This is a genomic window from Gilvibacter sp., from assembly GCF_013214815.1.
In the GTDB taxonomy this organism is placed as follows: domain Bacteria; phylum Bacteroidota; class Bacteroidia; order Flavobacteriales; family Flavobacteriaceae; genus Gilvibacter.
The window spans coordinates 1-56,790 of sequence record NZ_JABSPU010000008.1 but is presented as its reverse complement, the minus strand read 5'-3'; the positions used below and the strand labels follow the sequence as shown (position 1 = coordinate 56,790).

Here is a 56,790-nt window from a genome sequence, read left to right as displayed (position 1 = left end):
CTCAGCCTTTATGTATCGCGGATCTTCATAAAGGTTGGTAAAAATATTGGCGAATTGCATATGTGCCCATCCCATTAAAAAAGGATGGCGCTCCGGATCTAAAACCGCCAAGGCTCGCCCCATTTCCTCGAGGGCTTTTTCATAAATTTTTTGCTCTCTTAAAACCTCGGTTCGAGCTATCTGCAAATGGACAAAATCTTCTGTGTTTGGATGATCTTCCAGCATTTCTAAAGCCTCCAAAAGCTTGATCATCGCGTTTTTATAGTCCCCGGCCAAGGTCAATTGCTCTCCTTGATTGATCAAGAGTTTGATCTGATATTCAGGGAGTGCTATTTGCTCGGTGATCTGCTCAGCTTCTGCTAAAAGCGCCGCATTTTCCTGGATATTGCGCATATTGTTATACTGAATCAGGCCGTAAATCAGCTTGAGTCGCAAAGTGTCTTTCTGAGTATAACTTTCGATTTGTTCTGGAGCCTTGTCCCAGTAATTGAGATCACTCGAGATGGCCTGCATGGGAAGCCATAATAGCAAGGCAAAGAGTCTAATGTGAGGAGGAATTTTGATCGGATTGTATTTTGAAGCCTCAATATCTTTATTTCTGCAGAAATTCACCAAGTCTTTCTGCTGAAATGTCTTTCTCAGCTTCTAAAAAGAATATTTCACTGTTCTTTACTACTTTTGCCCTTGCTTAGTGCATATGATATATGAGTAATATTAGAATTACAAAAAAGTTCTCTTTTGAAGCCGGTCATGCCCTCCATGGATATGACGGTAAATGCCGCAATTTGCACGGACATAGTTATCACCTATTTGTAACGGTTATTGGACAGCCTAATACCGACGCAAGTCATCCTAAACACGGAATGGTCATTGACTTTGGCGATCTTAAAAGAATTGTCAATGATGAGATCGTTTCCGTTTTTGATCACTCCATGGTATTTAATAAAAATACGCCGCATCTTGAGTTGGCCAATGACCTCAAATCCCGAGGACACAACATCATTTTGGTAGACTATCAGCCTACCACAGAAATGATGATTGTTGATTTCGCAGCGAAAATATCCAATCGTCTCCCAGAAGGCATCAAACTACACTCTTTAAAACTTCAAGAGACCGCAACCAGCTTTGCGGAATGGTTTGCTTCTGAGAACTAGAAGCGCATTTACTATCTTTAACCCATGCAAATTCCTGCAGGAAAGAAAATCTACTTTGCCAGTGACAATCATTTAGGTGCTCCAACACCTGAACAGAGTCTGCCACGGGAAAAGAAATTTGTCCGTTGGTTGGACCACGTAAAACAAGACGCCGCTGCTATCTTTCTACTCGGCGATCTCTTTGATTTTTGGTTCGAGTATAAAACTGTTGTTCCAAAAGGCTTTGTACGCGTTCTGGGCAAGCTGGCAGAAATTCGCGATAGCGGGATTCCTATCTACTTTTTTGTGGGCAATCACGACCTTTGGATGAAATCCTATTTTGAGGATGAACTAGACATACCAACCTACAGAGATATTCAGGAATTTGAATTCAATGGCAAGCAATTTCTCCTAGGCCATGGAGACGGAAAAGGCCCTGGTGACAAGGGTTACAAACGCATGAAGAAAGTTTTCACCAGTCCGTTTTTCAATTGGTTGTTTAGATGGTTGCATCCTGATATTGGAATGCGTATTGCCCAGTATTTATCGGTGAAGAATAAACTTATCTCCGGAGATGAAGACAAAAAGTTTCTAGGAGAAGACGGAGAATGGCTGGTACAATACTGCAAGCGCAAATTAGAAACTAAGCATTACGATTTCTTGATATTTGGTCATCGTCATTTGCCTATGGAAATTCAGGCAGGAGATCAATCAAAGTATATCAATCTGGGCGACTGGATCAGTCACTATACTTTTGGTGAATTTGATGGCGACTCTTTTTCCTTAAAGACTTTTGAGGCAGACTCCTAGTTGGCTAACAGCGCGTAAGCAGTAATAGGATCCATGCGCCCATCGGCATAAAATCCATTTTTGGTTTCAAAAGCCTCTACAGCACTAGAAGTAGCAATACGGAAAATTCCGTCATGTTCTAATTCATAGCCCATATTGATCAAAATGCCCTGAAGCTCATACACCAAGGGACCTTGCTCACCCATACCAAAATCGAAGTCATTCGGGCTTTGACTCAACCAGTCTAAAAGCATCTGGTTTTTAGTTTTTTGATCTTCCGCGGACTTGGGCTCGTTCTGGCCCAGGGACTTAATTTGCATATTGGTCAAGCCTTGTTCTTTAAGGGATGCAGATTCTTCCAGTTTTGCTTCGAAGGCTTTTAGAGTTGCCATTAATTCCTCATATTTAACCAAAGCCTCTTTAGTCGCCGCATTGTCTTTTTTTGGGGCTCTTACGTCGATACCGTGAAAGCTCCACATTTGCACTGCATAACCATTGAGTCGAGCAACAGCATGATGATAGTCCTCCACTACATTCGGATCAAAGTAATTGAGATCAATGGGTTTACTGGCTTGATATTCTGACCCGGGCGGGTTGAACCTTTTGTATTTGCTGTAAGCGTTGTAGCCCATAATTCCCACTATAATGAGCAACAAAAAAATGATGATCTGTTTCATCCCCCAAAAAATTGCGTTAGTTGCAACGATACCGGGTATCGCATCCAAGAATAAAAGTACACAATTCTACGAGACCGCCTTATAAATTGGCACTTTTAAGGTCCTTGGCACGTAATTGTAGACTCACTTTACCGTTCCAATGATTCTCATCTAAGGCGTAAACCAGGTCAAACGACTGTTTGTCTTGAATCAAATCGAGCTTTTTACCCAAGCCAAATCCAATACCTTCAAAGCTGTATTGACCATCAGTAGCCTTGAATTTTAAGTGAGACTGATCTGACCCGACCTGCTTAGCCCAACCCGAATCCTTTAAGCCTCTAGTGACAAAAACAGGTGTGCGGTTCCCGGGGCCAAAAGGGGCAAATTGTTTGATCAAACGGTAAAACTTTGGGGTGATGTCTTCTAGCTTCAATTCCATGTCAACACTGAGCTGAGGAGTCTTTAAAGATTCATCCAGAGTCTGGGCTACCACCTTTTCAAAGGCGTCTTTAAATGCAGGATATTGGGCTTCCTCTAAAGTAAAACCAGCAGCGTATTTATGACCTCCAAATTGAATCATATGTTCCTTACAGGACTCCAAAGCCTGATACACATCAAAGCCGCTTACAGAGCGGGCAGAACCTGCCAGCTGTTCCCCAGATTTGGTAATGACCAAGGTAGGGCGGTAGTAGTTTTCTATAAGTCGAGAGGCTACAATTCCTATCACCCCTTTGTGCCAATGCGGCTCATAAACCACCGTAGTGGCGCGATATTCTTCCTTTTGATCCAAGATTTTAGCTAGTGCCTCTGCGGTGATCTGTTCGTCTGTTGAGCGTCTTGAAGTATTGAACGCCTCGATCTCTTGGGCAAATTCCAAACAGGAATCCACAGATTCTGCCATAAGCAAAGCGACCGCATAATCTCCATGCTTCATTCTTCCCGCTGCATTGATCCTCGGGGCGACCACAAAAACCAGATCACTAATATCAAAATTGGTTTTATCCCGCTGCGCCAAAAGGGCTTTTATTCCAGCCCGAGGTGCTTGATTGACTACCTGTAACCCGTGCGCAGCCAGCACCCTGTTCTCTCCTGTCATAGGCACAATATCTGCGGCGATGGCTGTGGCCACCAAATCCAAATAGGGTAAAAGGGAATCAATCCCTAAACTGCGTTGAGCGGCCAAGGCCTGTATCAACTTAAAACCTACCCCGCATCCGCAGAGTTCCTTATACGGATAATCACAATCCGACCGCTTGGGATCCAAAACAGCAACGGCATCAGGAAGTTGATCTCCGGGTAAGTGGTGATCGCAAATGATAAAATCCACTCCCTTCTCTTTGGCATAGGCTACCTGCTCCATAGCTTTTACTCCACAATCCAAAGCAATAATAAGCCCAACTCCATTATCACTGGCAAAATCAATGCCTTGCAAAGACACGCCATAACCTTCTGCATATCGGTCTGGGATATAGGTGGAAACTCTGTCGTAATAAGTCAGTAAATAGGAAGCCATTAAAGCTACACTACAGGTGCCGTCCACATCATAATCGCCATAAACCATGATCAATTCCTCATGGGCAATTGCGGCTTCAATACGAGCTACCGCCTTGTCCATATCACGCATGGACATAGGGTCGTGCAAGGCGTCTAAAGAGGGCCTGTAAAAATCCTTAGCAGCGTCAAAAGAAGTGATCCCGCGTTGGACCAAAAGTGTCGCGACAACCTCGGGAATACCTAAGGCATCTTTTAGCTGGTCAACGCTTTGTTGTGGCGGTATTTCTTTAAGATTCCATTGCATGGGATGCGATTGATTAAGGAAGATCTGACTACAGGAGTAAAGGTAGCCAAATTGCGGTTTTTTATGTAAGGTATCCCGCTTTTCAACGCCTTAAATTCGTAAATTCACAACATAAAAAATTGAACCCATGCCTTTAGTGACTCCACTTTCTCCGGACCACGATCCGGAAACCGCCGAACTGGCGAAATTCTTCAACGAAACCCTTGGCTTTTGTCCAAACAGCGTACTGACCATGCAACGCAGACCGGCCATTAGCAAAGCGTTTATCAACCTCAACAAAGCGGTTATGGCCAATGAAGGTCGAGTGACTTCTGCCCTTAAGAGAATGATCGCTTGGGTAAGCAGCAACAGTACGGGCTGTCGTTATTGCCAAGCGCATGCCATTCGCGCTGCAGAACGCTACGGAGCAGAACAAGAGCAATTGGACAATATTTGGGAATACCGCACCCACCCTGCTTTTAGTGAAGCAGAACGCGCAGCCCTAGACTTTTCCCTTGCGGCTTCCTTGGTGCCAAACCAAGTAGACGAAGAGATCAAAGAACGTCTTTACCAGCATTGGGATGAAGGCGAGATCGTAGAGATGTTAGGAGTGATCTCCTTGTTTGGATACTTGAACCGTTGGAATGATTCAATGGGTACTTCAATTGAAGACGGTGCTGTAGAAAGCGGTAATCAGTATTTAGGAAAACACGGTTGGAATAAAGGCAAGCACCTTTAAGAAGCTCCAGCTACTACCAATACAAATTCACCTTTAGGCGCTTTGGTTTCAAAGTGCCTTTTTATTTCGCTTAAACTCCCGCGGACGATCTCTTCATGGAGTTTGGTCAATTCACGCGCAGCGGCGGCTTTGCGGTCTCCTCCAAACAGCTCTTCAAACTGCGTTAGCGTTTTTAAAAGTTTATGCGGAGATTCGTAAAAGACCATGGTTCTGGATTCCTCCTTTAGGCTTTCTAAACGCGTTGCACGTCCTTTTTTGACCGGCAAAAATCCCTCGAAAACAAAACGTTCGCAAGGCAGTCCACTAGCAGCTAATGCTGGAATCAAAGCAGTTGCACCAGGAAGGCATTCCACCTGTAAACCCGCAGCCAAGGCTTCTCGAACCAACAAAAACCCAGGATCACTGATTCCAGGAGTTCCCGCATCAGAGATCATAGCCACAGTTTGTCCGGCCTGCATTTGAGCAACTATGGCTGCGGTAGCCTTGTGCTCATTGTGCATATGATAAGAGCGCATGGGAGTGGCAATCTCATAATGCTTGAGCAACTTTCCGCTGGTACGCGTGTCTTCCGCCAAGATCAAGCTGGCCTCTTGTAGCACTTCTAAAGCGCGCAAGGTGATGTCCTTTAAATTACCAATAGGTGTGGGAACTAAATAAAGCGAAGCGTTCATCGATAGTATTTACCAAAAAAGTAGGAAGTCAGCAAAGCAATAGCTGCCAACAGTACAAAGGTAACCGAATCTCCCAAACGTTCGTGGGCAAAGAAGGCAAGGATCAGATCAAAGAAAAGACCGGCATAAGCCCATTCGGTGACCCAAGGTATCTTACGCCATAAGATCATGATCACCGCCAGTATCTTGGCAACGGCCAAAGGAATAACCAAATAGTCTGGGTAATTGAAGCGTCTAAAGAAACCTTCAACCATTTCTGTATTGGAAAAATACATGCCGGCAGAATAGCACATGATCAAACAAATGGCCACGGTGCTGGACCAATAAATCAGTTTTCCGGGATTCATCTTCCTAGAATCGGCGCTCAATGATGCCCATAAAGCGCTCTGCAACCTCTTGTTTATCCAACCAATAATTGTATTCTGGTTTTACTTGCAATTGAATAAAATCTTGAGCCTGCTCAAAAGAATCGCAGGTGTCCAATTGAGACATCACGCGAGCGTAGTCCTCAGGTTTGTTGTCAAAAAGATGCTTGATAAAAGCAATGCGGTCATTGAGTCCAATTTGAGCTCCAGCAGCTGACGCATCATTTAATGAACGTGGCTTGTCAACAGCGTTGTTGGTGGTCTCTGCAACTTCTTGCGCTGGAGGCTCTGGAGTCTCTACCGCAGTAGGCGGAGCCTCTTGCTTGCGCTCAAACACGGGCGTGTGCTTGTAATCTGCAGCAAGGTCTTCCAAATCATTTTTAACGTATTTGGGCTTGGGTAAAATATCTTCTAAAAGCGCATCGACCTTTTGTGATTCCTCCGGCATTTGAGCCACGATGTCTTTGATCTTCTCTATGAGTGGTTCCACGAGTTCCTCATCGTGTGCAGGTTTTTCAACCGGCTTAGGTTCTGTGAACCAATTTTGCTCTCTATAACTCTTGGAATCCAAAGATTCACTATCAGGAACGGGAGTTGTCAATGGATCTACTCCAACTTGAGCCTCCAAATGACTCAAAATGATGAGTTTTTCATACAGTCTTTGGGCTTTGCCCTTGAGGTCAGCGGCGCTAAGCACCTTGGGTCCGTCTAGGATTTCCTGTGCCAACTCGCGCAATTCGGCATGGATAGTCTTGTTCATTTTTCTCACTTTACTGAAGTTTTGGGATTGAATAAATCACACGATCGCTCATGTTAGTCTGATTGCGATCTAAAAATGTAATGTTCAACCCATAACTTATCAAATTAGCTCCTTTTTATTTGGACGTTTTGTTACCTTTACGCCACCCGTTAATCCTAACGGAAATTTGTCTTTTTTCGTGTAGTAAATTACAAAATGTTTCTCGAAAACACCGTAAATCAACAAGAACAGTTTGGATGGATAGAAGTCATCTGTGGCTCTATGTTCTCTGGTAAAACAGAGGAACTGATCCGCAGACTCAAGCGCGCTCAATTTGCAAAACAACGCGTGGAGATCTTCAAACCAGCCGTTGATCGTCGTTATGATGAGGAGATGGTAGTTTCTCACGACAGCAATGAAATTCTCTCAACTCCGGTTCCTGCTGCGGCCAATATTCCCATCCTTGCAGACAACTGTGATGTGGTTGGAATTGATGAGGCACAGTTCTTTGACGATGAGATCGTCAAGGTCTGTAACGACTTGGCCAATCGCGGTATTCGTGTGATCGTTGCTGGTTTGGATATGGATTATAAAGGAAATCCTTTTGGGCCTATGCCGGCACTTATGGCCACTGCAGAATACGTCACCAAGGTACATGCTGTATGTACCCGCACCGGAAATCTAGCACAGTATTCTTATCGTAAATCCGCAAATGATAATTTGGTTCTACTGGGAGAAACAGACGAATACGAACCTTTGAGTCGTGCCGCCTTTTACAAGGCAAACCTGCGTGAAAAGCTCTCCAAGATGGAAGTCAAAGATCCCGAGCAAATCTCGCCTAAACAGAAAAAAGCATGAGTTCAGTTTCAGAAACTGTATTGGAACTGGACCTGGGTGCCCTGCATCATAATTACCAATTCTTAAGAGCAAAACTCAAACCCGATTGCAAAATGCTCGCGGTAGTCAAAGCCAATGGCTATGGGGGGAACGCTACTACAGTGGCCCTGGAATTGCAAGAACTGGGCGTTGATTATTTGGCCGTAGCTTATGTGAATGAAGGATTGTTCCTAAGAGACGCTGGAGTGACTTTGCCCATTCTGGTTTTGCATCCGCAACCGGTCAATTTTGAGTTAATGGTCGCAAAGTGCTTGGAGCCTAGTATTTATTCGGAGCGACTATTGGAAGCCTTTAGCACGTTTGCCAGCGAGCAGAAATTAGTGGCCTATCCTGTTCACCTTAAAGTAAATACTGGACTTAACAGACTCGGATTTGCTCCGCAGCAAGCAGTTTCAGCCGCAGAACTCGTTAATAAGAGCGAGTCTTTATCCTTGCGATCTGCTTTTACGCATTTAGCCGCCAGTGAAGATGCCGCAGAACGCGACTTCACCTTGGGTCAACTTGCAGCCTTTGACGAAGTTCTTCCAAAATTACGGGCGTTAGGAGATCAAAAGTTCTTCGCGCATGCCACCAATACTTCTGGGATTCTCAATTATCCGCAAGCGCATTATGATCTGGTTCGCACCGGAATAGGCCTTTACGGATATGCGAATGCTCCAGAATTAGATCGAGCACTCAAGGCTGTTATGCGACTAAAAACTGTGATTAGCCAAATCCATAGCTTGCAGCCTGGAGACAGCATTGGTTACAACCGAGGTCATGTAGTTGAATCACCCATGAAAATGGCCACGCTTCCTATTGGACATGCTGATGGCTTGCCAAGAGCCCTCGGAAAAGGCGTTGGGGCAGTAATCATCAACAGCAAACAAGCCCCTATTGTCGGCAATGTTTGTATGGATATGATCATGGTTGACGTTAGCGGGATTGATTGTCAAGAAGGTGATGAAGTAGAGGTATTTGGTTCGACTCAATCCGCAGAAGATTTGGCCAAAAAAGCCAACACGATTTCGTATGAATTATTGACTGCAGTTGGTGGTCGAATAAAACGTGTCGTTCTTCGATAAGTGTGTTAAAAACTTAGCTGCCACTTTTAACATTCCGAGCTAGTTTTTAGTACTTTGTAGTCAATTAACTAATACATCAATATTCCATGTTAAAAGAATTTAGAGATTTTATAATGACGGGTAACGTCATTGATCTAGCAGTAGCAGTTATTCTTGCTGGTGCAGTATCTGCAGTAGTGAAAGGATTTGTGAGCGACATCATGATGCCTGTAATCGGTCATTTCACTGGAGGTGTGAGCTTTACAGATCTCAAGATTGTATTGACAGAAGCTGTTGTAGCTGCTGATGGTACAGTATCTACTCCAGAAAATGCGATCGCTTACGGTAACTGGATCGATGCCATCATCAACTTGGTGATCGTAGGTTTCGTACTCTTTATGATCGTTAAGGCTTACAACAAGACCAAGAAGAAAGAAGAGCCGGCTCCAGAAGCTCCGACAGGACCAACGCAAGAAGAATTACTTGCAGAGATCAGAGACCTACTTAAAAAATAATCTCTTTTAAGATTAGATAGCTTTAAGCCGCCTTCCCCCAAGGCGGCTTTTTTATGCTTCTTTTTTGATTTCATTTTATCGGCTTGCTGTACTTTTGCATTTTAAATTTTAAATCATGTATAAAGTAGCAGTTGTTGGTGCCACCGGAATGGTTGGCCAAGTCATGCTCCGCGTTTTAGAAGAACGCAATTTTCCTATTGAAGAACTCATCCCGGTAGCCTCGGCGCGATCGGTTGGAAAACCTGTAGCCTATAAGGGTAAAGAGTTTAAGGTGGTGAGTATGGAAACTGCACTTGAAATGAAACCACAGTTGGCACTTTTCTCTGCTGGAGGAGACACTTCCAAAGAATGGGCGCCAAAATTCGCTGAAATTGGTTGTACCGTAGTAGACAATTCTTCCGCCTGGCGCATGGAACAAGATATCAATCTGGTGGTTCCTGAAATCAATGCCTTCAACCTAACTGCTGCGGATAAAATCATTGCCAACCCAAATTGTTCTACCATTCAATTGGTAATGGTGCTTAAACCCTTGCACGACAAGTACAAGATCAAACGCATTGTGATCTCTACCTATCAATCTGTTTCTGGTACAGGTAGTAAAGCCGTGCGGCAAATGAACAACGAGGTAAGTGGTGTTCAAGGGGAAATGGCCTATCCTTATCCAATTTACCGCAATGCGCTGCCGCATTGTGACGTATTTGAATCCAACGGATATACCAAGGAAGAATTTAAACTAGTCCGCGAAACTCAAAAGATCCTAGACGACAGAAGTATTGCGCTAACGGCTACAGCTGTGCGTATTCCTACGGAAGGTGGCCACTCCGAATCCGTAAACATTGAATTTGAAAACGATTTTGAACTCAATGAGGTTCGCAATTTGCTTGCGGGAACTCAAGGCGTGGTGGTGCAGGACAATCCAGACACCAATACGTACCCTATGCCCATCTACGCGCATCACAAAGACGATGTATTTGTTGGGCGTATAAGACGGGACTTGAGTCAGCCGAACAGTTTGAACCTTTGGATCGTTAGTGATAACCTGAGAAAAGGAGCTGCGACCAATGCGGTTCAGATTGCTCAGCATTTGGATCGGGAAAATCTTTTGTAAGCTGTTTGGGGAGGCTTCGTCTAAGACCTCATAATCAACCCAAAACAGTTAAAATGAAATATTTAAATCTTGTTATACGCGTTGGACTAGGACTGATGTTGTTGCTCTTTGGATTCAACAAATTCTTCTGGTTTCTTCAAGACTTTGACTTTTCTGGTTACCCCCAAGCTGAGTATCTATTCACTGCTTTGCGCTATTCTGACGCAACAGATGTTGGTAAAGGTTACCTAATGGGTCTTGTTGGCCTCACTGAGGTAGTTGTAGGATTGCTTTTAGTCATTAGAAAGTGGGTGCCGCTAGCCTTAGTAATGCTAGTTCCTATTTCAATAAATATTGTCTTGTTCCACGCCTTTTTGAATTTGCCTAATATCGGCCCTGCCATCTTGGTGGCATTGCTTAACGGATATTTGATGTACAAACATTGGGACGCTTATAAACCCATGTTCTCTTAATAGCCATATCAGAAATGATAGATTAACAACCATCCCTTCGGATGGTTGTTATTTTTGCAATACTTTTGTTAAATGCTTGGGAAGTAGGGTTTTTTGTCCCTTTCTTGTTTAATAAATACACTAATGTGCCAACCATGATCAACCTTCTTCAAAGGATAGGATTACCCTGCCTTGCCTTTTTGGCTTTGGTAGCATGTAATTCTGATGATAACGGCTACACGCCCTTGACCTATGTGGCGGTAGATGACGCGGCCGTTGTTGCGCAAAATGCAACCATTTCTATTAATGTATTTGCCAACGATGAAAATGTACCTCAAACAGGTTCCCTAAGTGTTTCTGCGGCAACTTCTGGAAGTGTAAATATCCTCGATCCTAACAACACTCCCGATGATCCAAGTGATGATCTTATTGAGTACACTGCGGACGGATTTACCGTTGGAGAGGTGACTTTCACTTACAATATTTGTGAGGGTGGAACCGACAATTGCGTTGGGGCAACCTTGAGAATCAATATTACGCCTGTTAGTCCTGTGAATTTTAATCTGGAACAATTTCCTTACGAGAATCTTTCGGACTACAACTTCTTTGATGGCGCGATGGCAGATCAACTTCCGGTTTATGGAGTACTTCCGTACAAACCCATCAGCACCTTATTTACAGATTACGCGCTTAAAAAGCGTTTCATTTGGATGCCTGATGGAGCTCAAGCCAATTTTACAGAGTCTTATGAACTCCTGGACATGCCCGTTGGAACAATTTTGATCAAGACGTTCTACTACGATAATGTCCTGCCTGCTGGAACTACACGAATCATTGAAACGCGTTTGATCTATCGCAAAGCGTCTGGTTGGGAGTTTGCAGAATACATCTGGAACGACGAGCAAACAGAAGCCAGTTTGAATCTCGACGGAGCTTTCACAGAGGTCACTTGGCTGCAAGAAGGTGTAGAGCGCACCATTAACTACCGCATCCCATCAGAAGCGGAATGCTTCACCTGCCACAAAACACAATTGGACCCCATCCCGATCGGACTCAAACCACAACACATCAACAGTGATTACGCCTATAATGACGGCGTGAGTAATCAGCTGCAAAAAATGGTAGCTATCGGCTATCTGGCAGATAATCTTCCTGCCGATATACAAACCGTAATTGACTGGAGAGACATCTCGCAGCCTATCAGCCTGCGAATGCGCTCTTATGTAGATATAAATTGTGCGCATTGCCACTCAGACGATCGTCATTGTGACTATCGCCCCGTGCGCTTTGCCTTTAATGAAACTGCGGACAACGTGAATTTGGGCGTTTGTGTGGATCCGGAAACTCCGATTCCACCCAACACTCAGATCGTGGTCCCTGGCGATATTGACACTTCTGTCTTGTACTTTAGAGTGAATTCAGAAGCAGAAGAATACCGCATGCCTCTTTTAGGCAGAACTATACGCGATGACCAAGCGGTTGCCATGGTGGAAGCCTGGATCAATTCACTAACGGGAACTTGCGACTAAACAACGTTAAACACTTAACTAAAAAATGACATGAAAAAAATTATGCTAAGCATCCTTGCCTTGACCACGGTGGGTGCTCTTTTTGCTCAGGATTCTGCCGGTAGTGTGGATCCGGTTAGCTTCAGTTTTTCTTCTGTATCTACCTCTGGGTCAAACCGAGCCGTTGTGGATATGAACGGAGATTTTCTGGACGATATCGTATCGATCAGCTCTACCAACGTAAACATCTTGGAACAACAACCGGATGGAACTTTTGTGACCCGTAATATTTCTACAAGTTCAGCAAACTATACCCCTTCTTGGAGTTTAGCTGCGGCTGATTACAACCGCGATGGTTACACCGACCTGCTTTATGGAGGTGGAAGTGGTGTTACATTCATGCGCTCGGATGGAACAGGAAACGGTTTCGTTGAAGTCTCTGGGCCTGAATTCGTATTCTCTCAGCGTTCCAACTTTGTAGACATCAACAATGATGGAAACATGGACGCTTTTGTATGTCACGATGTTGCTCCAAACGTATACTACATCAACGACGGAACCGGAGCCTTGAGTTTCAACCAAGGTGGTTTAGGAGATTATCCTTCTGGGGGTAACTACGGATCGGTTTGGATCGATTATGACAACGACGGTCTTTTAGACATGTTTATCGCCAAGTGTGGTGGAGAAGTTGCTCGTAGAACCAACCAAATGCACAGAAATAACGGAGATGGTACTTTTACTGAGAACGGAGCTTCCATTGGCTTAGCAGACCCTATGCAAACATGGTCTTCTGCTTGGGGAGATTTTGACAACGACGGAGATATGGACGTCTTTGTTGGAGCAAGTTCTGGAGCGCACAAGCTGATGCGTAATAACGGACCTGGATCTGGATATACCTTTACTGATGTAACGGCAGTTTCTGGAGTTTTGGCTGTAACGGCTACTGGAATTGAAAACGCTACACACGATTTCAACAACGACGGATTCTTGGATATCGCCTCTAACGGGAACATCCTTTACGGAAACGGAGATCTAACCTTTACTACTATTTCCTTTGGAGCCATCAGTGGAAGCAACGGAGCCTTCGGAGACTTGAACAACGACGGTTTTGTAGATGCATTCAACTCAGGCTTTATCCGTTACAATGATGGGAACGCCAACCACTGGTTGACGATCAACACGGTGGGTGATCCAAGTAATATTAACGGTATTGGAGCTCGTATTGAGTTGACTACAGATGCCGGAACTCAAATTCGCGATGTGCGTAACGGAGAAGGATTCCGTTTCTTGAGCACGCTGAACACACACTTCGGATTGGGGACTGCGACAAACATCAACACTTTGGTTGTTAAGTGGCCATCAGGTACTGTTGACACTTTTGAAGACGTTGCTGTAGATCAGGTTTTGACTATTTATGAAGGTCAACCGTTAAGCGTTGAGGAGCAAACTAACGAAGTTGCCTTAACTGTATTCCCTAACCCTGCAACAGAGTTGTTGCAATTGGATTACAGAACGCCGCTTAACGACGCTCAATACAACATCTACAATTTAAACGGAGCTCTAGTACAATCTGGAACAGTGGGTAACAAAACCATCAATGTTGCGGCGCTAGCTACTGGTGCTTATGTTTTAAAGGTTGAAACTAACGGAGCTGTCATCAACAAACAGTTCTTGAAAAAATAAGAGAATCTCACTTCTCTAAACGAGCCCTGTGGTCACCAGATCACAGGGTTTTTTATTTTTACTATCTTTAGTAATGCGCTCAAGCGCAGCTCACTAACTAACCACCGCCCTATGAATTCCACCTTTTCTAAAATTTTAAAGTGGCTTTTAGGCCTTGCCCTTTTGGTCTTTGGAGCCAACAAATTCTTTGAGTTTCTAACCCCACCAGAATTCCCACCTCGCGCCTCAGAATTTATGACTTCACTCGATGCCACTGGCTACGTACTGTACATTGTTGGGGCCTTAGAGATTCTCGTCGGCTTGATGCTTTTATTGAATAAATGGGTTCCTTTTGCGCTGATCTTGCTAGCGCCAATATCCTTAAACATTGTCTTGTTTCACATCTTTTTGGACTTGCCAGACATAGGCATCGCCTTGGTTGTTGCTGGACTCAATGTGGTCCTGATTTATAAATACTGGAAAGCTTATACCCCACTGTTCAATTAGCATAAGCTCTTAAGTTGCTGTTAAACTGATTTTTGCAGCAATGCAGCAACGCTACTTTTTCTTACCTTTAGCTGCCTTAAAATTCAGCTGAGATTAGGCTGCATATTGGGCCCGTAAAACTAAATTTAGATGAAGAGATTATTTGGAGCAGCCTTATTGGCTGTAGTGGCAATAAGTTGCCAAGAAAATACCCCAGAACCCGTACCCACTGTGGAATATCATCAGACCAAAAAAGTAGACACCGTAGACACCTACTTCGGTGTTAATGTAGCCGATCCCTACCGTTGGCTAGAAGACGACAGAAGTGAAGAAACTGAAGCCTGGGTGGATGCCCAAAATGAGGTGACCAATGGATTTTTGGATACCATTCCGTTTCGTGAAGAACTCAAATCGCGTTTGGAATCTATCTGGAATTACGAAAAGGTAACAGCGCCATTCAAAGAAGGCGACTATACTTACTTCAGAAAGAACGATGGTTTGCAAAACCAGTATGTAGTCTATCGCTATAAAACTGGTGATGACCCGAGTACTGCAGAGGTTTTCTTAGATCCAAATACCTTTAAAGAAGACGGCACCATCTCCCTTTCTGGCCTTAGTTTTTCTGAGGATGGAGGCCTGGCTGCTTACAGTATTTCTGAAGGAGGAAGTGACTGGCGTAAGATCCTGATCATGGATGTTGCTTCTAAAGCAATCATTGAAGATACCCTACGCGATGTGAAATTCAGTGGTATTTCTTGGTATAAGAATGAAGGTTTTTATTACTCGAGTTACGATAAACCAGAAGGTAGCGAGCTTTCTGCAAAGACCGATCAGCATAAACTGTATTATCACAAACTCGGAACCGATCAAGCAGACGACCCTGTGGTCTTTGGTGGTACAGAAGCTGAAAAGCACCGCTATGTTGGTGGAGGCGTTTCTGAAGACAATAAGTGGTTGGCCATTTCTGCCTCAGTATCAACCTCCGGGAACAAAATGTTCTTAAAAGACCTAGAGAATCCAGATCGCCCATTGATCACCGTAATTGACAATGTAGATAGCGATACTTATATGTTGGATAACGATGGAGACACTCTTTATTTAGTGACTAATCTAAACGCTCCTAATCAGCGTATCGTTAAAACCTCAGCGACAGATCCTAGTCCTGCCAATTGGGTAGATGTGATCCCAGAAACAGAGAACGTATTGAGCCCTTCTACGGGAGCCGGATACATCTTTGCGGAATACTCTGTTGATGCCATCTCAAAAGTGATGCAGTACAACTATGACGGTTCTTTGGTACGTGAGGTTGAATTACCAGGAATCGGTTCTGCCGGTGGATTCTTCTCCAAAAAAGAAGAGAATGAGATCTACTTCAGCTTTACCAATTACTACACGCCAGGCAGCATTTATACCTACCAGGCAGACAGTGGCGAGGTTGCGCTTTATCGCAAATCAGCCATTGATTTCAACCCAGACAATTACGAGAGCACTCAAGTTTTCTATACCTCTAAGGACGGGACAAAGGTTCCTATGATCATAACTCATAAGAAAGGTTTGGAGCTCAATGGTAAAAACCCAACTATTCTTTATGGTTACGGCGGATTCAATATCTCATTGAACCCAGGATTTAGCATTGCTAACGCCGTTTGGATGGAACAAGGCGGAGTTTATGCTGTGCCTAACCTTCGCGGTGGTGGTGAATACGGAAAAGCTTGGCACGACGCTGGTACGCAAATGCAAAAGCAGAATGTGTTTGATGACTTTATTGCCGCAGGTGAATATTTGATTGAAAACAAATACACCTCTTCAGAATACCTTGCGATCCGCGGTGGATCTAACGGAGGACTTTTAGTTGGAGCCGTAATGACCCAGCGCCCAGACTTGATGAAGGTAGCCTTACCTGCAGTTGGAGTTTTGGATATGTTGCGTTATCACACTTTTACTGCTGGAGCTGGATGGGCCTATGATTATGGAACCTCAGAAGATTCCAAAGAGATGTTCGACTATCTTTTAGGATACAGCCCAGTACACAATGTGGAACAAGGAGTGAACTACCCAGCCACTTTGGTCACCACGGCAGATCATGACGACCGAGTTGTGCCTGCACACAGTTTTAAATTTGCTGCAGAATTACAAGCCAAGAATGGCGGAGCCAACCCAACGCTGATCCGCATTGAAAAAGATGCAGGTCACGGCGCTGGAACTCCGGTGAGTAAAACCATTGAACTCTATGCAGACCTCTTTGGATTTACCCTCTACAACATGGGTTACCGCGTATTGCCACAAGATGTCAGTTCAAAAGTGAAAGGATAAAAAATAAACGCCCTTGCCAAAAAGCAAGGGCTTTTTTCTATGCTCGAAGTCTCCATTGAACAATTCAGCTATGACCAACAGGAACATCTGTTGGGACCTCTTAAATTCCATTTAGAAGCCGGGGAACATTTGGCCATTTTAGGAGAAAGTGGCAGCGGTAAATCCACCCTGCTTCATCTGATCTATGGTTTAATGGATCTAGAATCTGGCCACATTCAATGGAAGGGCGATCCCGTTCTTGGACCCAAAGATCAATTGGTTCCCGGTGCTCCATTCATGAAGCTGGTCGCTCAAGAGGCCAATGTGATGCCCTACACCTCCGTTAGTGAGAATATTCAAGAGCATTTTTCCAGACGCAATCCGGAGCAAGAAGCCGCACGAACCGAGCAGCTACTCAAACTTTTGGATCTGGTGCCTTTTGCCAAACAAAAAGTCAAATCACTCAGTGGCGGTCAAAAGCAACGCGTGGCAATCGCCAAGGCTTTGGCATTGGTTCCTGAAATCCTGCTTTTGGATGAACCCTTTGCGCATATTGATGAGTTTAGACGTTCGCGCTTAAGAAGGTTGTTGTACAATTATTTAAAGCAAGAAGGAATCACCTGTATTACCGCCACACACGACGCCAATGAGGCCTTGAGCTTTGCAGATAAGGTCTTGATTTTAGAAGCAGGAAGTGTTTCTTTTTACGGACCTCCCCAGGAGTTGTATAAGAATGTATCCAGCGCATACCAAGCCGGATTCTTTGGTGAGATCAACGCATTAAAAGACGGGCGTTATTTATTCCCGCATCAATTAAAAGCTGTCGCAGAACCCGCCGATTTCTCTGCCACAGTTCACGCCAGTTATTTCAAAGGAAGTCACTATCTTATTCATGCTAAAAACGGGACTCAAGAGTATTTCTTCAACGCTTCAGACGCTCTAGAAGGGGGCACTCAAGTCCAGCTAAAAATTCAAGATTAATGCGTTTTTTAAACCCTATTCCACCAGTTAAAGTGGTCTTTTCTATTGCTGTGGTTCTCTTAGGAGCCTATTTACTCACTCAAGGCACTATGTTTGGCTTGATCTTAATGGGAGTTGCAGCGCGTTTATCCATGAGAGAAGGAGCGGAGGTAAATGTCTTTGAAAAGAAATACCGCCATCTGTATTCGGTTTGGGGAGTAACTATTGGCAGTTGGAAACCTTTGCCAGAGATTGAATATGTTTCTGTCTTTAAGACGGTAAAAAACTACCGCGCTCGTGTTTGGGTAGCCGAGGCTGCTATGGGCAAGACCGTGTACCGCATCAACCTATTCTACCAAAGAAACAAACACATTACAGTCTACGAAGGGGATACTAAAGAGGACGCCATGGATAAGGCCGATGGCATTGCTGCATCCTTGAACATTGAAGTCTATGACGCTACGCGTGATGACGATTAATAAATTGCTTTGATCTCTTGGCTCTTGCCGTTCCAAGAAAACGAATCACCGGCCGCTTTTCCCAACAACAGTTGCCCAATAGGACTCTGCGGGGCTATTGCCCAAAAGGAGCTATCATTAAGGATCAATTCTCCTGCAGGAATCGACAAGAAATACCACTGCTGATCGGTTTGAACCAAACTGCCTAAATGAACTCTTCCCGTCACGGAATCCGTTATAATTTTTGAAAGCACCAAGCGCTGTTGGTCCAAGACTTTGAACTGCTGCCCCAGCTTCTCACTTTGCAATTGTAAATGGGCGCGCTCCGTGTTGTGTTTGTCTCCAGCACTGCTCTTTACGGCTCCAGACATGGATTCGTCCACGGCTGCTTGTGCCCGCTTCAGGCCTTGCAAACGCTTGTCTAATGAAGCATAACAAAGCTGTAATAAATCTTCTTTATTTGGCGCCAATGTCTTTGGTTGTTTCTGATTCAAATTCCAAAGGTCCAAAGTTAATCATCTGTTTGCTGATCCAACGCTTTCTCTTTGCAATATACCCCGATGGATTCACAGGGCGATAGCTTCTTGGATTGGGCAAAATTGCCGCTAGGGCCGTGGCTTGGTCCTTGGACAGATCCGCTGCCTCTTTATCAAACCAATGCTGAGCTGCAGCATGGGCACCGTATACATTCGGGCCGAATTCAATACTGTTCAAATAGACTTCCAAAATGCGCTCTTTGCTCCAATAGGTCTCAATTAAAAAGGTAAAATAGACTTCAAACCCTTTCCGAACCCAGGAACGCTGAGGCCATAAAAAGACATTCTTTGCTGTTTGTTGACTGATGGTGCTCGCGCCTCGTAAGGCCTTGCCTTCTTTGTTGCTGGCTTGGGCTTTTTTAATGGCTGCAACATCAAATCCATTGTGGTTTAAAAACTGCTGATCCTCCGCACAGATCACCGCCTTTTGTAGCTCAGGACTGATCTGATCCAAAGCGATCCACTCATGTTGGACTGGAGCAGGCTCCTCCTGTTGAAAATATCGAATGGCCATTAAAGGAGTCGCGGGGACAGGCAAATAGCGATACGCCAAAACCCAGAGGTTGGACAAGACCAAAAACCAAAAGAAGCTCTTGAATAAAAAACGAATGAGTTTGCGCATTAATCGATAAGATTGGCCAACGCTTGGCCGGTATCCGCACCAATAGCAACTCCCATTCCTCCTAAACGGATTCCGCAGAAAACACGATTGGAAAGCTGCTTGACAATGGGCGCTTTTTTGCTGCCCACTCCCATTATACCGCTCCAGCGCTGTTCAATTTTAACGTCTTTCCCGGGTAAAATCGTATGGCGTAATAGTAAATCTAAAGCATTTTGTATGCGCTCGGTAGTTTCCATAGCTGTAGTGGTCTCTCCTTCCACATCCAAATTGCGTCCGCCACCAAAGAGAATTCTGTTGTCAATATTGCGGAAGTAATAATAACCGCGATCTAAATGAAAGGTGCCGTTAAAATGCAGCTCTGGAATAGGTTCTGTGATCAATACTTGAGCCCGAGCTGGTTTGAGATCTTCTTGTAAAAGACTTCCTGCCAAACCATTGGTGGCTATCAAACAGCGACCAACAGTGATCTCAGTAGAATTATTGAGTTGAAGTTTCACACCAGAAACATCGTCAGATATAGCGCTGACTGCAGCACCATTGATGATCTGAATATTATGAGCCTCTGCCTTTTGGATCAAAGCTTGCATCATGGCTCCGGTATCTATCTTTCCTTCAAACTGATTGAAAATGAGCTTTGGTTGCAGCTGATTGAATCCGAAGCTATTGTCTACCGCACTAAAAACAGGCGCCTTAAAAATTGGATCAAGTAAGTCGTTCATACTTGATAAAGCTGCTAAACTTTTTTCATAGAGCTCTGCATCTTCTTGGGTAAAGAGCTCATAACCGCCACAAGGATCATAAGCCAAGGCGGTGTTGCCTAATAGCGATTTTAAGCTTTCCAGCCCGTTGACGCGCATTTTAACCAACTCTAACACTTCTTGCTCGCTGTGCGAAGAAAGATCGTCTAAGAGCTCTGAAACGCTCCCAAAACAGGCAAAGCCTGCATTCTTGGTGCTGGCTCCAGAAGGCAGCATGCCGCGCTCCAAAACGGTGATCTTGGCCTCACTGTATCGCTGGCGCAAAGCTAAAGCTGCAGAAAGGCCTACAATACCACTACCAATTATGGCAAAATCAATATCCTTAAACCAGGTTTTATGTTCCCAATAGGAAAGTGTCATTTCTTAGCCTTTTTAGCAATGATGATAAATATGAGCATAAACAGCGGAATGGAGAGCGCAAAATAAACACCCAAAGTTTTGAGGCCGATCATTACCACAATAACTGAGGTCACTATAAAAGCAATATGTTTAAAATAGCCCTCTCGCATGGACTAAAAATAAAAAAATCCGAAGCCAAAAGACTCCGGATTTCTCAATATCTCTAAAAGAAGGATTTACTCTTCTTCTGGTTCGCGCATTTCAAAGTCGTTCATGAATGCCGTAGTATAGTTTCCTTCTACGTAGGCGTCTTCTTCCATGAGTTGACGGTGGAACGGAATGGTCGTTTTAATTCCCTCAATAACAAACTCATCCAAAGCACGCTTCATTTTAGCGATCGCCTCCTCACGCGTTTGCGCAGTAACGATCAATTTAGCGATCATGGAATCATAGTTTGGTGGAATCATGTATCCAGCGTATACGTGAGTATCTAAACGAACTCCGTGTCCTCCTGGAGCATGCAATACAGTGATGCGTCCTGGCGATGGTCTAAAGTCGTTGTAAGGATCCTCAGCATTGATACGACACTCAATGGAGTGCAGTTGCGGATAGTAGTTCTTTCCAGAGATCTTCACACCCGCAGCAACTTTGATCTGCTCGCGGATCAAATCGTGATCAACAACCTCTTCGGTAATCGGGTGTTCTACCTGAATACGCGTGTTCATTTCCATGAAGTAGAAGTTACGGTGCTTGTCTACTAAGAATTCTACCGTTCCTGCTCCCTCGTAGTTGATGTATTCTGCTGCTTTTACCGCGGCTTTACCCATGGCATCACGCAACTCATCAGTCATGAATGGAGAAGGAGTTTCTTCCGTTAATTTTTGGTGACGACGCTGTACGGAACAGTCACGCTCACTGAGGTGACAGGCTTTTCCTGTAGAATCTCCAACTACTTGGATTTCGATATGGCGTGGCTCTTCAATGAGTTTTTCCATGTACATATCGTCGTTTCCAAAGGCGGCCTTACTCTCTTGACGAGCAGACTCCCAAGCAGCTTGAAGGTCTTCTTCTTTCCATACGGCGCGCATTCCTTTTCCTCCTCCACCGGCACTGGCTTTAAGCATAACAGGGTATCCTGTCTCAACTGCAAGCTTTTTGCAAGTATCGAAGTCTGGAATTACACCATCTGAACCAGGAACACAAGGTACTCCTGCAGCTTTCATGGTAGCTTTTGCAGAAGCTTTGTCTCCCATACGGTCAATCATTTCTGCGGAGGCACCGATGAATTTGATCTCGTGCTCTTCACAGATCTTAGAGAACTTCGCGTTCTCAGATAAAAACCCGTATCCCGGGTGAATCGCGTCAGCATTCGTGATCTCTGCTGCAGCGATGATGTTCGATATTTTTAGATAGGATTCTGAACTCGCTGGCGGTCCAATACATACAGCCTCGTCCGCAAAACGCACGTGGAGGCTATCGGTATCGGCAGTAGAATATACAGCTACCGTCTTAATACCCATTTCTTTACAGGTTCGGATAACGCGCAAGGCGATCTCTCCCCGATTGGCAATCAGTATTTTTTTAAACATAACACTGTGATTTTTTGCATCAGTCCAGAGGGACTAACACACTATGTAATCCGATTTGACTATGATGGGTCGATTAAGAATAGTGGCTGATCAAACTCAACTGGAGAAGAATCCTCAACTAGGATCTTCACAATTTTACCAGACACTTCTGATTCGATCTCGTTAAACAACTTCATGGCTTCGATAACACAAAGCACATCGCCGTTTCCTATACTGTCTCCCACCTCAACAAACATAGGTTTGTCTGGTGCCGGACGGCGGTAGAAGGTTCCAATAATAGGAGATTTGATCGTAACGTATTTTGAATCGTCACTCGCAGGTGCAGCTTCTGCAGCAGGCGCAGCGGCTTCAGCAGCCGGAGCTGGTGCAGCGGCAACAGGTGCAGCGGCAACAGGAGCGGCAGCAGGGATCTGCTGAATGTAAGTGGCCTCAGGACCTTTGCTCTCCATCCCAGTGCGGATGGTGATCTTAAACTCGTCCGTCTCCAATTTTACCTCGTTTGCGCCAGACTTGGCTACAAACTTGATCAGATTCTGAATATCCTTAATTTCCATCGGATTTTGTTTTTTAGTTTATTAGGTTGTGGTTTTTATGAATCGTATGCCCAGGTTAAGTAAATAGATCCCCAGGTAAATCCGCCTCCAAAAGAAGCAAAGATCAATTTGTCTCCTTTTTTAAGCTGTTTTTCGTAATCGTATAGACAAAGCGGTAAGGTCGCCGAAGTGGTGTTCCCGTAACGCTCAATGTTCATCATCACCTTGTTGTCATCCAAGCCCATACGGCGGGCTGTTGCGTCAATGATGCGTTTGTTGGCCTGATGCGGAACCAACCAGGCAACATCATCGCCCGTCAGGTCATTGCGTTCTAAGATCTTCGCAGCTCCATCTGCCATATTGGATACGGCAAATTTGAACACGGTTTTTCCATCTTGGAACACATAGTGCTTTTTGGCATCTACAGTTTCATGAGATGCCGGAAGGATTGATCCGCCAGCGTCGATCTTCAAATGCTCACGGCCAATACCGTCGCTTCTCAGGACCTCATCTTGCAAGCCGTAGCCTTCTTCATTAGGCTCAAAAAGCACAGCGCCACCGCCATCACCAAAGATGATACAGGTGGCACGATCTTCATAATCAATGATTGAAGACATCTTGTCTGCCCCTATGAGCAGTACTTTTTTATAACGACCAGATTCGATATAGCGAGCTGCCGTAGACATCCCGTAAAGGAAACTTGAGCAAGCCGCAACTAAATCATATGAAAAAGCGTTTACGGCTCCTATCTGAGAGGCTACGTAAACGCCTGTTGCTGCTACCGGCATATCCGGAGTCGCTGTGGCCATAATGACCATGTCAATATCTTTTGGGTCGGTGCCGCTTTTCTCAAGGACATCCTGTGCGGCTTTGATAGCCATATAAGAAGTTCCCTTGTTGCTGTCCTTTAATAGGCGGCGTTCTTTGATTCCGGTACGGGTGGTAATCCATTCGTCGTTCGTATCAACCATAGTTTCCAGAATCTGGTTGGTCAGTACGTAATCTGGCAGGTAGCCCCCGACAGCGGTAATAGCTGCTGTGATCTTACTCATTTTACAGAATTCAGTACACAAAAAAAGGCATTATTGCCTTAAAAGGAAGTGAAAATAACGATTTTTAGACAAAAACAAGCCAAAATTGGCTCATTTATGACATTTTTGGCTTCTTGTAATAAAAAACTCTCGCGAATCAAAAACTTTGACCGCGAGAGTAATATTTTACAAAACAGGTACTACTATGCTTCTGCAGACTCGGTATCGTCAATAAGAACCTGTCCACGGTAGTATAGCTTTCCTTCGTGCCAGTGCGCTCTGTGATATAAGTGCGTCTCACCTGTAGTAGGATCAGTGGCCAATTGAGGTGCAGTAGCTTTATAGTGCGTTCTGCGCTTGTCTCTTCTGGTTTTAGAGATCTTTCTCTTAGGATGTGCCATTACTTATTTATTTATCCGTTAATAATTTCTTTAAATCGTCCCAACGCGGATCAGTTTGATCATCGTCAGTTTGTTCTGCCTGATTATTCAGGCTAAGTTCTTCTAACTTCTCTAAAGCTTCTGATTTTAAGGTCCCGTCCGCAACTCCAGGGTGAACCCTTTTTGCTGGAACAGCTAGCACAAGACTCTCATATATATATTGTGCTATTTCAACCTCATAACTGCCGTGCGGCAAAATCAAAAGATCTTCTTCTTCATCATTGTAGTCTTGTCCAAACTTAACTACCAGATCAAAATTGCCAGAAATAGGCTGATCATAGGGCTCATTGGTCAAGTCACAATTGATGTTGACGGTTCCGTCAAACTGAAAATGCAGGTCCAAAAGGGTGCTTTTCTTTTCCAGTTCTAGGTCAACTTTTACATCGGCCTTGTGAAACTCATCATACTGAAAGTGCTCAAAGAACGCGTTGTCTATCTGATAGTCAAACTGATGGGCGCCTATTTTAAGGCCCACAAACGGGATAGTATATGCTTTCAATTCCTTCACAATCAACTCGTTTACGATCCCGTCTCTATCAAAGACGGCTGCAAAGATAAAAAATAAATTAAAACGGACTACGAAGCCTTAGCGCTTTTTTGCCAAGACTTTACGGGCTCTTTTCTGCAAAGGATTAGCGCTCAAGTCTAAATATTCTTGTCGGGTCTTATAGATCTGAATAGCACTAAACACAGCTTCTTTAAAAGAGCTGTTATCGGCCTCACCTTTTCCGGCCTTATCATAAGCAGTTCCGTGGTCTGGTGAGGTGCGAATTTTATGAAGCCCCGCCGTATAGTTCACCCCCTGTCCAAAGGAAAGTGTTTTGAAAGGCACCAAGCCTTGGTCGTGATAGGCGGCAATGATGGCGTCAAAGTTCAAATGATTTTTGGTCCCAAAGAAGCTGTCTGCTGCATACGGGCCGTATACCAAGGTACCCTCTTCATTGAGTTTGGCCAAAGTTGGTCGAACCACCTCATCGTCTTCCTTCCCAATAACTCCGTTATCCCCAGTGTGTGGGTTGATCCCCAAAACGGCCACTTTTGGTGTAATGATCCCAAAGTCCTGTTTTAAGGTTTGGGTCACTGTTTTAATTTTTGTCTCAATGAGCTCTGGAGTAATGGCTTCGGAAACGTCTTTGACCGGTAAGTGATCGGTCAAAAGGCCAACACGCAAAGATTCACTGATCATAAACATCATGCTATTGCCTTCCAGTTCCTGGTTGAGATAATCTGTATGGCCAGGAAATTTAAAATCTTCTGCTTGAATGTTGTGCTTGTGGATAGGCGCAGTGACCAAAACGTCAATCTTGTCTTCTTTAAGTGCTCTTACTGCAGATTTAAAACTCTTGATGGCATAAGCTCCTGCTTCTGGGTGCTCTTCTCCAAATTGGACATTCACCCCTTCTTTCCAAACATTAAAGACGTTGATCTTCTTATGAGCAATCTGATCCAACCTGTGAATGCCGTGCAGATTCATCTGCAAACCAAAATGCTTTTTGTAAAAGGACATCAGCTTTACTGAAGCAAAGATCACGGGAGTGCAGAACTCCAACATGCGGGAATCCAAAAAGGTTTTAAGTATGATCTCTCCGCCAATTCCGTTGAGATCTCCTATGGAAATTCCTACTGTGATCTGTTCTTTTTTACTCAAAGCCTAAGGGTCTTAAACCGCCTTTAGTTCTGCAATAAAAGCTGGGCGATTATTCGTATTTTTGTACTACAAAGTTAACAACAATATTAAGATGTTTACAGGGATCATTGAAGAAGTAGCAGAAGTAGTAAAAATTGAGCGCGAAGGCGGAAATATCCACATCAGCATGCAAGCACAAATGACACCAGAGTTGCAGATCGATCAAAGTGTGGCGCATAACGGTGTTTGCCTTACGGTCGTTGCCATTGATGGCAATCAATACACAGTAACAGCTATTGATGAAACTCTTCAAAAATCCAATCTTGGAGAATTGGCTGTGGGTAGTGGTGTAAATTTAGAACGCGCCATGAAAATGGGCGCGCGTTTGGACGGTCACATTGTTCAAGGTCATGTAGATCAAACAGCGACCTGCATAGCATCAGAAACTTTGGACGGCTCTTGGACCTATAGATTCAGACATGATCTGATTCCAGGAAACCTAACGATAGAAAAAGGGTCAATTACTGTAAATGGTGTAAGTCTTACTGTAGTTGACAGTACGGATACCGAATTTAGTGTGGCAATCATTCCCTACACGCATGAGCACACAAATTTCCACGCGCTAAAAGCAGGCGATACGGTCAATTTAGAATTTGATGTTGTGGGAAAATACGTTCAGAAATTGCTAAGACAATCTAGCTAAGACGTTTTCTTCTGTAGGCAATAAAGATGCCTAGCGCGACTCCGAAAATAAGCAATACAAAACTTGATGCATCTATGGGAAGCCCCGGTGGCGGGGGGCCCGTAGGCGGTGGTGGACTCTGGGCAGCTATTGTTTGGGGCAACAGCAAACACAGTCCTAAGACTGTTATTTTTACGATTTGGGGTCGCATAATCGGGTTCTAATGTACTAATTTTTTTAAAATCGCAAAGGAAAAGCTTCTTTCCAAGCGAATTAGTAACAGTTATTTTACAATCTAGTGGACCCAGAAGGGCTCGAACCTTCGACCCCCTGATTATGAGTCAGGTGCTCTAACCAGCTGAGCTATGGGTCCTGAATTAGTGTGCAAATGTAAAATTAGTTCCTTGATCCGCAAACTATTTAATTCAATTTCTCTCCTGACACAACTCTACCAGAACGCCATTACTGGATTTTGGATGTAAAAACGCAATGATTTTGTTGTCAGCCCCTTGCTTAGGGGTTTCATTCAAAACGCGGAAGCCTTCTTTTTTAAGCCGATCGATCTCCGCTTCTATGTCATCTACAGCAAAAGCGATGTGATGGATCCCTTCTCCCCTTTTCTCAATAAACTTAGCAATCGGGCTTTCAGAATTGGTGGCGGCCAAAAGCTCGATTTTGGACGCTCCACACTGAAAAAATGAGGTGTCCACCCCTTCTGACTCTACTGATTCTACTTTATAATGAGGTTTACCCAAAAGTGCGGCATACACTTTGTTTGCAGATTCCAGATCCTTCACAGCAATTCCTATGTGTTCAATTTTTGTCATTTACTTTAAATTAAAAAATGAGCTTGTTTATACCTTTTGAATTTAAGCGAAAATTAGAATTTTTTAGGATTATAGAAGGCTTTTTTGAGTTGCATAGCAGCGCTACGGAACGATAAAAAGGCAAAGAGAATCCGAAAAAAGGCAATTTTTTAGCTCATGAAAGGGGTATAAACAAACTCATAAGCTACTTTTGCAGTATGAACGAAAGCAATCGGCAGAAAAAAATAGCAGGAATCCTGCAAAGCGATATCGCGAACTTGATCCAAAAGATGTTACGTGAGGCGGGTCAAACACAATTAGTAGTATCTGTTACTAAAGTGAATGTAACTGTTGATCTGTCTATTGCCAAGGTTTATCTGAGCATTTTTCCGGCCCAACATGCTAAGGGCATGATGGAAGAGATCAAAACCGTGGCTCCAAACATCAAACATCAGTTGGCACAACTTACCCGAGACCAATTGCGAAAAATGCCCGATCTGATCTTTTATCTGGACGATTCACTAGAGTATATTGAATCTATAGACAAAGCCCTTGAAGGGGAACACGACCCTGTTAAAAATCCGGACCTGCTGGGGAGAAGAAAAAAATCCTGAGTTGAACACGCCCTTCTACATTGCAAGGCGTTACCTCTGGAGCAAAAGCAACAACAACGCCATTAACAAGATCACGCGGATTGCCGCTGTGGGAGTTATTGTTGCAACTGCAGCTCTTTATATTGTGCTATCTGGCTTTGCTGGTTTACGTGATTTTTCTCTGAGTTTCACCAACGTATTTGATGCTGATCTAAAGGTTTATCCGCAGACAGGTAAAACGATCCGAACGGATGGTAACTTGAGACAAGCCATCTTACAGACCGATGGCGTCCTGGCCTTGACGCAAATAGTGGAAGAGCGCGTTTATCTCAACTTTAAAGGCAAGAATCATATTGCTACTATAAAAGGTGTGGATGATCGCTTTGAAGCCGTTGTACCTGTAGACAGCATGCTTTTTATCAATGATTGGTTTCGTAGCGGTGAGAATGAAGCCGTTATTGGGCTTACAACTTCTGTAAAATTATCTCTGGGAACCTATGACTACAGTGAACTTTTGGAGATCTATGCGCCTAAGCCCGGAACGGGTCAAATTTTAGATCCGCAACAAGCTTTTAGGAAAGAACGCGTAGTGGTCACCGGAGTCTACAATGTGAATGAAGACGTAGATGACACCTATATCTTTGCAGACATCAATTTAGCCAGAAGGCTATTGGATTATGATGAAAATACAGTTTCTGGCTTTGAGATCAAACTAGATCCTGGTGCCGATCCAGAAGCGGTTAAAATAGCCTTAGCGCAGCATTTTGGTAATCCGGTAGACATCAAAACACGCCTGCAACAAAACGATGCACTTTACAAAATGCTCAACACAGAGAATGTTGCAGTCTATTTGATTTTCACCCTAGTATTGATCATTGCCTTATTTAACGTGATTGGAGCCATCATTATGATGATCCTGGACAAGAAAGGGAACTTAAAGACCCTGCAAAATCTAGGGCTATTAGGATCTGAGATCAGGAAGATCTTCTATTATCAAGGCATACTGCTAACTGCCGTAAGTGGTGTAATTGGGCTTGCGTTAGGCTTTATAATTGTATGGTGTCAGTTGCAATTTGGCTGGGTTGCCATAACGGCCACACTCGCTTATCCTGTAAAGCCCACAGTCCTAAACGCGGTGGTAGTTTTAGCCACCATGTTAGTGCTAGGTGTTATCGCAGCAAATATTGCCTCCAGAAACGTAAATGAAAAGATGTTGTCTAAAATCTAGGCAAACTGGAAATCAGCAAAACGTTCTAAAACCTCATCAAAAGTTGCAAAGACATCAGCAGAATGATCGCTGGTCACCATTTTGGTGCGGTACTCTTTAAAATGAGGAATCCCTTTAAAGTAATTGGTATAATGACGGCGGGTTTCAAAAACTCCAAGCTTTTCACCCTTCCAGTCAATGGACATTTGTAAGTGACGTTTTGCAGCCTCTACACGCTCTTGTAGTGTTGGGGGAGCAAGGTGTTCACCCGTTTCAAAGTAATGCTTCACTTCCCTAAAGAACCAAGGATATCCAATACTTGCACGTCCAATCATAGCGCCGTCTAATCCGTAGTCATCACGCATCTCCACGGCACGTTCGGGAGAGTTCACATCTCCATTTCCAAAAACAGGAATGTGCATGCGCGGGTTATTCTTTACCTCTGCGATAGGGCGCCAGTCGGCATTACCCTTATACATCTGAGCTCGCGTTCTGCCGTGAATCGAAATGGCCTTACAGCCTACATCTTGCAGTCGCTCTGCAACCTCAACGATCTTAATGCTGTCGTGATCCCAACCCAAGCGGGTCTTTACCGTTACAGGCAAGTGCGTGCGCTCTACCATGGCCTTGGTGAGTTTCACCATCAGGTCAATGTCTTTCAAGATCCCAGCACCAGCACCTTTTGAGACCACCTTCTTTACCGGACACCCAAAATTGATGTCAATAATATCTGGCTTGGAAGCAGTAACGATATCCACAGACTGCAACATGGAGTCCATATTGGCTCCAAAGATCTGAATCCCTACAGGGCGTTCCTTTTCGTAGATATCCAATTTGATCACACTCTTAGCGGCATCGCGGATGAGTCCTTCTGAGGAAATAAACTCCGTGTACACCACGTCTGCGCCTTGTTCCTTGCACAGGGCGCGGAACGGCGGATCACTTACATCTTCCATCGGTGCGAGTAATAAAGGGAACTCGCCTACATCTATGTCTCCTATTTTAGCCATTGGCTGCAAAATTACGTAAAATCAGATTCTTACAAAATGCTACTAAAAGCCGCGCTTTTGCACTATCTTTGCGCAAAATCGCCCCAAAGGCAAGTATATGAAGCACTTTCGCAACTTTTGCATCATCGCGCATATCGACCACGGAAAATCTACCTTGGCCGACAGACTTTTGGAATACACGGGTTCGGTAACTGAACGTGAGAGTCAAAACCAACTCTTGGACAATATGGATCTCGAACGTGAACGCGGGATCACTATTAAAAGCCACGCGATTCAAATGGAGTATGTTTATGAAGGAGAGACCTATGTCCTCAACTTGATTGATACTCCGGGTCACGTTGATTTTAGTTATGAGGTTTCAAGATCTATTGCTGCCTGTGAAGGAGCACTATTGGTTGTTGATGCTGCTCAGAGCATTCAGGCGCAGACCATCTCTAACCTCTATTTGGCTTTGGAGAACGACTTAGAGATCATTCCTGTGCTTAACAAAGTTGATCTTCCGAGTGCGAATCCAGAGGAAGTGACTGATGACATTGTTGATCTTTTGGGTTGCGATGCTGAAGAAGTAATTCCTGCCAGTGCTAAAACAGGTATTGGAATTGAAGATATTTTAAACGCCATTATTGAGCGCATTCCTGCTCCTCAAGGTGATCCTGCAGCACCGCTGCAAGCGCTGATCTTTGATTCTGTTTACAATCCTTTCCGCGGAGTAGAGACCTACTTTCGAGTGATTGATGGCGAGATCCGCAAAGGGCAACAGATCAAATTCATGGCAACGGGCAAGACCTATTTTGCCGATGAAGTTGGAACCCTCAAGCTCAAACAAGCTCCGAAACAAAAAGTAGGCGCAGGGGATGTAGGTTACCTCATCACAGGGATCAAAGATGCTCGTGATGTAAAAGTGGGTGACACTATTACTGACGCAAAGGAGCCTACAACCAAAATGATCGAAGGTTTTGAAGATGTAAAACCGATGGTATTCGCTGGGATCTATCCCGTGGATACTGAAGATTATGAAGAACTGAGGAACTCTATGGAAAAGTTGCAGCTTAATGACGCTTCTTTGGTGTTCCAACCGGAGAGTTCTGCAGCCCTTGGTTTTGGATTCCGTTGTGGATTCCTAGGAATGCTGCACTTAGAGATCATCCAAGAGCGTTTGGAACGCGAATTCAATATGACCGTGATCACTACGGTACCTAACGTATCCTATCACGCCTACACCAACAAAGAACCGGATGAGGTCATTTTGGTGAATAACCCTTCTGATCTTCCGGAGCCGTCTACAATGAATCGTGTAGAAGAGCCCTTCATTAAGGCGAGTATAATTACCAAATCGGATTTTGTTGGACCGGTGATGAGCTTGTGTATTGAAAAGCGCGGACAGATCACCAATCAAAATTATTTGACGCCTGAGCGCGTAGAGCTTTCTTTTGATATGCCTTTGGCGGAAATTGTATTTGACTTCTACGATCGACTCAAAACGGTATCTAAAGGATACGCCTCCTTTGACTACGCACCTATTGGAATGCGCACTTCTAACTTGGTAAAAGTTGATGTGCTGCTCAACGGGAACACCGTAGACGCCCTTTCTGCACTCTTGCACAAGGACAATGCTTATGACATTGGGAAAAAGATGTGCGAGAAGCTTAAAGAGCTTATCCCGAGACAGCAGTTTGATATTCCAATTCAGGCGGCCATTGGAGCTAAGATCATTGCTCGTGAGACTGTAAAAGCGCTTAGAAAAGACGTTACAGCCAAATGTTATGGTGGTGATATCTCCCGTAAGAGAAAGCTTTTGGAGAAGCAGAAAAAAGGGAAGAAGCGTATGCGTCAGGTTGGTAATGTGGAGATCCCACAGGAAGCTTTCATGGCCGTTCTAAAACTCAACGACTAATTACAACTCGTACCTTGTTCCGTTAGATTGGAAAGGTATACGTCATAGTCGGTATCGGTATCTTCACCGTTGACCGAGGCATCACCATTGGCTTCACGACAGAGTGTAAAGGTTTGTGTTAACTCATTACTGCAGCTTACGCAAGAAACATCATCGTCTTTACAAGAAGTAAAACAAGCTAGAATAACAAGGCTTAGAACGACAACTCTTTTCATAAGGGATGGCTTTGTGAATGGGAACGTTAGAATTCCTGGTTTATTTTTTAAAACAGTCCTCGGGATTTAGCTAGGCACATTTTTCAACACACTTTCTACATCAATGGTCTTGCCCAGGTAAGCTAATTGAGAGCCTTCTACAACTTCCATTTGAGAAGGATTGGTAATAAAGCTCAGTTCACCACTAGGCGCTTTCAAGAACAGAGCCACCATGTCTTTGTGGTCAAGAATATAGTCCAACATGCGCTGAAAGACCACCTCGGAATCAATATCGATCTCTTGAATGGAAGGGTACTCATTCGCTACTCGAGTTAGGTCTGCATAGTCATGAGTGGTAGAGAGTACTTCATCCGGAGCGCTTCCGTTTTGTAAGCCCTTTTTGCGTTCCTCATCACTCATAAGGCGGAAGGATCCGTTCTCTCCTAGAGAGGCTCTGTATTTGGTCAAGGCGTATTTGTTGATCTCATCATTACCCGTCATGGCAATAAGAAAACCTACGTCATTGAATTCAATGTTGTCTGTCAGATCTCCTTCATAAATATTCGCATTCATGGAATCCAGACCGAGCTCACGTGCTAGACTGATATTACTCGCGTTGGTATCGATCAAAACTACATCGCGCTTGTTCTTTTTGAGATAGCTCCCAATGACTCGTGAGGGTTTGGAAGCCCCCACAATGATTATCGCTTCTGATGAGGTCAAAAACACCCCAACTAAACGGGCAAAAAGTCTGGCTGTTGCGGCATTGAGTAAAACCGTGGCCAATACTACCGCAAAAACCAAGGGCGTAATGTACTCTGCGCCTTTGACGCCTTGCTCCACCAATTTGGTTCCAAAAAGTGAGGCAATACCTGCGGCCACAATACCACGAGGCCCAACCCAAGAAATAAAGAGTTTCTCGTTGGTTTTTAAACTACTACCAATAGTGGATAGGAATACCCCTATCGGTCTGAGTACAAATACAATTACCGCTAAAAGCGCAGCAGTCTCCCAAGTGTATACCAGCAACAAGTCCTCCAAAGAAATGTTTGCCGCCAATAAAATGAACAGTATAGAGATCAAAAGTACGCTTAAAGACTCTTTAAAGTAAAGCAGTTCCTTGAGGTTGGGAAGGTCGCTATTTCCTAAGAACATCCCCATCACTACCACAGCCAAAAGGCCCGATTCATGAGCAAAAATGTCACTTTCTACAAAGATCAATAGCACTACAGAAAGTGCCACCACGTTTAGCAAGTAGTGTGGAATGAATTTCTTTTTAATGGCATAGTAGAGCGCATATCCGCCAGAAATACCAAAGGCAAATCCAATCAGGACAATCTTACCAAACTCTACCAAAGCTTGCTTGGTATAGCCCGCATCTCCTCCAACGCTTATAAACTCAAAGACCAATACGGCAACCAAAGCACCTATTGGATCGATCAAAATACCTTCCCACTTTAATACCGCAGAGACGTCTTTTTTCAGCGGAATATTTCTGAGAATAGGCGTGATTACCGTCGGCCCGGTAACGATGATCAAAGAAGAAAATAAAAAGCTGATGCGCCAGTCAAGACCAAAAATATAATGGGCGGCTAATCCCGCTCCGGCAAAGGTCACCACAGAGCCCAAACTGATCAACTTCCCGATCACAGGACCAATTTTAGAAACCTCTCCACGCTTCAAGGTCAAACCTCCTTCAAAGAGAATGATACCAATCGCTAGGGATACAAAATTGAACAAATGTTGGTTGGGAAAAAGCCCTTTGTCTCCATTAAAAATAGGCTGGATCCACTGGGTTCCATCCTCAGAGATCAAGGTGGAAATTGGACCCACGAACAAACCGATCAAAATCAGCGGTAAAATGGCAGGAATCTTAAATTTCCAGGCCACCCATTGGGCCAAAATTCCTAAAACAATTATCCCTGCTAATTCAATCATGTGCTGCGGTTTGGTTGTCTAAAAATAACAAGAATTGGCGGCAATGAACCAAATAGTGCTAAAATTGTTAAAATACTGCGTTAACAATCCCAAAAATCTGAGGCTTAATCGGGGAAGAGTCTTTGTCTTTTAGTAATTTGCGTAACTTTTGTTAAAGGAATGACCCTCTACCCTATTGAATCCGGAAATTTCAAATTAGACGGCGGAGCCATGTTCGGAGTGGTTCCCAAATCACTTTGGACACGAACCAATCCGGCGGATGCGAACAATATGATCGATATGGCAGCACGCTGCCTGCTCATAGAAGATGGCGATCGATTGATATTGATCGATACGGGAATGGGTAATAAGCAGTCCGAAAAATTCTTCGGCTACTATTACCTCTGGGGAGATTACAGTTTAGAAGGTTCTTTGGCAAAGCACGGATTTCATCCGGATGATATCACCGACGTCTTTATGACCCATTTGCATTTTGATCACTGCGGAGGTTCTGTGGTTTGGAATGCAGACAAAAGTGGATATCGTCCAGCGTTTAAAAACGCTAAATACTGGACCAACAAATCCCACTGGGAATGGGCTGTGAATCCCAATGCTCGTGAGAAGGCCTCTTTTTTGAAAGAAAACATCATGCCGCTAGAAGAAAGCGGACAATTGCATTTTGTGGATCCGCAAGGTTTGCCTTATACGGAATCAAGCGAGCTGGGCTTTGGAATACTTTTTGCCGATGGACACACGGAAAAACAAATGATCCCGCACATCAAATACAAAGGCAAGACCTTGGTTTTTATGGCAGATCTGCTCCCAACGGCGGGACATGTTCCGCTTCCTTATGTGATGGGATACGATACGCGCCCACTGTTGACCTTGGATGAAAAAGCTGCTTTTTTGGATCGGGCAGCGAACGAGGAATTGTACTTGTTTTTAGAACACGATCCACATCATGAAATTATCACGGTCAAGCACACCGAGAAAGGCGTGCGATTTGACCAAGCACATACATTTAACAACTTATTTAATTAATGATACCTATGAATATGAAGAAGATGATCATTCCAGCGTTAGGTTTATCGCTGTTTATGGTTTCCTGTGGAGGTCCTGCTCCATTGGTTTCAACTCCTATCGGAAATATTGATTCAGTACCCTTAAAGGTTGCGCCACTAACAGAGGCCCAAACTAAAAGTTGGGGAGCTGCCGATTTAGTAATGGACACCATTCCTGGAATGAGTGTGGATAAAGCCTATGCAGAACTGCTCAACAAAAAGAAAGGGGAAACTGTGATCGTTGCGGTAATTGATAGCGGTACCGACATTGAGCATGAAGATCTAGACGATGTGATCTGGGTAAACAAAGGAGAGATCCCGAATAACGGGAAAGACGATGACAACAACGGTTATATTGATGATATACATGGTTGGAATTTCTTAGGCGATGTAGTGGCTGAGAACATGGAGTATGTTCGTTATATGCGCAAACTAGGTCCTAAATTCGACGGTAAATCAGAGGCTGCTATCAGCGCTGCTGACCGTGAAGATTACGCTTTGTATCAAAAAGCGAAAGCTGAATACGAAAAAGAAGTTGCTGACGTACAAGGAACTTTGAACCAATACAATGCTATCTTGGCTCAAGTAAAGCCAGCTCACGAAGCCATCGCTAAAAAACTCGGGAAGGAAGACTATACCGCAAAAGACTTGCAAGGAATTGCAAATCCTGATGCTGCAACACAGCAGCAAATCGGTATGTTGACTCAAATGCTTACTTACGGAGATACCGTGCCGGATGTTTTAGATCAGCTTCAAGAAGGGATCGATTACTTCGGTGGGCGTATGGACTCACACTTCAACATGACTGCAGACTTTAGAGGAGCGCTTGGAGACAATCCAGACGACTGGAACGACAAGACTTACGGAAACAACGATGTTGACGGACCAACTGCAGATAAAGAAGACGTTTCTCACGGAACTCACGTGGCCGGTATCATTGCTGCAGAACGCAACAACGGCATTGGAATGAATGGTGTGGCCAACAACGTTGAGATCATGGTATTGCGCGCAGTGCCAGACGGGGACGAATACGATAAAGACATCGCTTTAGCGATTCGCTACGCAGCAGACAATGGTGCAAAAGTGATTAATACAAGTTTTGGAAAATACTATTCTCCGCACCCAGAATGGGTTTGGGATGCTATCAAATACGCGGCTAGCAAAGACGTGCTCATTGTAAACGCAGCAGGAAATGAAGCCTTGGACTTGGATGGTATTCAAGTATATCCAAATGACCAAGAATTAGACGGTGCTGAAATTGCAGACAACTTTATTACTATTGGTGCAATGCACCACGATTACGGTAGTGAGATGGTAGCAAACTTCTCCAACTACGGAAATACTTCTGTTGATGTGTTTGCGCCTGGAACTAAGATTTGGTCTACCATGCCAAACAACACCTATGAATATCAGCAAGGTACTTCTATGGCGGCTCCAGCAGCAGCGGGTGTAGCAGCAGTTATTCGTTCCTACTATCCTAATTTGACTGCAGCTCAAGTAAAAGATATCTTGATGAAGAGCGGATTGGATTCTTCTCAGAACGTTGTTTTGGGCGGAGATCCAGCTAACGCACAAGCCTTTGGCCAGATTTCTGTTTCTGGAAAAATGGTCAATATGTACAACGCCATCTTGATGGCAGATAAAATGTCACGATAATGAGAACTTACATTTTACTGCTTGTAGGTTGCTTGACCTTGAGCAGCTTTGCACAGAACAACACTTCCTACTGGCAACAAAAAGCAGATTATACTATGGACATCGACTTTGATGTTGAAAGCCATCAGTACAAAGGAAAACAAACCATAGAATACACCAATAATTCACCAGATACGTTGAATCGTGTATTCTATCACTTGTATTTCAACGCTTTTCAGCCTGGCAGTGAAATGGACGTTCGTTCCAGAACCATCGCTGATGCAGATCCGCGGGTAAAAGACAGAATCTCCAAATTGAGTCCGGAAGAAATCGGGTATATCAAACCGATGAAACTCACTCAAAATGGAATGGAGCTTAATTATGACGTGGTTGGTACTGTTATGGAAGTTGATTTGGCCCAGCCGATCTTGCCTGGAGCCAGCACAACTTTCTATTTGGAGTGGGACGCTCAAGTTCCTGTACAGATTCGCAGAAGCGGAAGATACAACGCAGAGGGCGTAGCTTATTCCATGACCCAATGGTATCCGAAGTTGGCAGAATACGACTTCCAAGGTTGGCACGCACACCCTTATATTGGCCGTGAGTTCCACGGTGTTTGGGGAGATTGGAAAGTGACCTTGAGCATTGACAAAGATTTTGTTGTTGGAGGAACTGGATATTTGGTGGGTGAGCCTACAACCAAGCGCGGCAAGACGACCTATGTTTTTGATGCGCCTATGGTTCATGATTTCACTTGGGCCGCTGATCCCGACTTTGTTCATGATGTTTATGAAGGCGCCAATGGAGTGACGCTTAACTTCTACTACAAGAAGACCATGAGCGAAACTAACCTGAAGAACTGGAAGGAATTGCAGCCTAAAACAGCTGCGCTTTTAGAATTCTTCAACAAGCATATTGGTGATTATCCTTACAAACAATACTCTGTGATCCAAGGTGGTGACGGGGGTATGGAATACGCCATGTGTACCTTGATCACTGGAGAACGCAAATTCGGTTCTCTTGTGGGAGTGACGGCTCACGAAATGGCACACAGCTGGTTCCAATTCCTGTTGGCGACCAATGAATCGATCCACGAGTGGATGGATGAAGGTTTCACCTCGTATATTTCAAATGCCGCCATGAATGAGATTATGGGAGAGAACTCAGATAACCCGCACAGAGGAAGTTATCGCAGTTATATCTATCTGGCAAATAGCGGGAAAGAACAGCCTTTGACCACCCATGCGGATCGTTACGACATCAACATGGCTTATGGTATTGCTGCTTACAGCAAAGGGGCGGTGTTTATGGCTCAATTGGGTTATGTGATTGGACAAGAGAACTTGGCCAAGACCATCAAGCGCTATTACGATGAATTTGCCTTCAAACACCCTACGCCGAATGATTTTATTCGTGTGGCAGAAAAGGTTTCTGGGCTAGAATTGGATTGGTACTTGCAAGATTTCGGGCAGACCATCAACACTATCGACTACGGAATTGAGAACGTAGTTGCATCAGAAGGCGGTACCCAAGTCACTCTAAAACGCAACGGACTCATGCCGATGCCTCTTGACCTTATGGTTACTTATGCCGATGGATCCAAAGAGTCGTTCTATATTCCTTTACGCATGATGCGTGGCGGAAAAGACAATCCGTATGATGGTGTGAAACGCACCGTTCTGGATGATTGGGCTTGGGCTTATCCAACCTATGATTTTGAGATTCCATCCAACGGAAAAACCATTCAGAGCATTCAAATTGACCCCTCCAATTTGATGGCAGATGCCCAGCCAGATGACAACATGAAAAAGATGTAAGCACATCCATCACAAATGATCAAAAGTCCTGCAAATGCAGGACTTTTTTTGTTTTTAGCAGGAGTTTTAGAAATAATTGGGAATTGCCAATGCCTTAATTGGTTACATTTAACCTATGTTAAAATTTCCAGCTTCACAGCGACTTAAGAGCAGCAAACAGATCGAAGCCCTATTTACCCAAGGTAAAACGGCTAAGGCCTTTCCTTTGCTGATGCGTTTTATGCCTGCTGATGTGCCTGCACACAAAGCCGCTTTTGCCGTCTCGAAGCGAAATTTTAAAAAAGCTGTAGACCGCAACCGTGTCAAACGCCTGATGCGAGAAGCGTATCGATTGGAGAAAAATACAGTCGATTCAACTTCTGCACGGTATTTGATGTTGTTCGTTTATACGGGCAAAAATCTTCCAACTTTAATTGAATTACGCCTGTCAATGGCAAAACTTTTAAAACAATTGGAATGATGAAAACCTTATTTATCGCCCTTTTTGGGACTTTTTTAGCTTGTTCTGACTCAGGATCAAGCACGATGGGAATTGCAGACTCAGACGGTTGGGCCGTCGCAGATGTAGACGGAAACTCGTACGTAAATGCAGAACCCACTGCAGAATACAGCGAAACGGATAACAAAGACGCTAAGATTATTAAGACCGCGGAAATTGAATTTCAAACCCGCGATATGGATGCCACTTACACCCGCATTCGCAAAGCGATTGCTGCTCAGGGTGGAAATTTACAAGACGACAATACGGGAAAATCATACAATCAGGTTTATAGAAGCCTTGTGATTCGTGTTCCGTCTGCGAATTTTGGACCTCTGGTAGATTCTATTGGCCAGGGTGTTGATTATTTTGACACCAAACGAATTTCTCGTCGTGACGTGGGCGAGGAATTTGTGGATCTTGAAGCTAGACTCAAAGCCAAACGCACATTAGAAGAGCGTTATTTGGAACTGCTGGGAAAAGCTAAGAACGTCACAGAAATGTTGGAGATAGAAAGAGAGTTGGCCAATATTCGAGAAGAAATCGAAGCTAAACAAGGCCGATTGAATTACCTCCAGAGCCAAGTAAGCATGAGTACAATCTCTTTACGATTCTACAAAGAGACTGTAGAAACACAGGTTCAAGCTTCTTTTGGTAGTAAGATTGCCAACGCCTTTAAAGGCGGGTGGAGTGGATTGTTGACCTTCTTTATTGGAGTACTCTATCTCTGGCCTTTTGTGCTGCTTATCGGAGTGGTGTTCTTTTTTGTTCGACGGTATTTAAAACGATCAGCTAGATCGGCAAACTCATAAAATTAAAGCTATGCTCAAGCGCGTAAAACGTATAGGTATTCCCGTAGTGTTAGGACTGATCTTGTTCGGGACCACGGCTTTTAAAAACGATTTTTTTGAAATCGCTAAACAGGTAGAGATCTTCACCACCTTGTTCAAAGAACTCAATATGAACTATGTGGACGAGACCACTCCGGCAGAACTGATGGACAAGGCCATTACCGGCATGCTTGATGATCTGGACCCCTATACGGTTTATTGGAATGAGCAAGAAGTAGAGGATGCCAGAATTAATAATTCCGGAGAATACACTGGGATCGGCGCCTCGGCGAGAACTTTAAAAGGGAAGATCCTAGTAATGGAACCCTTTAAAGGATATCCTGCTGACAAAGCAGGCTTAAAGGCAGGCGATGAGATCATTAAGATCGACAACATTGCCTTAAGCGACTTTACTGATGATGCCGGAGACCTTTTAAAAGGGGCTCCTGGCACCACGGTAAGTCTCACTTATATGCGACAAGGCAAAGAGTACACGACTCAACTTACTCGTGAAGCGGTAGGCATTAAAGCCGTTCCTTTTTCAAAGTTGATCAACAGCGATACCGGTTATATTGTGTTGAGTAAGTTCAATGCAAAGACAACTATTGAAACCCGAAAAGCCATGGAAGACCTCAAAGAAGAGGGTGCAACCAAGATCATTCTGGATCTGCGCGGTAATCCCGGTGGGCTACTTAATGAAGCAATTAATGTTGTTAACCTCTTTGTCAACAAAGGTGAAGTGATTACCACCACTAAGTCGGTCATTAAAAAATACAACCGCAGTTATATGACCCAACAAGATCCTGTGGATACAGAAATTCCATTGGTGGTTTTGGTTAATGGACGCTCTGCTTCTGCGAGCGAGATCGTTTCTGGAGCCATTCAAGATCTGGACCGAGGAGTAGTTATTGGTGCGCGTAGTTTTGGTAAAGGACTGGTACAAAGACCTAAGAACCTGACGTACGGAACACAACTTAAGATCACTATCTCAAGATACTACACCCCAAGCGGTCGTTGTATTCAGGCTTTGGACTATTGGAATCGCGATGAGAATGGAGATCCTGTACGGGCAGAGCCTAGTGAGTACAATGCCTTTAAAACACGTGGTGGAAGAACCGTTTACGACGGTGGCGGAATCTTACCAGATATTGAATTGGAGTCTTCTAAATACAGCCCAATCACTACAGCGCTTTTGAGAGACAATGCTATTTTCAACTACGCCACAGAATACTATTACAAGAAAAATTTAGACTCTTGGGAGAACTTTTCTTTCTCTGATTCTGACTTTGATGGCTTTGTGAAATACCTCAACAAAAACGGTTTTGAGTACGAAACAGAAACCGAGAAAGCCTTTGATGTGGCCTTTAGTAAGGCTAAAAGTGACGAGCTTCAAGATCAGATCAAAAAGGCCTACACTACTTTGCGCTCCGAGATTGATGCGGTAAAACAAAACGAGCTTCGCGATAAGAAAGTAGAGATCAAGTCGCTTTTGGAGCAAGAGATATTAAAGCGTTATTTCTATAGAGAAGGCCTTTATGAGTACCAAGTGGTAAACAATCCGGAGATCTTGGAAGCTTTGGCGGTCTTGAATGACCCGCAGCGCTATGCAAAAATCTTGAAATAAGCTACAGGGCTTTTGTAAAACAGAAGCTTTCGTCAAGGCCTTTGTAGGGTCCGTAGTTTTCTTCCATTCGCTTAAAGCCTGTGGATTCATAAAGGGCAATCGCCGCATGCTGACGTTTGCCAGTTTCTAGTACCAACTGTTGAAACCCTTCTAATTTGGCCCAAATTTCAAGCTCTTGAAGCACTGCTTTTGCAATGCCTTTTCCTCGAGCTTCAGCTGCTGTATACATCCGTTTTATTTCGGCCGTAGTTTTATTTAAAGCTTTAAAACCGCCGCAGGCGGTCGCGCGATTTTCTGTATATACGAGCAACAAATGTTGAATATCCTCAAGGCCATTGTACTGATTGTAAAAGGCGTGATCTTCTCCGTCTGTAACTTTTAGCTCCGCGTCTAATTGACGGACCAAAGCCAAAAGATCGGAATCTGTATTGGAGACTCTTTGGAAACGCATGGCTTAGCTTTTAATCATGGCTATGTGTGGAATTCCGTCTTCTAAATAGGAATCGCCTGTAGTTTGAAAACCGTGACTGTTGTAAAAGTCAATGAGATAGGTCTGGGCAGATAGTTTAATGACACTGGTATTGTAAGTGTCTGTTATAGCCTTAATAGACGCCTGCATGATCTGATGTCCATAACCGTCCTTGCGGTGTTTTTCTGCCACCACTACCCTACCAATAGCAGCTTCCGGAAAATAATCTCCCGGTTTAAAACAGCGCGTGTAGGCCACAATCTTATCGTTGCGCGTTCCGATTATGTGAAGTGCTTTTTGATCTTTACCGTCTAAGTCTTGGTATACACAATCTTGCTCCACCACAAACACCTCGCAGCGTAATTGTAAAAGCTCGTAGAGCTCGCAAATATTGAGCTGCTCAAAGATCTTTACTTCTATTTTTAGATCAGTCTTGGACAATGACATCTTTAGCGTCGTTTTTATTGAATTCCGGTTGGATGTTTACGTGGTTGATTCCAAATTCTTTATGAAGATACGCTTCTATTTGCAGTAAAAGGGCGTCAAATTCGGAGATCTTTATATCGTCTTGTAAATCCAAATGCGCTTCTAAATGCGTTTCGTGTTCATTGGCTTGCCATACATGGACATGGTGCATAGCCTTTACATTCGGATATTGATTAATTGTTTCAATGATATTATCAATATGGATCCCCTCCGGAGTAAATAACATAAGCACCTTAAGCGATTGTTTGAACAGATCGTATCCCATATAGATCAAATACAGAGCAATGGCTAAAGTTAAGAGGCTATCCACCCACCACAGTTGATAGTATTTCATAAGCAATCCACCAATCAAAACAGCTACGGATGCAGACATATCGGTCAGTAAATGCAGATAGGCCGACCGCATGTTCATATTGGATTCTGCTTCCTTGCGCAGTAATAAAACACTCAATCCGTTAGCCACAATTGCAATAGCAGAAAGCCAGATCACCAAATTGCTTTCAATTTCCTGAGGGCTGATAAACCGCTCTATAGATTCAATGATCAAGATCACCGCCACAATGAGCAGTGTACTGGAATTGATAAAAGCTGCAATGATCTCAGCCCTTTTGTACCCAAAGGTTTTAGAGGTAGAAGCAGATCTTTTAGAAAGTCGTTCAGCAACATAACTAATTAATAGAGAAAGAACATCACTAAAGTTGTGAAGCGCGTCAGAAAGTAAGGCAAGGCTACCTGAAATAACGCCTCCAATAACCTGGGAGGCTGTAATAATCACATTGAGCAGGATGGACACTACAAGTTTGGTGCCCTTAGTATCGTTTTGATGATGGTTCCCACCCATGATATTTGATTTACATACAGGCGATCTTATTTACGCGATTGGCGTGACGTCCACCTTCAAATTCAGTAGCTAAAAATACATCCACCATAGCAATGGCTTGTGGTAATGAGGTGAAACGCGCAGGGATGCTCAAAACGTTTGCATCGTTGTGCTGTCTGGCCAGCTCAGTGATCTCTTTCGTCCAACAAAGCGCAGCGCGCACTTGTTGATGTTTATTAGCCGTCATGGCAGCTCCGTTTCCGCTCCCGCAAATAATGATTCCTAAATCTACACTTCCGTTTTCAACATCAGTGGCCACAGGGTGGATAAAGTCTGGATAATCAACACTGGAACTATCATCAGTACCATGGTTGTTTACTTGATGTCCCTGCCCTTCTAAATGTGCAACTATAGCAGCTTTGTATTCCGTTCCGGCGTGATCATTTCCAATGGCGATTTTCATAATTGCGAAGTATTTAAAAGTTAGATAGTTATCAATTTAGCTAATAGGCTGAGGTTCAGGGGATGTTGAAAAAGCAGTCTTGTGTAAATTAAATGTTTATAAAATGTTATCGCTTACCGATAAAAAAATTTGGAAGTCTGACCTGAAATGTTCCTTATAAAAATCAAATCGGAAACCAATTTTTCTTATTCCATCTTTTGATGAACTTATTACAAAAATACAGCAACTTTCTAACAGCTGTTCACAGATCTACTTATTAAAAATTCACTTTTTATTGGAGTTATTCACAGTTGTGAATTAGAATCTCCAAATCTTTTAAAATCAAGCAGTCAGATTTCTAATATCTTGTTGAGAACTCGTAGATAAATTCATTTAAAAGCAGAATCAAAATAAGTGAACAAGAAGTTTTACCAGTTTTCAACAGCATATAATAAGCACCACTAAAATCAATTTAAAAAAAAGAAAAAAAGAGAATAATATAAATAGTGTTAAAAACTGTTTTAGACAATCTTTAAGCTTCCTGAGGATTTTAGATCTTCGATGATTTGAATGGCAGTGTCTTTGTCTTCTGGGTGGACTTTGAGACGAATGCCGCCGATGGCGTTAGAATGAAAGGGAAGGACGGAGATCATGGTTTCATTCTGAAATACGTAGCGAATACTCTGCTGCTGAAGCAGGTGCTCTAGAACGGTATATTCTGAGGGATAGGTGAATATGGCTATGGTTTCAAAACGTTCCATTGATCTAATTTACCAAATCTTTTAAGCTTAAAAAATGCATTCTCGCTTTATTGGTCTACTTTTGTCGCTTAAAGTTTCCAATGGGAAAGAAAAAAAGAAAGAAAAAGGGAGTTACTAAGATTCAGCACCTTAGCCGAAGCATTCTCAGTATCCTAAAAAAAGATCCTTCCAGGAGTTTTAACTACAAACAGATCGCTGCTAAATTGCAAGTCACAGATCCTAGTGGACGCAATCAGATCATTAAAAAGCTCCGACAATTACAGACCAAGGGTCAAGTTGAAGAAATTGATAGAGGTAAGTTCAAAATTGTAGCAAAATCCTTTTATCATGAGGGTATCATTGACGTGACCAGTAGAGGACAAGGTTATGTCATAGTAGAAGGCATGCAAGAAGATGTCTTTATAAAACAAGGCAATCTCAATAGAGCGCTAAATGGCGATACCGTTGAAGTCTATATTTTCAAACGTAGAAAAGGTGGAAGATTAGAAGGTGAGATCACAAGAGTGATTCAGCGAAAGCGCACGGAGTTTGTCGGAACCATTCAAATCCAAAAGAATTTTGCCTTTGTAGATACTTCTGCTTCTAAACTATCCGTAGATATTTTTATTCCAAAAGGGAAGATCGGGAAGGCACAAGATGGAGATAAAGTGTTGGTCAAATTAGAAGACTGGCCAGAGTCTGCAGACTCTCCATTTGGAAGTATAATTAAAAGCTTTGGTCCTGAAGGTGAGCACAATACAGAGATTCATGCTATTTTAGCACAATACGGTTTGCCGTATGAATTTCCTCCTGAGGTTCAAGCTTTTGCCGATGGTTTAGACACCTCGATCACTCAAAAAGAGATTGATAAAAGACGGGATATGCGTAAGGTATTAACCTTTACCATTGACCCAAAAGATGCTAAAGATTTTGATGATGCGCTTTCATTTCAAATCTTAGAGAACGGTAATTTTGAAATAGGAATTCACATTGCAGACGTATCGCATTACTTGCAAGAAGGAACTATTTTAGATGAAGAGGCCTTTGAACGAGCTACTTCTGTTTACCTGGTGGATCGAGTAGTGCCTATGTTGCCTGAAGTACTTTCTAACAATGCGTGCTCCTTGCGCCCGAATGAAGAGAAGTATACCTTCTCTGCAGTTTTTGAGATCGATAAAAATGCTCAGATCCAATCCCAATGGTTTGGGCGTACAGTTACTTATTCTGATGCACGCTACGCTTATGAAGAAGCTCAAGTGGTCATAGAAGCTAAGCAGCAAGCGCCGTATTCTGAGGTAGAAATTCCAGAAGATATTTCCATTCGTGATGGCGCTTATAAGATACCAGCTCCTTTAGTTGAGGCTATTTCAACCTTGGATTTTCTCGCTAAGATCATGCGTAAAAAACGTATGCAAGCTGGGGCCATTTCTTTTGATAAAGTAGAAACCAAATTCCACTTAGATAAAAACAATAATCCAGAAGGGATCTTCTTTAAAACTTCTAAGGATGCTAATAAACTCATTGAAGAGTTTATGCTTTTAGCCAATAGAAGAGTGGCTGAATTTATCGGGAAACAAGACCCTCCAAAGACTTTTGTGTATCGTATTCACGATGAACCGGATGATGAAAAACTCACCCAACTCGGAAACATTGCTCATCAGTTTGGACACCGTTTTTCTGTAAAAGATAGAAAATCAACTACTGCAGCTTTGAATCAGTTATTAAAAGATGTTCAAGGCGCCAAAGAGCAAAACCTGGTAGATACTTTAGCCATCCGATCCATGAGTAAAGCCATTTACAGTACCGATAATATTGGTCACTACGGATTGGCTTTTGATTATTACTCGCACTTTACTTCACCGATTCGTCGTTATCCGGATGTGATGGTGCACCGTTTGCTGCAGCATTATTTAGACGGAGGCAAGAGTACGAATAAAGATCAATTTGAACGGGATTGTGGTCACTGTAGCGATATGGAATATACGGCCTCAAGTGCAGAACGTGACAGCATCAAGTATATGCAGGTCAAATACATGAGTCAGTATAAAGACGAGGTATTCTTAGGCGTGATCTCTGGGGTGACTGAATGGGGAATTTATGTGGAGATCATGAGCAATCGCTGTGAAGGAATGGTTTCTTTACGGGATCTAAAAGAAGATCATTTTGATTTTGATAGAGACCAAATGGCTATTGTAGGTGCCTCTACTAAAATGATGTATCAACTTGGAGATGAAGTATTTATTACTTTAAAACATGCTGATTTAGTCAAAAAACAGCTGGATTATAATATGATCGGGCACCGAGAAGACCACGATTATCCCAATGCACTGTAACATTTAAGGCCCTGCCCTATCCTTAGTGTAGAAATCTAAAGAAAAATGAAGCAGATAATTACACTTATAGCTCTGGTATTTACCAGCCAGATCTTAGCTCAAGAGATCAATAAGGAAGTCGGAGATTTTAATACCATTAAAGTTTTTGATCTAATTGAAGTCAATATGATCCCTGCGGATGAGAATCGTGTGGTAGTGAAAGGTCGTGATATAGACTATGTCAAGATCATCAATGACAACGGAAAATTAAAGATCCGTATGGAAATTGACCGTCGATTCAATGGAAATGACACTTTTGTAGAAGTGTATTTCAAAAGCATTGAAACTATTGACGCCAATGAAGGATCGTATATCACGGTTAATGAAACTTTAATCCAAGATGATCTGGAGTTGCGCGCTCAAGAAGGAGGAACCATTAAGGTTGGTTTGGATGTTAAGCGTTTAAAAGCACGCGCCGTTACTGGTGGAATTTTGGAAACTTCAGGAAAGACAGAATGGCAAGAAGTAACTTTGAATACCGGAGGAATTTATAAAGGTCAAGAACTCATTACTTCTTACACCAAAGTAACCATAGCTGCTGGAGGTGAAGCTGAGATTCACGCTAAAGACAAGGCAGAATTAAAAGTAACCGCTGGTGGAGACATCTATGTCTACGGAGAACCAGCCGAATTGAAAAAGAGAACATTTGCTGGAGGCCGCATTGAGCGCATGCACTAGCAGTAAAAAAGCACACAATTTTGAAGCTCATAATTCCTTGTGGTTATGAGCTTTTTTTATGTCCTAATTCTAAGGAATAAGGTTTCTAAACATTTGACTTTTTACCCCTGTAAATATTCGTACTTTTATAGGGTATGACAGAGGGCTTATTATATGCGGCAGTTTATGGATTTGTACTGGCTTTTGCGCTAGGCCCTGTCTTTTTCACACTTATAGAAACCGCTATATCTAAAGGCTTTAAAGCGGCACTATTCTTCAATATTGGGGCTTTCACTGCAGACATTCTTTTTATTGTATTTGTTTATTTCAGTACCGAAAAGATCTTAGAAAAGCTTCAAAATGATCCCAACCTGATCATTTTTGGAGGAGCCATATTGGTGATCTACGGGATAATCTCCTACATCCGGATCTCAAAATCCTTTATAAAAATTGTTCGGGAACATTATTCAGTCAGCGTTAAAAAGAACTTACCTGGACTGTTTTTAAAAGGATTCCTTTTGAACTTTGTGAACTTCGGAGTTCTTGCGGGATGGATAGGAACTATGATCATGGCCAACGCCTTAACCGCTTCCAAACAAGGAGTGATCTTGTTTTTAGCAACGGTCTTGATTGTTTTTTTCTCGACAGATCTGGTCAAGATCACACTAGCAAAGAAGTTGCGTTCCAAGCTAACGCCGCGCTTTATTTTTAGAACCAAACGCTGGGTGAGTATTTTGATCATTGGTTTTGGGATGATGCTACTCTATCAAGGATTTTTCCCGAATCAGTCTATAAAACAAGGCATACAAGATTTCCAGACGGAACAATCAGAAACTACAGAATAAAAAAACCCGCTAAATCTAGCGGGTTTTCTTTTGTTGAGGCATCGAGCGGATTCGAACCGCTGTACAAGCTTTTGCAGAGCTGTGCCTAGCCACTCGGCCACGATGCCATTGTGGAGGGCAAATGTAAAAAAATTCGTTGTAAATCGGGAAGTTTCCCGCGATTTTAGCGCTGGTCTTCCAAACAAACTTCAACAGAGGCCACATCCCCACCAATTGGTGGATTAATCTTAGCCACGCAAACTTTGGTTTTGCTTACCATAGGTAGCTCGTTTAAGATGCGGGTGTTGATCTTTTTAGCAACAACTTCAAGGAGTTTACTCGGAACAGCCATCTCTTCTTTGATGATCGCGTTAAGGTGTACGTAATCTACAGTATCGTTGAGATCATCGGTTGCGGCTGCCTTTTGCAAATCAGCTTCTACCTCCAATTGTACCAAATAATCAGAACCAATTATGGTTTCTTCTTTCAAACAGCCGTGTGAGGCGTATACTCTAACGTTGTGTAAGCGAATGATTCCCACCTAAAAAAATTTTCCGCTAAGATAGATTATTCTTGGGTTTTGGTATCTTTGTCAGTCATTAAAAACAAAGGCTGTGAGCGACGATAAATCCTTGAATTTCATAGAGCGAATCATTGAAGACGATCTTTCAAAATCGTATTCCAATGACCAACTTCGTTTTAGATTCCCACCAGAACCCAACGGTTATTTACACTTGGGGCACGCTTCTGCCATTTGTTTGAATTTTGGTTTAGGCGAGCGTTATAATGCTCCAGTAAATTTGCGCTTTGACGACACCAATCCCGCTAAGGAAGAGCAAGAGTTTGTAGATGCTATTAAGCTTGATATTGAGTGGTTGGGATACAGCTGGGATACGGAGTGCTATGCTTCAGATTACTTCCAAGAGCTTTACGATTGGACGGTAGAGCTGATCAAAGCAGGTAAAGCTTATGTGGATTCTCAGAGTTCAGAAGCCATTGCAGAACAAAAAGGAACGCCTAACGAACCTGGTGTGGCTAGTCCTTACCGCAATCGTTCTGTAGAAGAGAATTTGGAACTCTTTGCTAAGATGAAAGCAGGAGAGATGCCAGAAGGACAGCACGTGGTGCGTGCCAAGATAGACATGAGCTCTCCAAATATGCTTATGCGTGATCCCGTGATGTATCGCGTTTTACACAAGCACCACCACAGAACCGGTACCGATTGGAGTATCTTCCCGATGTATGACTGGGCGCATGGAGAGAGTGACTATGTTGAGCAAATTTCTCACTCCTTGTGTACACTAGAATTCCTACCGCACCGCGAATTGTACGATTGGTTTTTAGATCAGATTCACGATCCATCAAAGCTGCGACCAAAACAGCGTGAATTTGCGCGTAGAAACATATCTCACACCGTAGTGAGCAAGCGAAAACTGGCTCAACTGGTGGCAGAAGGAGTGGTCTCAGGTTGGGATGATCCACGTATGCCAACGGTTTCTGGAATGCGTCGTAGAGGTTATACTCCGGATTCCATCAAGAATTTTGCAGACAGTGTGGGCATCGCTAAGCGTGAAAACTTGGTTGATGTATCTCACTTAGAATACTGTGTTCGTGAGGACTTGAACAAAGTGGCTAACCGCGTGATGGCTGTTTTAAACCCTGTGAAGTTGGTAATAACCAACTATCCAGAAGGAAAAGAGGAGTGGTTGGAGACAGAAAACAACCCAGAAGATCCAAACGCGGGTAATAGAGAAATTCCTTTTTCAGGTACGCTTTATATAGAAAAAGAAGATTTCAAAGAGGAAGCCGGACGCAAATTCTTTAGGCTGACTTTAGGCGGAGAAGTTCGTTTAAAGAGCGCTTATATCATCAAGGCCGAATCTGTGGAGAAAGATGCCGAGGGCAATATAACGCAGATCAACTGTAGTTATGATCCCGACAGTTTGAGTGGCAGTGGAACCGAGGCGAGTTTGCGCAAAGTAAAGGGAACCTTGCATTGGGTTTCTGCAGACCATGCCATAGAAGCAGAAGTGCGTGAATACGATCGTTTGTTCTTGGATGAATCTCCAGACACCCACAAAGACAAGAGCTTTATGGAATTTGTGAATCCAGATTCTTTAAAGATCCGTAAGGCGATGTTAGAGCCTTCTCTGGCAGATGCCAAAGTTTTGGAACACTTTCAGTTTCAGCGTTTGGGTTATTTCAATGTGGATCCAGACAGCATACCCGGCAATTTGATCTTTAACAAGACTGTTGGCTTGCGCGATACTTGGGCAAAACAAAAACCCCAAGCTCCGCAGCAAAACAAACCTAAACAACAGGCTCCAGAGCGCGCTGCAATAGACGTAATTAAACAACTCGGTAAAAAGTATACCAATCTACCAGAGGAGAAGCGAAACGCCACCAGAGGCCGTATAATTGAGTTGGCAGATAAAGTGAGCTATGAAGAACTAGAACCTTTGTTCGCTACAGCTGCTAAGAAAGCGGGAACGCGTATTGCGGCAATGTTAGTTCTGGGTGTATTGCTATCTAATGGACAAGAAAAGACCCCAGAGGCAACAGAGTTTATAAGCAAAGCTTTAGAAGACCGCAACGACCTGCTGGTTCAAGAAGCAGAAGCCTTATCATAAAAAAAGCCCCGACTAACGGGGCTTTTCTTTTTTAGTTATCTATCATGCTGCGTTCATCCGGAGGGATGTTCAACGATGTTTTGAGATCAGGAAGGATCATTCCAATCAACGCTTGATTGTTTATTTGAGCTCCTTCAATGAAATACCATCGGTTGAGGTCTGAATTGTACACGCCAAACATGTGAGAGATGGATTGTGTGGATTGCTCCGGACTCATTTTTACCACCACCTTGTTTTTGATCACGCAGCGATACTGGTCTTGCTCATAGGCAAAACCCGTCATTTCAATAACCTCGCTACTGGTAATGCTAACCCCTTGACTTTCCATGCTTTTCATGGTTTCTGCCATCATGCCTAAGGCGCTTTCACGTCCGCCCATCAGCTCTAAAACTTCTGGCATGGTGTAATCAAAAAGTGTCTCGTAATCCGAATTCTCTGTAGCTTCACAGGCAATTTTAGCTTGTGCTATAGCCAAGGCCTTGAGTTCATCTTCTGTCTGGGCTGTGGCCGTAAAACCAAAACTCACCAACAGCATTAAAAGGATGGAACGGATCATGCTTATTCAGATTTGTTTTTACCTAAACCGCGTGCGGCGTTTTGCTTCTTCATCTCTTCACCGATTTGGTTACTCGCGGTGAAAGAGGCGATCATATTGTTAAGCATGTCGCTTCCCGCTTGAGGAGAATTCGGTAAAAGAATCAAATTGGTGTTAGTTTCTTCACCAATGGATTGCAAGGTGTCATAATGCTGAGTCACTACAATAAGCGCTGAGGCTTCCTGAGAATTGATCCCCACATTGTTTAAGACATCTACAGACTCTTCCAAACCACGAGCGATCTCACGGCGCTGGTCCGCAATACCTTGACCCTGTAAACGCTTGCTTTCTGCTTCTGCACGCGCCTTAGCCACAATCTTGATACGGTCTGCTTCTGCTTCGTATTCTGCAGCTACTTTTTCACGCTCAGCAGCGTTGATTCGGTTCATGGCAGCCTTAACCTGTACGTCTGGATCAATGTCGGTCACTAGGGTTTTGATGATGTCGTACCCATAATTTACCATCGCTTCATTAAGCTCGCGTTTAACCGCGATCGCAATATCGTCTTTACGCTCAAAAACGTAATCGAGTTTCATTTTTGGCACCTCAGCACGTACTACGTCAAATACAAAACTGGTGATCTGATCATGTGGATTGTCTAGTTTATAGAAGGCTTCATAAACCTTGTCTTTGATGACTTGGTATTGTACAGAGATCTTTAGACGCACAAATACATCGTCTTTGGTTTTGGTCTCTACAATGACATCCAACTGTTGAATTTTCAGGTTGATTCTGCCTGCAATGCGATCCACTAAAGGAATCTTAAATCGCAAACCTGAACCTCTAATACCGACAAAACGCCCGAATCGTTCAACAACAGCTGCGGTCTGTTGTTTGACCATAAAAAAAGAAGACAATAGGATCAATAAACTGAACAAGAGTGCTGGACCAATAAGAATATACTCCATGGGTTGATTTTTAAGTTATTAAATGACTAAGAGAAGATAAGAAAAATGCAATACATTTGCAGCTTTCAGCTATACTATGAGGCACATATTCCCCCTATTTGTTACAATCCTACTATTAAATTTTTCAGCGACCGCACAAGGCTATGATAGAAACTACAATAAAATTGGTGTTTCTGGAGGTTACTTGTTCTCTGATATAGACACCGACGATCTACCATTGAGCAGCTCTAACGGTTTTACCTTAGGCCTTGAAACTCGCGGCTCTTATAGCCGTACGATGGATTTCATCTACGCCGTTACCTTTTACAACCAACAGGTGGATTTGCAAACTGTTGGTATCAATGGAGACGAGCTTGTGAGCATGAGTCAGCAGTCGGTGCAACTGCAGTTTTTGGCCAGCTACAATATTTTTAGACATCACCTGAGTGTGGAGGCCGGCCCAGCTATCGCCGTACAAGGAAAATTCAAACCCGGTGAAGACAGCCAAGAAAACAATTTGGTGGCGGGTTATACCCTAACGCGCGTGGAGGATCTTAGAAACTTATCTACTATAGATTTTAGATTGGTGGGTGGATTGACCTTTGGAATTGAGCCTTTTAGAATCAGTTTGCTTTATATGCGCGGAATTACCAACACACTCAATGCGTTAAACGGCACTAATCCAGAGTTGGACGATCTAAAAGGAAACAACAACTTTTTAGCTTTGAGAGGAATTATTTATTTCTAAGACATATGCGCAATCGCATTTTCAATGCGACGTACGGACTCTACCTTTCCAAGGATTTCCATAATATCAAAAACATCGGGCCCTTGTAAGGATCCAACCAAGCTCAATCGCAGCGGCATCATGACTTTCCCAAAGCCTAACTCCAGGCTTTGAATCCATGTTTTAACAGCTTTTGAAGCATTTTCCGCCGTAAAATCATCAACTCCGTTAAGCAGCTCTACTACTTTGCTCATCAGCTCAGGAGTCTCTTCTTTAAAGGCTTTTTTAGATGCTTTGGCATCATAAGAATCCGGAGCTACAAAGAAGTAGTGACCTAATTCCCAAAGATCTTCAGTAAAGGTGATGCGTTCTTTTAATGCGCCTACTATAGCCGGCATATTCAAACGGCTGCTGATGTTTTTGGTCACTAAAAGATGTCCAAATTCTGCGGCCAAGTCAGCATCAGTTCTTTGCTGGATATAATGCGTTTGAAACCATTTTGTTTTCTCCGGATCGAATTTAGCTCCTGCCTTGTTCACTCGGGAGAGATCAAAAGCTTCTACTAATTCTTCAAGGGAAAAGATCTCTTGTTCCGTTCCAGGATTCCAACCTAAGAAAGCCAACATGTTCACGGCAGCCTCAGGCAAATATCCGTCTTCGCGATAGCCCGCAGAAGCGTCTCCTTCTTGTGGATTCCATTGCAGTGGGAATACCGGGAAGCCCATTTTATCGCCATCGCGCTTGGAGAGTTTTCCTTTGCCAACCGGTTTCATGATCAGCGGTAAGTGCGCAAATTCCGGCGCGTCCCAACCCATAGATCGGTACAACAAATAGTGCAGCGCCAAGGAAGGCAACCACTCTTCTCCGCGAATCACATGCGTGATCTCCATCAAATGGTCGTCTACGATATTCGCTAGGTGATAGGTAGGCATACCATCACTCTTAAACAGTACTTTATCGTCTAGGGTAGAGGTGTGTACTTTTACTTCTCCACGGATGACGTCTTGCAAAGTGAGGGTTTCGTCGGCAGGTGTTTTAAAGCGGATCACATAAGGTATTCCCGAGTTTAATCGGGCGTGTAAATCCTCATCAGACATATTCAAACTGTTGTCCAATCCATCTCGATTGGCCCAGCCGTATGAAAAGGTTTCTTTGTTGGCTTCTGCAGCTGCACGAAGCTCTGTTAAGGCTTCTGGCGTATCAAATGCATAATAGGCATGTCCGGCTTGGATCAATTGATCTGCGTACTGTTTGTAGCTCGCTTTACGTTCGCTCTGTCTGTATGGCCCAAAACCACCATCTTTTCCTGGTCCTTCATCAAAAGGAATGTTGAGCCAGTTTAGCGCTTCAATGATATAATCTTCGGCGCCAGGAACATAACGGGTTTGGTCTGTATCTTCTATACGAAGTACAAAAGTACCGCCTTGTTTCTTGGCAAAAAGGTAGTTGAATAGTGCTGTGCGAACCCCTCCAATATGGAGTGGTCCTGTTGGGCTTGGTGCAAAACGTACGCGTACCGAACAACTCATAACTCTCAATTTAAGTGGCAAATTTACGCTTAATTGAGAGAAACTCTAAAGGTCTGGGAACTAAAAATAGTGGTTTAAGCAGCAGCTTGTAGCGCCACCATTTCTTTAGGCACGCGCTTATTCATAATCGCAAACCAAAGCGGAGGTACCATAGCCAAAACCATGGAAGTGGGGTAGCCGTAGGGCAGTTGTGGACTCACTTCGTGATACTCCAAAACCTGATACTTTTTACTCGCTTTATAGTGGTGATCGCTGTGACGGGTGAGTTCATAAAGGATCACACGGCCCAATACGTGGTTGGAATTCCAGGAATGAATCTCAGAAACACGCTCATAACGACCGCTTTTGGTCTTAGCGCGGCGCAAACCATAGTGTTCAATATAGTTGATGCTCTCTAAAAGCAGTATGCCAACAAGCGCTATCGCGGCGGCAAGCAAGAGTCCCATCGGTCCAAAAAACATAAAGCACAAACCAAAATAAGCCAGCTGCAAAACCAAATACCAGAACATATCATTTTTGAGGCTAAAGAAGCTCAAGTTGTCTGCCTTGAGTAAGCGCTTTTGAATTTGCCAAGCATTGCTGTACTGTCTGGTCGTAGAGGTAAACCAAAAGGAGTAAACCGTTTGATTGTATGCTGCAGAAGCTGGATCCTTCTCCGTAGCGGCATGTAAATGATGACCAAAATTGTGTTCAATATAAAAGTGCATATACTGCGCAGGCAAAAGGAGCATTTTGCTCAAAGTTCGTTCCCAGGCTGTTTTTCTGTGTCCCAGCTCATGGGCTACATTGATGCCGTTGGCGCCCAAAACGATTCCAACAGAGAAGGTGTAACCCACAATGGCAGCAGTGCTGTAGTCTGCCCAAGATAGGCTCCAAAGGAAGTATCCAATGATTCCGTAAACGATAGGAAGATTTAAATAAAGCAACACATCAAAGAATCGATTTTTAAGTTTAGAATCTACCTCTTCATTGTCAAGATTCTCTGTATTTACAGGCAATAGCAGCTCCATAATTGGAATCAGCACAAAGGCAAAAATTGGCGTGAAATAAGCCCAACTTTCTCCCATCCAAAAGGAGAAAATAGCAACTGCGGGAATTGAAAATGCGGAGAGGTATTTAAGATCTTGTAACATAAGTTGAGGGTTTGTATGGTTTTCTGCGGAATGGGTACGGTCTTTGCAGCTTCCTTAAACGACTGTTAAATCAGACAGAACTGGGAAATAAAGTTGTAATTTAGAAGCTTACAAGCGCGTAAAGGCCCTATATGAGCACTTTTGGAATCATCCAGCAAAAGCTGGAACAATTTATTAAAAAATACTACACCAATGCCTTGATCAAGGGTAGTTTGTTGTTTTTGGCAACAGGTTTACTCTATTTATTGATCACGCTTTTGGTGGAGCATTTCTTGTGGTTGGATTCTGGTGGTCGTGCTATTTTGTTTTGGGCTTTTGTTGCTGTTGAGGTTTTGCTTTTTGCTCGATTCATTGCTTTGCCGCTGACCAAGTTGTTTCAGTTGCAAAAAGGAATTACCCATGAAGAGGCCTCGCGCCTGATTGGAAACCATTTCCCTGAGGTCAGTGATAAGCTGCTGAATGTGATTCAGCTGAATCAAAATCAGAGAGAATCTGAATTACTCGCCGCAAGTATTGACCAAAAGGCTGCAGAATTGGAACCCATCCCTTTTAAGCGTGCCATAAATTATGCAGGGAATTTGCCGTATCTAAAGTATGTAGCCATTCCTGTTTTACTTTTTGTAGTGATCAGTATGTTAGGCGGAAAAGAGCTATTTACAGACTCTTACAAAAGGGTAGTGAATTACGATACAGCCTATGAACCACCCGCTCCTTTTGCCTTCTTTTTAGAGAATGAATCTTTAGATGCAATTCAGCATCAATCTTTTACGCTGCGCGTGGCAACTTCTGGTGATTTTATCCCAGAATCAGCTTATTTGACTTATGGTGGCCAACGATTTTTAATGAAACCCGTAGGTCCGGGTCTGTTTCAATATGAGTTCAAACGACCCAATGCAGATCTGGATTTTAGACTTACCGCAAATAGCGTGACCTCTATACCCTATACGTTGAATGTGATTGAAGTGCCGAGTTTGGTGGCCATGGAAATGCAGTTGGATTATCCAGGATATACAGGAAAGACCGATGA

The 56,790-nt window shown here is 43.5% G+C and carries 59 protein-coding genes, 2 tRNA genes and 1 pseudogene (1 of these 62 only partly in view); 30 read left to right on the top strand and 32 right to left on the bottom strand.

Annotated features, from left to right (window positions below; all coding sequences use genetic code 11):
• A protein-coding gene (locus HRT75_RS03235) for a histidine kinase (protein ID WP_291182629.1) crosses the window boundary here: on the bottom strand, positions 1-612 show its 5' end (the start). It extends 1,341 nt beyond the left edge of the window; 612 of the gene's 1,953 nt are visible here — the first part of the coding sequence; its start codon is at positions 610-612; its stop codon lies beyond the left edge, outside the window.
• A gap of 92 nt (positions 613-704) precedes the next feature.
• Between HRT75_RS03235 and HRT75_RS03230 the strand changes: the two genes are divergently transcribed.
• Positions 705-1,154 carry a 6-carboxytetrahydropterin synthase gene (locus tag HRT75_RS03230; RefSeq protein WP_291182627.1) on the top strand — a complete coding sequence of 150 codons (450 nt, stop codon included), beginning with the start codon at positions 705-707 and terminating at the stop codon, positions 1,152-1,154.
• A 24-nt stretch (positions 1,155-1,178) separates the two neighbouring features.
• Complete coding sequence (locus HRT75_RS03225) at positions 1,179-1,943, top strand: UDP-2,3-diacylglucosamine diphosphatase (protein ID WP_291182625.1); 765 nt, start codon at positions 1,179-1,181, stop codon at positions 1,941-1,943.
• Here the strand turns inward: HRT75_RS03225 and HRT75_RS03220 are convergent.
• Both HRT75_RS03220 and recJ read right to left on the bottom strand, forming a co-directional pair.
• Positions 1,940-2,599: a peptidoglycan-binding domain-containing protein gene (locus tag HRT75_RS03220; RefSeq protein ID WP_291182623.1), complete on the bottom strand. Its 660-nt coding sequence runs from the start codon at positions 2,597-2,599 to the stop codon at positions 1,940-1,942. The genes HRT75_RS03225 and HRT75_RS03220 overlap by 4 nt on opposite strands.
• Before the next feature lie 79 nt (positions 2,600-2,678).
• Complete coding sequence (gene recJ / locus HRT75_RS03215; protein ID WP_291182621.1) at positions 2,679-4,376, bottom strand: single-stranded-DNA-specific exonuclease RecJ; 1,698 nt, start codon at positions 4,374-4,376, stop codon at positions 2,679-2,681.
• A gap of 127 nt (positions 4,377-4,503) precedes the next feature.
• On the opposite strand from recJ, the gene HRT75_RS03210 reads away from it, so the two are divergent.
• Complete coding sequence (locus HRT75_RS03210; RefSeq protein WP_291182619.1) at positions 4,504-5,094, top strand: carboxymuconolactone decarboxylase family protein; 591 nt, start codon at positions 4,504-4,506, stop codon at positions 5,092-5,094.
• On the opposite strand, the gene rsmI is transcribed toward HRT75_RS03210, so the two are convergent.
• Genes rsmI through HRT75_RS03195 form a run of 3 tightly spaced genes read right to left on the bottom strand, consistent with a single transcriptional unit; the run spans position 5,091 to position 6,890 of the window.
• Complete coding sequence (gene rsmI / locus HRT75_RS03205; protein ID WP_291182617.1) at positions 5,091-5,765, bottom strand: 16S rRNA (cytidine(1402)-2'-O)-methyltransferase; 675 nt, start codon at positions 5,763-5,765, stop codon at positions 5,091-5,093. The genes HRT75_RS03210 and rsmI overlap by 4 nt on opposite strands.
• A complete protein-coding gene (locus HRT75_RS03200; RefSeq protein ID WP_291182615.1) occupies positions 5,762-6,112 on the bottom strand; it encodes a DoxX family protein in 351 nt (116 codons plus the stop codon). The genes rsmI and HRT75_RS03200 overlap by 4 nt, the downstream gene beginning before the upstream one ends.
• Positions 6,113-6,116: 4 nt before the next feature.
• Positions 6,117-6,890, bottom strand: coding sequence for a hypothetical protein (locus tag HRT75_RS03195; RefSeq protein ID WP_291182613.1), 774 nt, complete (start codon positions 6,888-6,890; stop codon positions 6,117-6,119).
• Positions 6,891-7,085: 195 nt separating this feature from the next.
• On the opposite strand from HRT75_RS03195, the gene HRT75_RS03190 reads away from it, so the two are divergent.
• The 11 genes from HRT75_RS03190 to HRT75_RS03140 all read left to right on the top strand — a co-directional run bounded on the left by HRT75_RS03190 (position 7,086) and on the right by HRT75_RS03140 (position 18,250).
• On the top strand, positions 7,086-7,727 hold the full coding sequence (locus HRT75_RS03190) for a thymidine kinase (RefSeq protein WP_272830948.1): 642 nt from the start codon (positions 7,086-7,088) through the stop codon (positions 7,725-7,727).
• Complete coding sequence (alr, locus tag HRT75_RS03185; protein ID WP_291182610.1) at positions 7,724-8,830, top strand: alanine racemase; 1,107 nt, start codon at positions 7,724-7,726, stop codon at positions 8,828-8,830. Before HRT75_RS03190 ends, alr begins: the two co-directional genes overlap by 4 nt.
• A gap of 86 nt (positions 8,831-8,916) precedes the next feature.
• Positions 8,917-9,324, top strand: coding sequence for a large-conductance mechanosensitive channel protein MscL (mscL, locus tag HRT75_RS03180; RefSeq protein WP_291182608.1), 408 nt, complete (start codon positions 8,917-8,919; stop codon positions 9,322-9,324).
• A gap of 115 nt (positions 9,325-9,439) precedes the next feature.
• Positions 9,440-10,432: an aspartate-semialdehyde dehydrogenase gene (locus HRT75_RS03175; protein ID WP_291182605.1), complete on the top strand. Its 993-nt coding sequence runs from the start codon at positions 9,440-9,442 to the stop codon at positions 10,430-10,432.
• 53 nt (positions 10,433-10,485) lie between these two features.
• Positions 10,486-10,884 (top strand): DoxX family membrane protein, encoded by a 399-nt coding sequence (locus HRT75_RS03170; RefSeq protein WP_291182603.1) that lies wholly within the window; start codon positions 10,486-10,488, stop codon positions 10,882-10,884.
• 134 nt (positions 10,885-11,018) lie between these two features.
• Complete coding sequence (locus HRT75_RS03165) at positions 11,019-12,392, top strand: hypothetical protein (RefSeq protein ID WP_291182601.1); 1,374 nt, start codon at positions 11,019-11,021, stop codon at positions 12,390-12,392.
• Positions 12,393-12,422: 30 nt separating this feature from the next.
• Positions 12,423-14,054, top strand: a complete 1,632-nt coding sequence (locus HRT75_RS03160; RefSeq protein WP_291182599.1) for an FG-GAP-like repeat-containing protein — start codon at positions 12,423-12,425, stop codon at positions 14,052-14,054.
• 111 nt (positions 14,055-14,165) lie between these two features.
• On the top strand, positions 14,166-14,540 hold the full coding sequence (locus HRT75_RS03155; RefSeq protein WP_291182597.1) for a DoxX family membrane protein: 375 nt from the start codon (positions 14,166-14,168) through the stop codon (positions 14,538-14,540).
• Positions 14,541-14,669: 129 nt separating this feature from the next.
• A complete protein-coding gene (locus tag HRT75_RS03150; RefSeq protein WP_291182595.1) occupies positions 14,670-16,832 on the top strand; it encodes a prolyl oligopeptidase family serine peptidase in 2,163 nt (720 codons plus the stop codon).
• Positions 16,833-16,871: 39 nt separating this feature from the next.
• Positions 16,872-17,792, top strand: coding sequence for an ABC transporter ATP-binding protein (locus HRT75_RS03145; RefSeq protein WP_291182593.1), 921 nt, complete (start codon positions 16,872-16,874; stop codon positions 17,790-17,792).
• On the top strand, positions 17,792-18,250 hold the full coding sequence (locus tag HRT75_RS03140; protein ID WP_291182591.1) for a hypothetical protein: 459 nt from the start codon (positions 17,792-17,794) through the stop codon (positions 18,248-18,250). Before HRT75_RS03145 ends, HRT75_RS03140 begins: the two co-directional genes overlap by 1 nt.
• On the opposite strand, the gene HRT75_RS03135 is transcribed toward HRT75_RS03140, so the two are convergent.
• From HRT75_RS03135 to pdxA, 10 genes are all read right to left on the bottom strand, one after another.
• Positions 18,247-18,699, bottom strand: a complete 453-nt coding sequence (locus tag HRT75_RS03135) for a 3-oxoacyl-ACP synthase (protein WP_291182589.1) — start codon at positions 18,697-18,699, stop codon at positions 18,247-18,249. The genes HRT75_RS03140 and HRT75_RS03135 overlap by 4 nt on opposite strands.
• Entirely contained in the window at positions 18,686-19,387 is a 702-nt protein-coding gene (mtgA, locus tag HRT75_RS03130; RefSeq protein ID WP_291182586.1) for a monofunctional biosynthetic peptidoglycan transglycosylase, read from the bottom strand. The genes HRT75_RS03135 and mtgA overlap by 14 nt, the downstream gene beginning before the upstream one ends.
• Positions 19,387-20,505 (bottom strand): FAD-dependent oxidoreductase, encoded by a 1,119-nt coding sequence (locus tag HRT75_RS03125; protein ID WP_291182584.1) that lies wholly within the window; start codon positions 20,503-20,505, stop codon positions 19,387-19,389. Before HRT75_RS03125 ends, mtgA begins: the two co-directional genes overlap by 1 nt.
• A complete protein-coding gene (locus HRT75_RS03120; protein ID WP_291182582.1) occupies positions 20,502-20,654 on the bottom strand; it encodes a hypothetical protein in 153 nt (50 codons plus the stop codon). The genes HRT75_RS03125 and HRT75_RS03120 overlap by 4 nt, the downstream gene beginning before the upstream one ends.
• Positions 20,655-20,720: 66 nt before the next feature.
• Positions 20,721-22,073 (bottom strand): acetyl-CoA carboxylase biotin carboxylase subunit, encoded by a 1,353-nt coding sequence (gene accC, locus HRT75_RS03115; protein WP_291182580.1) that lies wholly within the window; start codon positions 22,071-22,073, stop codon positions 20,721-20,723.
• A 59-nt stretch (positions 22,074-22,132) separates the two neighbouring features.
• Complete coding sequence (gene accB, locus HRT75_RS03110; RefSeq protein WP_272830923.1) at positions 22,133-22,627, bottom strand: acetyl-CoA carboxylase biotin carboxyl carrier protein; 495 nt, start codon at positions 22,625-22,627, stop codon at positions 22,133-22,135.
• Between the two features lie 35 nt (positions 22,628-22,662).
• The gene (locus HRT75_RS03105; protein WP_291182578.1) at positions 22,663-23,658 is read right to left on the bottom strand and encodes a beta-ketoacyl-ACP synthase III; all 996 of its coding nucleotides are present in this window, start codon (positions 23,656-23,658) and stop codon (positions 22,663-22,665) included.
• Between the two features lie 182 nt (positions 23,659-23,840).
• Complete coding sequence (rpmF, locus tag HRT75_RS03100; RefSeq protein ID WP_272830918.1) at positions 23,841-24,038, bottom strand: 50S ribosomal protein L32; 198 nt, start codon at positions 24,036-24,038, stop codon at positions 23,841-23,843.
• A 7-nt stretch (positions 24,039-24,045) separates the two neighbouring features.
• Complete coding sequence (locus tag HRT75_RS03095) at positions 24,046-24,585, bottom strand: DUF177 domain-containing protein (RefSeq protein WP_291182575.1); 540 nt, start codon at positions 24,583-24,585, stop codon at positions 24,046-24,048.
• 78 nt (positions 24,586-24,663) lie between these two features.
• Entirely contained in the window at positions 24,664-25,725 is a 1,062-nt protein-coding gene (gene pdxA, locus HRT75_RS03090) for a 4-hydroxythreonine-4-phosphate dehydrogenase PdxA (RefSeq protein ID WP_291182573.1), read from the bottom strand.
• A gap of 91 nt (positions 25,726-25,816) precedes the next feature.
• Between pdxA and HRT75_RS03085 the strand changes: the two genes are divergently transcribed.
• Entirely contained in the window at positions 25,817-26,407 is a 591-nt protein-coding gene (locus tag HRT75_RS03085) for a riboflavin synthase (protein ID WP_291182654.1), read from the top strand.
• Positions 26,408-26,685: 278 nt separating this feature from the next.
• Here HRT75_RS03085 and HRT75_RS03080 read toward each other — a convergent pair.
• Positions 26,686-26,759: transfer RNA gene (locus tag HRT75_RS03080), tRNA-Ile, on the bottom strand.
• Positions 26,760-26,811: 52 nt separating this feature from the next.
• A complete protein-coding gene (gene mce, locus HRT75_RS03075; protein ID WP_291182571.1) occupies positions 26,812-27,213 on the bottom strand; it encodes a methylmalonyl-CoA epimerase in 402 nt (133 codons plus the stop codon).
• Between the two features lie 197 nt (positions 27,214-27,410).
• Between mce and rbfA the strand changes: the two genes are divergently transcribed.
• Entirely contained in the window at positions 27,411-27,806 is a 396-nt protein-coding gene (gene rbfA, locus HRT75_RS03070) for a 30S ribosome-binding factor RbfA (RefSeq protein WP_291182568.1), read from the top strand.
• A 1-nt stretch (position 27,807) separates the two neighbouring features.
• The gene (locus HRT75_RS03065) at positions 27,808-29,013 is read left to right on the top strand and encodes an ABC transporter permease (RefSeq protein WP_291182566.1); all 1,206 of its coding nucleotides are present in this window, start codon (positions 27,808-27,810) and stop codon (positions 29,011-29,013) included.
• On the opposite strand, the gene dusB is transcribed toward HRT75_RS03065, so the two are convergent.
• Positions 29,010-30,002, bottom strand: a complete 993-nt coding sequence (gene dusB, locus HRT75_RS03060) for a tRNA dihydrouridine synthase DusB (protein WP_291182564.1) — start codon at positions 30,000-30,002, stop codon at positions 29,010-29,012. The two genes, HRT75_RS03065 and dusB, sit on opposite strands and share 4 nt — an antisense overlap.
• Positions 30,003-30,099: 97 nt before the next feature.
• Between dusB and lepA the strand changes: the two genes are divergently transcribed.
• Positions 30,100-31,896: a translation elongation factor 4 gene (gene lepA, locus HRT75_RS03055; protein ID WP_291182562.1), complete on the top strand. Its 1,797-nt coding sequence runs from the start codon at positions 30,100-30,102 to the stop codon at positions 31,894-31,896.
• On the opposite strand, the gene HRT75_RS03050 is transcribed toward lepA, so the two are convergent.
• Positions 31,893-32,111: a hypothetical protein gene (locus tag HRT75_RS03050; RefSeq protein ID WP_291182560.1), complete on the bottom strand. Its 219-nt coding sequence runs from the start codon at positions 32,109-32,111 to the stop codon at positions 31,893-31,895. The two genes, lepA and HRT75_RS03050, sit on opposite strands and share 4 nt — an antisense overlap.
• 66 nt (positions 32,112-32,177) lie before the next feature.
• Positions 32,178-34,028: a sodium:proton antiporter gene (locus tag HRT75_RS03045; RefSeq protein WP_291182558.1), complete on the bottom strand. Its 1,851-nt coding sequence runs from the start codon at positions 34,026-34,028 to the stop codon at positions 32,178-32,180.
• Between the two features lie 159 nt (positions 34,029-34,187).
• Here HRT75_RS03045 and HRT75_RS03040 point away from each other — a divergent pair, with 159 nt between their 5' ends.
• From HRT75_RS03040 to HRT75_RS03015, 6 genes are all read left to right on the top strand, one after another.
• Positions 34,188-35,048 carry an MBL fold metallo-hydrolase gene (locus HRT75_RS03040; protein ID WP_291182556.1) on the top strand — a complete coding sequence of 287 codons (861 nt, stop codon included), beginning with the start codon at positions 34,188-34,190 and terminating at the stop codon, positions 35,046-35,048.
• Positions 35,049-35,056: 8 nt separating this feature from the next.
• Entirely contained in the window at positions 35,057-36,724 is a 1,668-nt protein-coding gene (locus HRT75_RS03035; RefSeq protein WP_291182554.1) for a S8 family peptidase, read from the top strand.
• Positions 36,724-38,520: a M1 family metallopeptidase gene (locus tag HRT75_RS03030; RefSeq protein WP_291182552.1), complete on the top strand. Its 1,797-nt coding sequence runs from the start codon at positions 36,724-36,726 to the stop codon at positions 38,518-38,520. Before HRT75_RS03035 ends, HRT75_RS03030 begins: the two co-directional genes overlap by 1 nt.
• A gap of 115 nt (positions 38,521-38,635) precedes the next feature.
• On the top strand, positions 38,636-38,980 hold the full coding sequence (rnpA, locus tag HRT75_RS03025) for a ribonuclease P protein component (RefSeq protein ID WP_291182550.1): 345 nt from the start codon (positions 38,636-38,638) through the stop codon (positions 38,978-38,980).
• On the top strand, positions 38,977-39,810 hold the full coding sequence (locus tag HRT75_RS03020) for a DUF4349 domain-containing protein (RefSeq protein ID WP_291182547.1): 834 nt from the start codon (positions 38,977-38,979) through the stop codon (positions 39,808-39,810). Before rnpA ends, HRT75_RS03020 begins: the two co-directional genes overlap by 4 nt.
• A gap of 10 nt (positions 39,811-39,820) precedes the next feature.
• On the top strand, positions 39,821-41,452 hold the full coding sequence (locus tag HRT75_RS03015; RefSeq protein ID WP_291182545.1) for a S41 family peptidase: 1,632 nt from the start codon (positions 39,821-39,823) through the stop codon (positions 41,450-41,452).
• Between the two features lies 1 nt (position 41,453).
• Here the strand turns inward: HRT75_RS03015 and HRT75_RS03010 are convergent, their stop codons facing one another.
• From HRT75_RS03010 to HRT75_RS02990, 5 genes are all read right to left on the bottom strand, one after another.
• The gene (locus HRT75_RS03010; protein ID WP_291182543.1) at positions 41,454-41,903 is read right to left on the bottom strand and encodes a GNAT family N-acetyltransferase; all 450 of its coding nucleotides are present in this window, start codon (positions 41,901-41,903) and stop codon (positions 41,454-41,456) included.
• 3 nt (positions 41,904-41,906) lie between these two features.
• Positions 41,907-42,368 (bottom strand): GNAT family N-acetyltransferase, encoded by a 462-nt coding sequence (locus HRT75_RS03005; protein ID WP_291182541.1) that lies wholly within the window; start codon positions 42,366-42,368, stop codon positions 41,907-41,909.
• On the bottom strand, positions 42,349-43,248 hold the full coding sequence (locus HRT75_RS03000; protein ID WP_291182539.1) for a cation diffusion facilitator family transporter: 900 nt from the start codon (positions 43,246-43,248) through the stop codon (positions 42,349-42,351). The genes HRT75_RS03005 and HRT75_RS03000 overlap by 20 nt, the downstream gene beginning before the upstream one ends.
• A gap of 10 nt (positions 43,249-43,258) precedes the next feature.
• Positions 43,259-43,690 (bottom strand): ribose 5-phosphate isomerase B, encoded by a 432-nt coding sequence (gene rpiB, locus HRT75_RS02995; protein ID WP_291182537.1) that lies wholly within the window; start codon positions 43,688-43,690, stop codon positions 43,259-43,261.
• A gap of 500 nt (positions 43,691-44,190) precedes the next feature.
• Positions 44,191-44,430, bottom strand: coding sequence for a DUF2007 domain-containing protein (locus HRT75_RS02990; protein WP_291182535.1), 240 nt, complete (start codon positions 44,428-44,430; stop codon positions 44,191-44,193).
• 80 nt (positions 44,431-44,510) lie between these two features.
• Here HRT75_RS02990 and rnr point away from each other — a divergent pair, with 80 nt between their 5' ends.
• From rnr to HRT75_RS02975, 3 genes are all read left to right on the top strand, one after another.
• Positions 44,511-46,742 (top strand): ribonuclease R, encoded by a 2,232-nt coding sequence (gene rnr, locus HRT75_RS02985; protein WP_291182533.1) that lies wholly within the window; start codon positions 44,511-44,513, stop codon positions 46,740-46,742.
• A 45-nt stretch (positions 46,743-46,787) separates the two neighbouring features.
• On the top strand, positions 46,788-47,459 hold the full coding sequence (locus HRT75_RS02980; RefSeq protein ID WP_291182531.1) for a head GIN domain-containing protein: 672 nt from the start codon (positions 46,788-46,790) through the stop codon (positions 47,457-47,459).
• Between the two features lie 134 nt (positions 47,460-47,593).
• Entirely contained in the window at positions 47,594-48,283 is a 690-nt protein-coding gene (locus HRT75_RS02975; RefSeq protein WP_291182529.1) for a LysE family transporter, read from the top strand.
• A gap of 36 nt (positions 48,284-48,319) precedes the next feature.
• Here the strand turns inward: HRT75_RS02975 and HRT75_RS02970 are convergent.
• Both HRT75_RS02970 and folB read right to left on the bottom strand, forming a co-directional pair.
• Positions 48,320-48,390 (bottom strand) — tRNA-Cys (locus HRT75_RS02970).
• Positions 48,391-48,446: 56 nt separating this feature from the next.
• Entirely contained in the window at positions 48,447-48,803 is a 357-nt protein-coding gene (gene folB / locus HRT75_RS02965; RefSeq protein ID WP_291182527.1) for a dihydroneopterin aldolase, read from the bottom strand.
• A gap of 73 nt (positions 48,804-48,876) precedes the next feature.
• On the opposite strand from folB, the gene HRT75_RS02960 reads away from it, so the two are divergent.
• Entirely contained in the window at positions 48,877-50,892 is a 2,016-nt protein-coding gene (locus tag HRT75_RS02960; RefSeq protein WP_291182525.1) for a glutamine--tRNA ligase/YqeY domain fusion protein, read from the top strand.
• Positions 50,893-50,923: 31 nt separating this feature from the next.
• Here HRT75_RS02960 and HRT75_RS02955 read toward each other — a convergent pair whose 3' ends face one another.
• Together HRT75_RS02955 and HRT75_RS02950 are read right to left on the bottom strand one after the other, a co-directional pair.
• Positions 50,924-51,448 carry a hypothetical protein gene (locus tag HRT75_RS02955; protein WP_291182523.1) on the bottom strand — a complete coding sequence of 175 codons (525 nt, stop codon included), beginning with the start codon at positions 51,446-51,448 and terminating at the stop codon, positions 50,924-50,926.
• Between the two features lie 2 nt (positions 51,449-51,450).
• A complete protein-coding gene (locus HRT75_RS02950; RefSeq protein WP_291182521.1) occupies positions 51,451-52,395 on the bottom strand; it encodes an SPFH domain-containing protein in 945 nt (314 codons plus the stop codon).
• A gap of 76 nt (positions 52,396-52,471) precedes the next feature.
• Here HRT75_RS02950 and HRT75_RS02945 point away from each other — a divergent pair, with 76 nt between their 5' ends.
• Entirely contained in the window at positions 52,472-53,122 is a 651-nt protein-coding gene (locus HRT75_RS02945; protein WP_291182519.1) for a hypothetical protein, read from the top strand.
• Here the strand turns inward: HRT75_RS02945 and gltX are convergent.
• Together gltX and HRT75_RS02935 are read right to left on the bottom strand one after the other, a co-directional pair.
• Complete coding sequence (gltX, locus tag HRT75_RS02940) at positions 53,119-54,630, bottom strand: glutamate--tRNA ligase (protein WP_291182517.1); 1,512 nt, start codon at positions 54,628-54,630, stop codon at positions 53,119-53,121. The genes HRT75_RS02945 and gltX overlap by 4 nt on opposite strands.
• A 74-nt stretch (positions 54,631-54,704) precedes the next feature.
• Positions 54,705-55,763, bottom strand: coding sequence for an alkane 1-monooxygenase (locus tag HRT75_RS02935; protein WP_291182515.1), 1,059 nt, complete (start codon positions 55,761-55,763; stop codon positions 54,705-54,707).
• 131 nt (positions 55,764-55,894) lie between these two features.
• On the opposite strand from HRT75_RS02935, the pseudogene HRT75_RS02930 reads away from it, so the two are divergent.
• Positions 55,895-56,790: pseudogene (locus HRT75_RS02930) on the top strand (hypothetical protein); the annotation flags it as partial.

Excerpts from the sequence above, each read along its gene's own strand:
- HRT75_RS03230 (WP_291182627.1), top strand. The coding sequence starts at position 705 with ATGAGTAATATTAGAATTACAAAAAAGTTCTCTTTTGAAGCCGGTCAT.
- HRT75_RS03225 (WP_291182625.1), top strand. The coding sequence starts at position 1,179 with ATGCAAATTCCTGCAGGAAAGAAAATCTACTTTGCCAGTGACAATCAT.
- HRT75_RS03220 (WP_291182623.1), bottom strand. The coding sequence starts at position 2,599 with ATGAAACAGATCATCATTTTTTTGTTGCTCATTATAGTGGGAATTATG.
- recJ (WP_291182621.1), bottom strand. The coding sequence starts at position 4,376 with ATGCAATGGAATCTTAAAGAAATACCGCCACAACAAAGCGTTGACCAG.
- HRT75_RS03210 (WP_291182619.1), top strand. The coding sequence starts at position 4,504 with ATGCCTTTAGTGACTCCACTTTCTCCGGACCACGATCCGGAAACCGCC.
- rsmI (WP_291182617.1), bottom strand. The coding sequence starts at position 5,765 with ATGAACGCTTCGCTTTATTTAGTTCCCACACCTATTGGTAATTTAAAG.
- HRT75_RS03200 (WP_291182615.1), bottom strand. The coding sequence starts at position 6,112 with ATGAATCCCGGAAAACTGATTTATTGGTCCAGCACCGTGGCCATTTGT.
- HRT75_RS03195 (WP_291182613.1), bottom strand. The coding sequence starts at position 6,890 with ATGAACAAGACTATCCATGCCGAATTGCGCGAGTTGGCACAGGAAATC.
- HRT75_RS03190 (WP_272830948.1), top strand. The coding sequence starts at position 7,086 with ATGTTTCTCGAAAACACCGTAAATCAACAAGAACAGTTTGGATGGATA.
- alr (WP_291182610.1), top strand. The coding sequence starts at position 7,724 with ATGAGTTCAGTTTCAGAAACTGTATTGGAACTGGACCTGGGTGCCCTG.
- mscL (WP_291182608.1), top strand. The coding sequence starts at position 8,917 with ATGTTAAAAGAATTTAGAGATTTTATAATGACGGGTAACGTCATTGAT.
- HRT75_RS03175 (WP_291182605.1), top strand. The coding sequence starts at position 9,440 with ATGTATAAAGTAGCAGTTGTTGGTGCCACCGGAATGGTTGGCCAAGTC.
- HRT75_RS03170 (WP_291182603.1), top strand. The coding sequence starts at position 10,486 with ATGAAATATTTAAATCTTGTTATACGCGTTGGACTAGGACTGATGTTG.
- HRT75_RS03165 (WP_291182601.1), top strand. The coding sequence starts at position 11,019 with ATGATCAACCTTCTTCAAAGGATAGGATTACCCTGCCTTGCCTTTTTG.
- HRT75_RS03160 (WP_291182599.1), top strand. The coding sequence starts at position 12,423 with ATGAAAAAAATTATGCTAAGCATCCTTGCCTTGACCACGGTGGGTGCT.
- HRT75_RS03155 (WP_291182597.1), top strand. The coding sequence starts at position 14,166 with ATGAATTCCACCTTTTCTAAAATTTTAAAGTGGCTTTTAGGCCTTGCC.
- HRT75_RS03150 (WP_291182595.1), top strand. The coding sequence starts at position 14,670 with ATGAAGAGATTATTTGGAGCAGCCTTATTGGCTGTAGTGGCAATAAGT.
- HRT75_RS03145 (WP_291182593.1), top strand. The coding sequence starts at position 16,872 with ATGCTCGAAGTCTCCATTGAACAATTCAGCTATGACCAACAGGAACAT.
- HRT75_RS03140 (WP_291182591.1), top strand. The coding sequence starts at position 17,792 with ATGCGTTTTTTAAACCCTATTCCACCAGTTAAAGTGGTCTTTTCTATT.
- mtgA (WP_291182586.1), bottom strand. The coding sequence starts at position 19,387 with ATGCGCAAACTCATTCGTTTTTTATTCAAGAGCTTCTTTTGGTTTTTG.
- HRT75_RS03125 (WP_291182584.1), bottom strand. The coding sequence starts at position 20,505 with ATGACACTTTCCTATTGGGAACATAAAACCTGGTTTAAGGATATTGAT.
- HRT75_RS03120 (WP_291182582.1), bottom strand. The coding sequence starts at position 20,654 with ATGCGAGAGGGCTATTTTAAACATATTGCTTTTATAGTGACCTCAGTT.
- accC (WP_291182580.1), bottom strand. The coding sequence starts at position 22,073 with ATGTTTAAAAAAATACTGATTGCCAATCGGGGAGAGATCGCCTTGCGC.
- accB (WP_272830923.1), bottom strand. The coding sequence starts at position 22,627 with ATGGAAATTAAGGATATTCAGAATCTGATCAAGTTTGTAGCCAAGTCT.
- HRT75_RS03105 (WP_291182578.1), bottom strand. The coding sequence starts at position 23,658 with ATGAGTAAGATCACAGCAGCTATTACCGCTGTCGGGGGCTACCTGCCA.
- rpmF (WP_272830918.1), bottom strand. The coding sequence starts at position 24,038 with ATGGCACATCCTAAGAGAAAGATCTCTAAAACCAGAAGAGACAAGCGC.
- HRT75_RS03085 (WP_291182654.1), top strand. The coding sequence starts at position 25,817 with ATGTTTACAGGGATCATTGAAGAAGTAGCAGAAGTAGTAAAAATTGAG.
- mce (WP_291182571.1), bottom strand. The coding sequence starts at position 27,213 with ATGACAAAAATTGAACACATAGGAATTGCTGTGAAGGATCTGGAATCT.
- rbfA (WP_291182568.1), top strand. The coding sequence starts at position 27,411 with ATGAACGAAAGCAATCGGCAGAAAAAAATAGCAGGAATCCTGCAAAGC.
- dusB (WP_291182564.1), bottom strand. The coding sequence starts at position 30,002 with ATGGCTAAAATAGGAGACATAGATGTAGGCGAGTTCCCTTTATTACTC.
- lepA (WP_291182562.1), top strand. The coding sequence starts at position 30,100 with ATGAAGCACTTTCGCAACTTTTGCATCATCGCGCATATCGACCACGGA.
- HRT75_RS03050 (WP_291182560.1), bottom strand. The coding sequence starts at position 32,111 with ATGAAAAGAGTTGTCGTTCTAAGCCTTGTTATTCTAGCTTGTTTTACT.
- HRT75_RS03045 (WP_291182558.1), bottom strand. The coding sequence starts at position 34,028 with ATGATTGAATTAGCAGGGATAATTGTTTTAGGAATTTTGGCCCAATGG.
- HRT75_RS03040 (WP_291182556.1), top strand. The coding sequence starts at position 34,188 with ATGACCCTCTACCCTATTGAATCCGGAAATTTCAAATTAGACGGCGGA.
- HRT75_RS03035 (WP_291182554.1), top strand. The coding sequence starts at position 35,057 with ATGAATATGAAGAAGATGATCATTCCAGCGTTAGGTTTATCGCTGTTT.
- HRT75_RS03030 (WP_291182552.1), top strand. The coding sequence starts at position 36,724 with ATGAGAACTTACATTTTACTGCTTGTAGGTTGCTTGACCTTGAGCAGC.
- rnpA (WP_291182550.1), top strand. The coding sequence starts at position 38,636 with ATGTTAAAATTTCCAGCTTCACAGCGACTTAAGAGCAGCAAACAGATC.
- HRT75_RS03020 (WP_291182547.1), top strand. The coding sequence starts at position 38,977 with ATGATGAAAACCTTATTTATCGCCCTTTTTGGGACTTTTTTAGCTTGT.
- HRT75_RS03015 (WP_291182545.1), top strand. The coding sequence starts at position 39,821 with ATGCTCAAGCGCGTAAAACGTATAGGTATTCCCGTAGTGTTAGGACTG.
- HRT75_RS03010 (WP_291182543.1), bottom strand. The coding sequence starts at position 41,903 with ATGCGTTTCCAAAGAGTCTCCAATACAGATTCCGATCTTTTGGCTTTG.
- HRT75_RS03005 (WP_291182541.1), bottom strand. The coding sequence starts at position 42,368 with ATGTCATTGTCCAAGACTGATCTAAAAATAGAAGTAAAGATCTTTGAG.
- HRT75_RS03000 (WP_291182539.1), bottom strand. The coding sequence starts at position 43,248 with ATGGGTGGGAACCATCATCAAAACGATACTAAGGGCACCAAACTTGTA.
- rpiB (WP_291182537.1), bottom strand. The coding sequence starts at position 43,690 with ATGAAAATCGCCATTGGAAATGATCACGCCGGAACGGAATACAAAGCT.
- HRT75_RS02990 (WP_291182535.1), bottom strand. The coding sequence starts at position 44,430 with ATGGAACGTTTTGAAACCATAGCCATATTCACCTATCCCTCAGAATAT.
- rnr (WP_291182533.1), top strand. The coding sequence starts at position 44,511 with ATGGGAAAGAAAAAAAGAAAGAAAAAGGGAGTTACTAAGATTCAGCAC.
- HRT75_RS02980 (WP_291182531.1), top strand. The coding sequence starts at position 46,788 with ATGAAGCAGATAATTACACTTATAGCTCTGGTATTTACCAGCCAGATC.
- HRT75_RS02975 (WP_291182529.1), top strand. The coding sequence starts at position 47,594 with ATGACAGAGGGCTTATTATATGCGGCAGTTTATGGATTTGTACTGGCT.
- HRT75_RS02955 (WP_291182523.1), bottom strand. The coding sequence starts at position 51,448 with ATGATCCGTTCCATCCTTTTAATGCTGTTGGTGAGTTTTGGTTTTACG.
- HRT75_RS02950 (WP_291182521.1), bottom strand. The coding sequence starts at position 52,395 with ATGGAGTATATTCTTATTGGTCCAGCACTCTTGTTCAGTTTATTGATC.
- HRT75_RS02945 (WP_291182519.1), top strand. The coding sequence starts at position 52,472 with ATGAGGCACATATTCCCCCTATTTGTTACAATCCTACTATTAAATTTT.
- gltX (WP_291182517.1), bottom strand. The coding sequence starts at position 54,630 with ATGAGTTGTTCGGTACGCGTACGTTTTGCACCAAGCCCAACAGGACCA.
- HRT75_RS02935 (WP_291182515.1), bottom strand. The coding sequence starts at position 55,763 with ATGTTACAAGATCTTAAATACCTCTCCGCATTTTCAATTCCCGCAGTT.